This is a genomic window from Rubrivivax gelatinosus (genome assembly GCF_016583785.1).
GTDB lineage: Bacteria > Pseudomonadota > Gammaproteobacteria > Burkholderiales > Burkholderiaceae_C > Rubrivivax > Rubrivivax gelatinosus_B.
In genome coordinates this window covers 1-45,910 of sequence record NZ_NRRU01000038.1, presented here as the reverse complement: position 1 = coordinate 45,910, position 45,910 = coordinate 1, and the positions used below count along the sequence as shown (strand labels likewise).

The following is a 45,910-nucleotide window of genomic DNA, read 5'->3' as shown; positions in this document are numbered from 1 at the left end:
TCTTCGCGGTGCCGCCGACGACGTTGCGCGCGTTCAGCGAGCCCACCAGCGTCAGCACCGCGCCGGCGCAGGTGCGCGCCCAGGTCGAGCGCCACCGCGCGCGCCTGGCCGGCGCCTGAACGCGCGCGGCGCCCGGCGCCGATGAAAACTCCGCGGCGCTGGATCGCGCATCTGGACATGGACGCGTTCTACGCGTCGGTCGAGATGCTGCGCTACCCGGAGCTGCGCGGGCAGCCGGTCGTCGTCGGCGGCGGCCGGCGCCACCAGCCCGAGACGCTGGCCGACGGCAGCCGCAAGTTCGCGACGCTGGCCGGCTATGCCGGCCGCGGCGTCGTCACCACCGCCACCTACGCCGCGCGCGACTACGGCGTGCATTCGGGCATGGGGCTGATGAAGGCGGCAATGCGCTGCCCGCAGGCGGTGCTGCTGCCGACCGACTTCGACGAGTACCGGCGCTACTCGCGCCTGTTCAAGGCCGCGGTCGCCGAGATCGCCCCGGTGATCGAGGACCGCGGCATCGACGAGATCTACATCGACCTCAGCGAGGTGCCCGGCGCCCAGGACAGCGTCGGCCACGACCCGGCCGGCGGCGTGCGCGCCGTCGCCCAGGAGATCCGCAACAACGTGCGCCGCACGACCGGGCTGGTCTGTTCGATCGGCGTCACGCCGAACAAGCTGCTGTCCAAGATCGCCTCCGAACTGGACAAACCCGACGGCCTGACGATCGTCACCGCCGAGGAACTGCCGACCCGCATCTGGCCGCTGCCGGTGCGGCGCATCAACGGCATCGGCCCCAAGGCCGGCGCCAGGCTGGCGACGCTGGGCGTGGACACGATAGGCGAGCTCGCCGCGCGCGAACGCGACTGGCTGCAGCAGCACTTCGGCCGCAGCTACGGCGCCTGGCTGGACGACGCCGCCCACGGCCGCGACGACCGGCTGATCGTCACCCACAGCGAACCGGTGTCGGTGAGCCGCGAAACCACCTTCGAACGCGACCTGCACGCGGTGCAGGACCGGGCGCGGCTGACCGCGGTCTTCACCGACCTCGCCGAACGTGTCGCCGCCGACCTGCAGCGCAAGGGCTACGCCGCACGCACCATCGGCATCAAGCTGCGCTACGACGATTTCCGCACCGTCACGCGCGACCTGACGCTGCCGGCTCCGGTGCTGGACGCCGCCGCCATCCGCCGCGCCGCCGGTCAATGCCTCAAACGCGTGGACCTGTCGCGCCGGCTGCGACTGCTGGGCGTGCGCGCCGGCACGCTGCAGCGCGCCGAAAGCGCGGCCGCGACCGGCGCTGCCCGTGGCGCGCGCACCACCCGGCCGGCACCGGCGATGGCCGAGCCCGAACTGCCGTTCTTCGATGCGCCACCCTCGGCGCCGGCACCGGTCGTGGCCGACAAACAGCAGGACACCCGCGGCGACAGTCGGGACAGCCCTTCGCCGGATTGAGCCAGCGCAAAAATTCGATACAAACGCGCGCCTAGTCTGGGCCCGTCATCAAAGAAAGCGCTGCCGCCATGTCCACCCTCTCCTGGTCCGATTCGCTGGCGCTGAACCAGCCGCAGATGGATGCCACGCACCACGAGTTCGTCGACCTGCTGGCGACGCTGGATGCGGCGTTCGACGGCCCGGAGAAGCTGCTGGAGCTGGCGCTGGACGCGGTGGTCGAACACACCGAAGGCCATTTCGCCCAGGAAGAGCACTGGATGCTGGGCATGGGTTTCGCGCCCCAGAACTGCCACTCCTACCAGCACGCCCAGGTGCTCAAGGCAATGCACGAGGTGCTGGACCGGCTGCGCCTGGACGGCGACGTCGTGCTGGCGCGGCAGCTCTTCGACGAACTCGTCGAGTGGTTCCCGGCGCACGCGCGCACGATGGACGCCAGCCTCGCGCAGTGCATGGCCTCGATGGCCTACGTGCCCGCCGACCCGGCGCGGATGCCGCCGCCGGCCGCGACGGCCTACGCCGCCTGCGCCTCCTGATCGGCACCCCCGGCGCCGCGCCCGCTGCTACGGGCGGCAGCACTCGGTAGCATCGCCTGCCGAGGAGACTGCCGATGCCCGTCATCACCGACATCGAAGACCTGCGTGTGCTCGCGAAGAAGCGGGTGCCGCGCATGTTCTACGACTACGCCGACTCAGGCTCCTGGACCGAGAGCACCTACCGCGCCAACGAGAGCGACTTCCAGGCGATCAAGCTGCGCCAGCGTGTCGCCGTCGACATGGAAGGCCGCAGCACCGCGACGACGATGGTCGGCGTGCCGGTGGCGATGCCGGTGGCGATCGCGCCGACCGGCCTGACCGGCATGCAGCACGCCGACGGTGAGATCCTGGCCGCGCGTGCCGCCGAAGCCTTCGGCATCCCGTTCACGCTGTCGACGATGAGCATCTGCTCGATCGAGGACGTGGCCGCACACACGAAGGCGCCGTTCTGGTTTCAGCTCTACGTGATGCGCGACCGCGACTTCATCGAGCGCCTGATCGCACGCGCCCAGGCCGCCGGCTGCGGCGCGCTGGTGCTGACGCTGGACCTGCAGATCCTCGGCCAGCGCCACAAGGACCTGAAGAACGGGCTGTCGGCGCCGCCCAAGCTGACTTTGACCAACCTGATCAACCTGGCGAGCAAGCCGCGCTGGTGCCGGGGCATGCTGGGCACGAAGCGCCGCGGCTTCGGCAACATCGTAGGCCACGTCAGCGGCGTCGCCGACATGAGCAGCCTGGGCGCCTGGACGGCACAGCAGTTCGACCCGCGGCTGAACTGGAACGACGTCGAGTGGATCAAGAAGCGCTGGGGCGGCAAGCTGATCCTCAAAGGCATCCAGGACGTCGAGGACGCGCGCCTGGCGGTCGCGTCCGGCGCCGACGCGTTGATCGTCAGCAACCACGGCGGGCGCCAGCTCGACGGCGCCGAGTCCAGCATCCGCGCGCTGCCGGCGATCGCGGCCGAAGTCGGCTCGCGCATCGAGGTCCACATGGACGGCGGCATCCGCTCGGGCCAGGACGTGCTGAAGGCGGTGGCGCTCGGCGCCCGCGGCACCTACATCGGCCGCGCCTTCCTCTACGGCCTGGGCGCGATGGGCGAGGCCGGCGTGACGAAAGCGCTGCAGATCATCCACAAGGAACTCGACCTGACGATGGCCTTCTGCGGCAGGAAGCGCGTCGCCGAACTCGGCACCGACATCCTGCTGCCGGGAACGTTCCCGACCTGAGTGGCGTTCCGATTCGTGGTCTGGCGCTTGGGCGTTGCATTTGCCACGCTCTTGACGTCCTGTCCCGGCGATCGGGCCCAGGTCGATGTCGTAGACTGGGGTTTACCCTTGGTCAACCCCAGCGCCGGAGCGCCCCATGAACGTGAGTCAGATGTCGCGCATCAAGCGCTGGCAAGTCGAGCACCGCCGCGAGGCGCCGCTCGAATACCACGCCTGGGACATGATGCTGACGCTGTGGGTGCTGGGCTGGATGGGCGTCGCACCGGCGCTGATGCTGCACTGGAGCTGGATGCTGGCGCTGTGCGTGCCGGCGTTCTTCGCGCCCTCGCTCTACGTGCGGCTGCGCGAGCGCCTGCACGTCAGCGGCCGGCTGCGCTGCGACTGGCTGCCGGCGCTGGGCTGATCAGGTCTTGGGCAGCGTGACGCCGACCTGGCCCTGGTACTTGCCGCCGCGGTCGCGGTAGCTGGTCTCGCAGACTTCGTCGCTCTCGAAGAACAGCACCTGGGCGCAGCCCTCGCCGGCGTAGATCTTGGCCGGCAGCGGCGTCGTGTTGCTGAACTCCAGCGTCACGTAGCCTTCCCACTCGGGCTCGAAGGGCGTCACGTTGACGATGATGCCGCAGCGCGCATAGGTGCTCTTGCCCAGGCAGATCGTCAGCACGTTGCGCGGGATGCGGAAGTACTCGACGGTGCGCGCGAGCGCGAAGCTGTTCGGCGGGATGATGCAGACGTCGGCCTCGATGTCGACGAAGCTCTTCTCGTCGAAGTTCTTCGGGTCGACGACGGTGCTGTGCACGTTGGTGAAGACCTTGAACTCGCGCGCGCAGCGGATGTCGTAGCCGTAGCTGCTGGTGCCGTAGCTGACGATGCGCTGGCCGTCGGCCGACTGCCGCACCTGGCCGGGCTCGAACGGCTCGATCATGCCCTGCTGCTCGGCCATGCGGCGGATCCACTTGTCGCTCTTGATGCTCACTTCTGTCCTCTGGACGGCCCGGCCGCGTCGAAAAGGCGCGATTGTGCGGGAAATGCCGCCTCCGGCACGTGGGTCAACTCAAGCCGGGCGGCACGCGGCCGATCAGATCGTTAACATCTTTCGCGAAGGAGAAGCGCCGATGCCGAGCCCGTTCCGCCCCGCGATCGACCTGCTGGCCCAGTACGCCCGCTACCACCGGGACGAACGCAACATCCTCACCCACTTCGTCGGCGTGCCGCTGATCGTGTTCTCGATCGGCGTGCTGCTGTCGCGGCCGGTGTTCGAGTTCGGCGGCCTGAGCCTGTCGCCGGCGTGGTTGTTGTTCGTGCCGGCAGCGCTCTGGTACCTGACCCGCGGCGAGTTCGCGCTCGGGTTGGCGGTGTCGCTGGCGGTGGCCGCACTGGTGGCGCTGGCGCAGCCGCTGGCCGAGACCGGCCGGCTCGCCTGGCTGGCGCTCGGCGCCGGCTGCTTCGCCGTCGGCTGGACCATCCAGTTCCTGGGCCACTACTACGAAGGCCGCAAGCCGGCATTCGCCGACGACCTGGTCGGCCTGCTCGTCGGCCCGATGTTCGTCGTGATGGAACTGCTGGCGATGGCCGGCTGGTTCAAGACGCTGGTCGAACGCATCGAACACCGCGTCGGCCCGACCATCGTGCGCGATCTGGCGCATCCGGCCACCTGAACGAAGACGGGCCGCCACGGCGGCCCGTCTTCGCGCCCGGCACGCGGCCGGGCCCCTTCTCACTGCGACAGGCCCAGCGTGTAGCTGCCGGTGCTGCTGTAGCGCAGCACGCGCACGTACAGCGTCAGCGCGCTGCTGCCGGTGTTGGCGTAGCTCAGCGCGTCGACCTGGCCGGTACCCAGCGTGCTGCTCGCCAGCGTGCTGCCGCTGCTGCTGTACAGATAGAGGTCGAAGTCGGCCGCCGACGGCGGCGTCAGCGTCGCGCTCAGCGTCTTGCCGACGGCCAGCGTCACCTTGTAGTAGTCGGTGTCGCTGCTCGACGAGATGCTGCCGCTGACCTGCGCCGGGTTCGCCGTCACCGACTGCGCCGTCGAGCGCGTGTTGTTGCTCTCGACCTCGGCCACCGGCGTCGGCGTGCCCCCGGTGCCGCCACCGACGGCCGCCGCCACCGCCGCGGCGGCGTCGACGATGCCCGTGCCGCACTGCGAGCAGGTCGCCGGGAAGGCGCGGGCCGAGCTCTTGAGCAGGCTTTCGACCTGATCCGGCGTCAGCGCCGCATTGCGCGCCAGCATCAGCGCCACCGCGCCCGAGACGTGCGGCGTCGCCATCGAGGTGCCCTGGTAGTAGGCGTAGCTGTCGGCGCCCGGCGTCGTGCTGCCGCTGTTGAGCGTCGACAGGATGCCGTCGGCGCTGGCGCTGCGCATGTCGCCGCCGGGCGCGGCAACGTCGACGACGCTGCCGTAGTTGGAGTAGTAGGCGCGGCCGCCGCTGCGGTTGACCGCAGCCACGGCGATCACGCCCGAGCAGCTCGCCGGCGAGTAGTTCGCGGCGTTGGCGTTGCTGTTGCCGGCGGCGACGACGACAACGGCACCGCGGCTGCGCGCGCCGTTGATCGCCGTCTGCGTCGTCGTGTCGCAGCTGCCGCTGCCGCCCAGCGACAGGCTCACCACCTTGGCCGGATAGGCGTTCGTCGGCAGGCCGCTGACGCTGCCGCCGGTGGCCCAGGTGATGCCGTCGGCGATGTCGCTGGTGTAGCCGCCGCATTTGCCCAGCACGCGCACCGGCAGGATCCTGGCGCCGTAGGCGACTCCGGCGACCCCGCTGGCGTTGTTCGTCAGCGCCGCGATCGTGCCGGCGACGTGGGTGCCGTGCCAGGAACTGCTGGACGCCGAGGTGCCGGTGCCGCATTCGCCGGCCGCGACCCAGTCGCCCGGGTCCTTCGCGTCGGCATCACGCGCGTCGCCGTCGTTGGAGACGGCGGTGTCCTTGATCATGTCGTAGCCGCCGACGATGTTGGCCGCCAGGTCGGCGTGCGGCCGGTAGCCGGTGTCCAGCACCGCGACGACGACGCCGCTGCCGGTGCTGCTGTCCCAGGCGGCGGGCAGGTCCAGCCCGGCGGTGGCTTCGTAGTAGTGCCACTGGTCGGCGTAGCGCGAGTCGTTGGGCGTCGCCATCGGCTGCAGCAGCCGGTCGGGTTCGACGTACTCGATGTCCGCATCGGCCGCAGCCACGGCGGCGGCGACTTCGCGCAACCGCGCCAGCGTCACGCGCTGGTCCAGCTTCATCACCGCCGCCTGGCGCGCGTCACGGCGCAGCAGCCGCATCTGCAACCCGGCGCGGTTGACGACGGCCTGCGCTTTGGCCAGGGTCTGCGCGTCGCCGAGCGAGAAACCGGCCGTGCCCTTGCGGTACTTGACGATCAGCTGGTCGGTCCACTGCGCGCGCTGCTCGAGCGCCTGGGCGTCGAGCACGGCGAGATCGGCACCGCCGGCGACGGCGTGCTGACTGAAGACGGCGGCCACGGCCGCAGCGATGGCGGCGAGCCGACCGGCCCGCGAAACGATTGGAATCATCGATTAGCCTCCCGGGCGCCCGATGACGGGCGGTGACATGTTTCGGACCGGACAACCGGCCCGACGCCGGGCGCACAGCACGGCGCCCCGGCATGTTCGGCCCCGGGAGGCCGGCGTGAAGCCGGCGTTTCCCGCCCACCCCCACTCTTGCGTTTGCTTGCGCTCGTGTCGCGTCCGGTCACCGCGCCAGCAGCTCGCCCAGCACGGTGGCGGCGCGTGCAGTCTGTGCGGCGTCGACGTCGAGATGGGTCACGGCGCGCACGGTGCGCGCGGCGAAGGCGACCAGCAGCACGCCGCGTTCGCGCGCGCGGGCGACCAGGCTCGCGGCGTCCGGGGCTCCGGGCGCCAGGCGGAAGACGACGATGTTGGTCTGCACCGTCGCCAGGTCGAGCTCGACGCCCGGGCAGCCGGCCAGCGCCTCGGCCAGCACGCGGGCGTTGCGGTGGTCCTCGGCCAGGCGCTCGCGGTGCTGGTCGAGCGCATGCAGCGCCGCGGCGGCGAAGATGCCGTTCTGGCGCATCGCGCCGCCGAGCATGCGGCGGTGGCGGTCGCAGGCGGTGATCAGCGCACGCGGCCCGGCCAGCAGCGAGCCGCCGGGCGCGCCCAGCCCCTTCGAGAACGAGACGCCGACCAGATCGAACGGCGCCGCGAGTTCGGCTTCCGGCCGGCCGCTGGCGATGGCGGCGTTCCACAGCCGCGCGCCGTCCAGATAGCTCGCCAGGCCCAGCTCGCGCGCCCGCGTGCAGACGCGCTCGACCATCGCCTGCGGCACGACCACGCCGCCGGCACGGTTGTGCGTGTTCTCGATCTGCACCAGCGTCGTCGGCGGGAACACCGGCAGGCCGCGCGGCTTGATCGCGGCTTCGAGCTCGTCGACGTCGAAGACACCGCCGCGGCCGACTTCGACGATCTGCACGCCGGCGTTCGCCGCCGAACCGCCGGTCTCGTGCCAGGCGGCGTGGCATTCGCGCGCCGCGACGACCTCGTCGCCCGGGCGCGTCAGCACGCGCAGCGCGACCTGGTTGGCCATCGTGCCCGAAGGCAGCCAGATCGCCGCTTCCTTGCCCAGCAGCTCGGCGCAGCGGCGCTGCAGCGCATTTGTCGTGGGGTCCTCGCCGTACTGGTCGTCGCCGACCTCGGCGGCGGCCATCGCGGCGCGCATCGCCGGCGTCGGCCGGGTGACGGTGTCGGAACGCAGGTCGATCGGGTTCATTCGGTCCAGTCCTGCCAGATGTCGCGGGCGGCGGCCTTGGCCGCGCGGGTCGAGGGGGGCCGCGCCGGGGTGCCGAGCACGACCCAGCCGACCAGGGTCTCGCCGGGCCCGCAGAACGCCGCCTGCAGCCCGGCGTCGCGCACCTTGGCGCCCGAGAGCATCTTGCCGGCGAACCCGAGCGCGTGCGCCGCGTTCAGGTAGTTGGCCAGCGCCGCGCCGACGGCGATCCACTGTTCGTGCGCCGGCACCTGCGGATGCCCCAGGTCCAGGCGCGCGAGCAGCGCCACCGTGACCGGCGGTCGTGCAGCCCGCTCGGCGTCGAGTGCGGCACCGGCTTCGTCCTTGCCGGCACGCAGCGCGGCGGCGGTGAAGGCGGCGGCCAGCCGTTCACGCGCCGCGCCACGCACGACGACGAAGCGGTAGGGCACGAGTTCGCCATGGTCGGGCGCGTGCAGCGCGGCCTCGGCCATCTGGTTCAGCGCGGCGTCGTCCGGTGCGGGATCGACCAGGTGTTTGGCGCCCAGCGAATGGCGCGTCAGCAGCAGTTGTAGCGAGGTGTTCATCGGCCGCTAGCGTAAGCGAATCGTGAACTCCGGCCGCACGCCCTGCGCCCGGGGAAGCAGCTTGATCTCAAACAATTTTGAACACACTGTTTTTATCAATTCGGGCAGACCGCTCCCGATAGCTGGCAGGGAGGCCGCATACCGTGGCCAGCAGAGGCTTGTCATGTCCTTGTTTCAGAGACTGTCCATCGGGGCCCGCCTGGCGGCCGGATTCGCGGCCGTCGTGCTGCTTGCCGTCGGCATGGCGCTGTTCTCGCGCGCTCAGCTCAACCATGCCAGCAGCGAACTGACGCTGGTCGTCAATGACCGCATGGTCAAGGTGCAGCAACTGCTGAAACTGAAAGACAACGCGCAGCTGGGCGCCCAGGCGGTGCGCAACGCCGTGCTGCTCGACGACCTGCAGGCTGCCGCGGCCGAAAAGGCCCGCATCGACGGCATGTCCTTGAACAACGCGGAGCTGATGCAGGCCCTGGACGGCACGATCCAGATCGGCCGCGGCCGCGAGCTGCTGGCCGAGCTGGGCGCGGCCCGCGCGCCCTATCTGGAGTCGATGAAGCAGGTGCTCGCGCTTGGCCTGGCAAACCGCGACGACGAAGCGCGCGACCTGCTGATGCGCACGCTGACGCCGCAGCAGCAGCGTTATTTCGACGCCATCGAGGCACTCGTGGCCTTCCAGCGCGGGCTGATGACCGACGGTGCGCAGGAGGTGCGTGCCAGTGCCGACCGCAGCAGCACGCTGATGTTCGCGCTGGCCGCGCTCGCCGCGGCGCTGGGCGGGCTGATCGCCTGGACCGTGGGACGGTCGGTCGTGCGGCCGCTGCAGGCCGCGGTCAAGATCGCCGAGACCGTCGCCGAGGGTGACCTCAGCTCGAACATCGTCGTCGACGGCCGCGACGAGACCGCGCAGCTGATGACGGCCCTCAAGCGCATGAATGCCAACCTGTCCGACCTGGTCGGCCACGTGCGCGCCGGTTGCGAGAGCATCGCCGCCGGTTCCGGCGAGATCGCCGGCGGCACCGCCGACCTGAGCCGGCGCACCGAGTCGCAGGCCAGCAGCCTGGAGCAGACCGCGGCCTCGATGGAGCAGCTCGCCGGCACCGTCGCCCAGAACGCCGCCACCGCACGCCAGGCCAGCGACGCCGCCGCCACCGCCGGCGCCACGGCCAGCCGTGGCGGCGCTGCGGTCGCCCGTGCGGTCAGCACGATGGAAGAGGTGGCGGCCAGTTCGCGCCGCATCGCCGACATCATCGGCACCATCGACGGCATCGCCTTCCAGACCAACATCCTGGCCTTGAACGCCGCGGTCGAAGCGGCCCGCGCCGGCGAACAGGGCCGCGGTTTCGCGGTCGTCGCCGGCGAGGTGCGCAACCTCGCCCAGCGCTGCACCCAGGCGGCGCGCGAGATCAAGGCACTGATCGGCGCCAGCACCGAGACCGTCGACGCCGGCGTGCGTTTCGTCGGCGAGGCCGGCAGCACGATGCGGCAAGTCGTCGAGGAGGTGCAGAACGTCGCCCGCCTGATGACCCAGATCAGCGCCGCCAGCGCCGAGCAGACCCAGGGCATAGGCCAGGTCAACGACGCCGTCACCGACCTCGACCGCGCGACGCAGGAAAACTCCGCACTCGTCGAAGAGAACGCCGCGGCCACCGACAGCCTGCGCCAGCAGGCCGCCAAGCTGGTCGAGATCGCCGGCCGCTTCCAGCTCGCCCACGCCTGAGCCGCGCCGCGGCCGGGAACGCCAGGACCTGAGTCGGGGAGCGTGAACTATGCCCACGACCAAGGGTTTGCCCTTGGTTGTCTGACAAGGCTCAACCTTGCTTTGATTGTTTGGTTCAATTTGGTTGTTTCCCGGTCGAAGCGAGGTGGCGCCGCATGGGGCGGTGGGAGAGAAAAATGCGATCCATCAAGGGGCTGTCGATCGGCAGCCGTCTGGCCGCCGGCTTTGCCGTCGTCGGCCTGCTGGCCGTCGGCATGGCCCTGTTTTCACGCTTCGAGCTCAACGCCGCCAACGAGCAGCTGAGCAGGATCGTCGACGACCGGATGGTCAAGGTGGAACACCTGAACGTGCTCAAGCACAACGCGCTGCGGGGCGCGCAGGCGCTGCGCGACGCGATGCTGCGCAGCGACCCGGCGGCCGCGCGCGCCGAAATGGACCGGATCGCCGGCATGGCGCAGCAGAACAAGGACACGTTGGCGGCGCTGGAAGCCACGATCCAGGGCGACGCCGCCAAGAAGCTGCTGCTCGCGCTGAAGGCCGCGCGTGAACCCTATATGCACACCCTCAACGAAGTCGGCGACCTCGACGCCGACGGCCGCTCCGACGAAGCGCGCAAGCTGATGCAGGGTGAACTGACGACGCGCCAGGAGAACTACTTCCAGGCGATCGAAGCGCTCGTCGACTACCAGCGCGACCAGATGCACCACGCTGCGCAGGAGGTGCGCCAGCAGACGGCGCGTGACGGCTGGCTGATGCTGGGTCTGGGCGGCCTGTCCGCGCTGATCGGCGCCGTCGTCGCCTGGGCCGTCGGCCGCTCGGTCGTGCAGCCGATCCGCGAAGCGGTGCGTTTTGCCGAAACCGTCGCCGCCGGCAACCTGAGCACCCGCATCACGGTGCAGCGCGACGACGAGACCGGGCAGTTGCTGACGGCGCTGCAGCGCATGAACGACAACCTCGCCGACCTGGTCGGCCACGTGCGAGCCGGCTGCGAAAGCATCGCCGCCGGTTCCGGCGAGATCGCCGGCGGCACCGCCGACCTGAGCCGGCGCACCGAGTCGCAGGCCAGCAGCCTGCAGCAGACCGCCGCGTCGATGGAGCAGCTCGCCGGCACCGTTGCCCAGAACGCCGCCACCGCACGCCAGGCCAGCGACGCCGCCGCCAGTGCCGGCGGCACCGCCGGCCGCGGCGGCGAAGCGATCACGCGTGCGGTGCGCACGATGGAGGAAGTGGCGGCCAGCTCGCGCCGCATCGCCGACATCATCGGCACCATCGACGGCATCGCCTTCCAGACCAACATCCTGGCCTTGAACGCCGCGGTCGAGGCGGCACGCGCCGGCGAACAGGGCCGCGGTTTCGCGGTCGTCGCCGGCGAGGTGCGCAACCTCGCGCAGCGCTGCACCCAGGCGGCGCGCGAGATCAAGTCGCTGATCGGCGCCAGCGTCGAGACCGTCGACTCCGGCGTGCGTTTCGTCGGCGAAGCCGGCAGCACGATGCAGGAGGTTCTCGCCGAGTTCCAGAACGTCGCCCGGCTGATGACCCAGATCAGCGCTGCCAGCGCCGAGCAGACCCAGGGCATAGGCCAGGTCAACGACGCCGTCACCGACCTCGACCGCGCGACGCAGGAAAACTCGGCCCTCGTCGAGGAGAACGCCGCGGCCACCGACAGCCTGCGCCAGCAGGCCGCCAAGCTGGTCGAGATCGCCGGCCGCTTCCAGCTCAGCGGGTCCTGAGCGGGGCAGACCCGGCGGCGCGGGGCATCACCGATGGCAAACCCCTAGACTTGGGGGTTTGCCCGTCAGATTCCCGACATGTTCCAACCGACTCCCCGCGGCGGCCGCTGGCTCGCCGTCTGGTGGCCGATCGCGGCCGCGATCGCTGCCACGCTGTTCTGGCTGCTGCTGAGCCCTGAAACCCTGCGCTGGCTGAAGGCCGAGAACGGCCCGATCGAAGGCACGAACGCCGCGCTCTACTTCGTCTGCGCCCTCGTCTTCCTGCTGTCGCCGCGCATCCAGGCGCCGACGCGGCTGGCGCTGGCCGTGCTGTTCGCGGGCTTCGGCGCGCGCGAGATGGACTGGCACAAGGCCTTCACCGGCAAGAGCGTGCTCAAGGTCAGCTACTACCTCGGCGACGCACCGTGGCAGACGCGGCTCTTCGCCTTCCTGGCCGTCGCGGCGGTGGCGCTGGCGGTGCTGACGCTGCTGCTGCGCCAGGCCCGGCCGCTGCTTCAGCTCTGGCAGCGACGCGACCCGGTGGCCACCAGCGTCGTGATCTTCATCGTCACGATGGTGATCACCAAGCTGCTCGACCGCTCGCTGAACCTGCTCGTCGAGGAGGCCGGCATCGTCTTCCCGCCGGCGGTCGGGCTGCTCGTCGGCTCGCTGGAGGAGACGATCGAGCTGTCGCTGCCGCTGATCGCGCTCGTCGCCTGGGCGCAGTTCCGCAACTCGCGGCGCTGACCGCTTCGCGCTAGGCGCGCGCGGCCAGCAGCCCGAAGGCCTCGTGCACCAGCGGGTGCAGGTCGGGCTGGCCGGCGTCGATCAGCGCGCGCAGCTGCTCGCGCATGCGCGGCTCCCAGAACTTGCGCAGATGGGTCGCGACGCCGTCGACCGCTTCGCCGTGATCGGGCATCGCGGCGAAGAAGGCGGCGATGCGGTTGGCCATCTGGACCAGTTGGTCGGCGTTCATCGCGTCGGGTGCTCCGGTTGAAGACACAGGCGGCAGCGGGCGCTCATTTGGCGGCCACCGGGCTCTCGCGTTCGGCCAGCGCACGCAGCTGGGCCTCGTTGAAACGCTGGTAGTCCTGCTGCCAGCGGCTGGGCTGGCTCACCTTGTTCACCTGCACCGCGGTCACCTTGTACTCGGGGCAGTTGGTCGCCCAGTCGGAGCTGTCGGTGGTGATGACGTTGGCGCCCGACTCGGGGAAGTGGAAGGTGGTGTAGACCACGCCCGGCGCGACGCGCTCGCTGACACGCGCGCGCAGCACGGTCTCGCCGGCGCGGCTGGTGATGCCGACCCAGTCGCCGTCGACGACGCCGCGCTCCTCGGCGTCGGCCGGGTGCAGCTCCAGCCGGTCCTCCTCGTGCCAGGCGGTGTTGGCGGTGCGCCGCGTCTGCGCGCCGACGTTGTACTGGCTGAGCACACGGCCGGTGGTCAAGAGCAGCGGGAAGCGCCGGTTGGCGCGTTCGTCGCTCGGCTGATAGGCGGTGATGACGAAGCGCCCCTTGCCGCGCACGAAGCCACCGACGTGCATCACCGAGGTGCCGGCTTCTTCGGTGCCGGCGTGGCAGGGCCACTGCACGCTGCCCAGGCGCTCGATCTTCTCGTAGCTGACGCCGGCGAAGCTGGGCGTCAGCGCCGCGATTTCGGCCATCACCGCCTCGGGGTGGGCGTAGTCCATCGGGTAACCGAGCGCGTTCGACAGCCGCACCGTGACCTCCCAGTCGGCCAGGCCCGCCAGCGGCGGCATCACCCGGCGCACGCGGCTGATGCGGCGTTCGGCGTTGGTGAAGGTGCCGTCCTTCTCGAGGAAGCTCGATCCGGGCAGGAAGACGTGGGCGAACTTGGCGGTTTCGTTCAGGAAGATGTCCTGCACCACCAGGCATTCCAGCGCCTCGAGCGCGGCGTTGACGTGCTGGGTGTTGGGGTCGGACTGCACGATGTCCTCGCCCTGCACGTACAGGCCCTTGAAGCTGCCGCCGAGCGCGGCGTCGAACATGTTCGGGATGCGCAGCCCCGGCTCCGGGTCCAGCGTCACGCCCCAGGCGGCGTCGAACTCGGCGCGCACGGTGCTGTCGCTGATGTGGCGGTAACCCGGCAGCTCGTGCGGGAAGCTGCCCATGTCGCAGGAGCCCTGCACGTTGTTCTGGCCGCGCAGCGGGTTCACGCCGACGCCTTCGCGGCCGACGTTGCCGGTGGCCATCGCCAGGTTGGCGATGGCCATCACCGCGGTCGAGCCCTGGGCGTGTTCGGTGACGCCCAGGCCGTAGTAGATCGCGGCGTTGAGGCCGCGCGTCGCGTACAGCCGCGCGGCGCCGCGCACCGCGGCCGCCGGCACGCCGCTGACGGCCTCCAGCGCCTCGGGCGAGTTATCGGGCCTGGCGACGAAGTCGCGCCACTGGCCGAAGCTGCGCGGGTCGCAGCGTTCGGCGACGAAGGCCTCGTCGACCAGGCCTTCGGTGACGATGACGTGGGCGAGCGCGTCGAGCACGGCGACGTTGGTGCCGGGCCTCAGCTGCAGGTGGTACTCGGCCTTGACGTGCGGCGAAGCGACGAGGTCGATGCGCCGCGGGTCGATGACGATCAACTTGGCGCCCTGGCGCAGCCGGCGCTTCATGCGCGAGGCGAACACCGGGTGCGCGTCGCTCGGGTTGGCGCCGATGACGAGCACGACGTCGGCGTGCGCGACCGACTTGAAGGTCTGGGTGCCGGCCGAGGTGCCGAAGGTCTGGCCCAGGCCGTAGCCGGTGGGCGAGTGGCAGACGCGCGCGCAGGTGTCGACGTTGTTGTTGCCGAAAGCCGCCCGCACCAGCTTCTGCACCAGGTAGGCCTCTTCGTTGGTGCAACGCGACGAGGTGATGCCGCCGACCGCGCCGCGGCCGTGTTCGGCCTGGAGGCGGCGGAACTCGCTGGCGGCGTAGGCAATGGCCTCGTCCCAGCTGACCTCGCGCCAGGGGTCGGTGATCTTGGCGCGGATCATCGGCTTGGTGACGCGGTCCTTGTGCGTCGCGTAGCCCCAGGCGAAGCGGCCCTTGACGCAGGCGTGGCCTTCGTTGGCGCGGCCGTCCTTCCACGGCGTCATGCGCACGACGCGGTTGCCCTGCATCTCGGCCTTGAAGCCGCAGCCGACGCCGCAGTAGGCGCAGGTCGTGACCACCGAGTGCTCGGGCAGGCCCATCTCGATGACGGTCTTTTCCTGCAGCGTCGCGGTCGGGCAGGCGGCGACGCAGGCGCCGCAGCTGACGCATTCGCTCTCGAGGAAAGGCTCGTCCATGCCGGCCGAGACCCGCGAGCCGAAGCCGCGGCCCGAGATCGTCAGCGCGAAGGTGCCCTGGGTCTCTTCGCAGGCGCGCACGCAGCGGTTGCAGACGATGCACTTGCTGGCGTCGTAGGTGAAGTACGGGTTGGACTCGTCCTTGGCCGCCGCCAGGTGGTTGGCGCCGTCCCAGCCGTAGCGCACGTGGCGCAGGCCGACGACGCCGGCCTGGGTCTGCAGCTCGCAGTCGCCGTTGGCGGCGCAGGTCAGGCAGTCCAGCGGGTGGTCGCTGATGTAGAGCTCCATCACGCCGCGGCGGATCTGCGCCAGCTTGGGGCTCTGCGTGCGCACGTTCATGCCGGCTTCGGCCGGCGTCGTGCACGACGAGGGGTAGCCGCGGCGGCCGTCGATCTCGCACAGGCACAGCCGGCACGAGCCGAAGGGCTCGAGGCTGTCGGTGGCGCAGAGCTTGGGGATCGTGATGCCGGCTTCAGACGCCGCGCGCATCAGCGAGGTGCCGGCCGGCACCGTGACGCTCTGGCCGTCTATCGTCAGCGTGACACGGGTGGCGCTGTCGCGCGCCGGCGTGCCGTGGTCGATTTCGGTCGTGTTCATCGGCGGAAGTCCCCGGGATAGTGGTTGAGCGCCGACAGCACCGGCAGCGGCGTCATGCTGCCCATCGCGCACAGGCTGCCGTGCACCATGGTGTCGCAGAGGTCGCGCAGCAGTTCCTCCTGGCGCGCATCGCCGGCAAGGAACTTGTCGATGACCTCGACGCCGCGTGTCGAGCCGATGCGGCAGGGCGTGCACTTGCCGCAGCTTTCCTGGGCGCAGAAAGCCATCGCGTAGCGCGCCAGCCGCGCCATGTCGGCGCGGTCGTCGTGCACGACCAGGCCGCCGTGGCCGAGCACGGCGCCGATCGCGGCATAGGACTCGTAGGCCAGCGGCACGTCCCACTGCGCTTCGGGCACGTAGCTGCCCAGCGGGCCGCCGACCTGCACCGCCTTGATCGGCCGGCCGCTGGCGCTGCCGCCGCCGTAGTCGAACAGCAGCTCGCGCAGCGTGACGCCGAAAGCGCGTTCGACGAGGCCGGCAAAACGCAGGTTGCCGGCGAGCTGGAACGGCATCGTGCCGGTGGAGCGGCCGACGCCGAAGTCGCGGTAGAAAGCCGGGCCTTCGGCGAGGATGGTCGGCACCGCGGCCAGCGTCAGCAGGTTGTTGATGACGGTGGGCCGGCCGAACAGGCCCGCGATCGCCGGCAGCGGCGGCTTGGCGCGCACCACGCCGCGCCGGCCTTCCAGGCTTTCCAGCATCGCCGTCTCTTCGCCGCAGACGTAGCTGCCGGCGCCCATGCGCACCTCGAGATCGAAGCCGTCGAGCCAGCCGGCGGCGCGTGCGACCTCGATCGCGCGGCCGAAGACTTCGACCGAGCGCGGGTACTCGGAGCGCGCGTAGACGTAGCCGCGCGCGGCGCCGACGGCACGTGCCGCGATCGCCATGCCTTCGATCAGCAGGAAGGGGTCGCCTTCGAGCAGCATGCGGTCGGCGTAGGTGCCGGAGTCGCCCTCGTCGCCGTTGCAGACCACGTACTTCAGCTCGCCCGGCGTCTGGGCGACGGTGCGCCACTTGATGCCGGCGGGGAAAGCCGCGCCGCCGCGGCCGCGCAGGCCGCTGTCGGTGACGGCCTGGACGATGGCCTCGGGCGTCATCGCCCGCGCCGCACGCAGCCCGGCGCCACCGCCGTGGGCTTCGTAGTCGGCCAGCGACAGCGGCCGCGTCAGCCCGGCACGCGCGAAGGTCAGGCGCTGCTGGTTCTTCAGATAGGGCAGCTCGGCCAGCAGGCCGACGGCCTTGGGGTGGCTGCGGTCTCCGGCCAGCACCGCCGGCAGGTCGGCCGCGGTGCAGGGCCCCCAGCCGAAACGGCCTTCGGGCGTGTCGACCTCGATCAGCGGCTCGAGCCAGAACAGCCCGCGCGAGCTGGTGCGCCAGACCTCGGCACCGTGCGCCGCGGCGACTTCGGCGACGTCGTCGGCACCGACCGCGAGCGCGCCGCTGTCTTCGGGGATGTAGAGCCGCGGCCTCATCGCAGCGCCTCGTCGAGCTTCTCCGGCGTCAGCCGCGCCAGCGGCCGGTCGCCCAGCATCGCTGCCGGCGACGAGGCGCACAGGCCCAGGCAGTAGGTGGCTTCGAGCTGGCAGCCATCGTGGTGTTTGGCGTGCTCCCAGAGCGCGTCGGCGCCCATCGCCTGGCAGGACTCGGCGCGGCACATCTGCAGCACCGGCGCCACCGGCGGCTCGGTGCGGAAGTGGTGGTAGTAGCTGACGACGCCGTGGACCTCGGCGCGCGACAGGTTGAGCGCGCGTGCGATCTCCGGCACCGCCTCACGCGGGATGTAGCCGATCGCATGCTGCACGTCGTGCAGGATCGGCAGCAGCGGGCCTTCGCGGCCCTGGTGGCGGGCGATGGCGGCGACAACGGTGTCCTGAATCATCGCGGCATGATCTGGCGCAAATTCATCCTCCGTCCAATGGAAAACACGAACCGTGCGATTCGCCGGGCGAATCGAAGCGCGGCCGCAGGCCCGCGCTGCGAGGGAAACCGGCGGCGGCCGGCCGGCTTGGCGCCGCGCATGGCCGCGGGTATATCCCGAGGGCCGCGGCTCCGGTTGTCGCCCCCGAAGTCGTGCTCGTGCCTGAATCAGGCCAGCAAGGACTGCACGTCCAGATTCAGTCCGGACGCAGCGCGCGCTGCCGCGCAGCCGCTTCGAGCGTGCCGGTGTGGGCGCGCAGATGGGCCAGCCAGTCCTCGCCCTGCGCCAGCGCCAGCGCTGCTTCGAGTGCGCGCGAGCGGCGGGCGCCGGCGGCGGTCATCAGCCCGATCGGCGTCAGCAGTTCGGGGCCGACCAGCGGCCGGGCCTCGAGTTCGCCATGGGTCGCCAGCGTGCTGACCAGCGCCCCCGGCAGCACCGCGGCGACGCCGCCGGCCTGCACCGCGACCAGCAGCGCCAGCACCGAGTTGGTTTCGATCGCCGGCCGCGGCGCCAGGCCCAGCTCGCGGAAGACGCCGTCGAGGATGGCGCGGTTGTGCATCTCGGGCGACAGCAGCGCCAGCGGCAGCGCCGCCGCTTCGGCCCAGGGCATCGGCGAGCCGAAACCGAGCACGACGCCGGAACGGCGCGCGCGCTGCAGCAGATAGTGGCGCTCGACGTACTGCGGCAGCGTCGCCAGCCGCGCCGGCGCACGTTCGACATAACCGATGCCGAGGTCGAGCGCCAGGTTCTCCAGCCCGAGCTCGATCTCCTGCGAAGCCAGCGAACGCACCTGCGGCTGCACGCCGGGGTGCTGTTCGACCAGGCGCGCGGCCAGGCGCGCGGCCACCGGCAGCGCCGTCGGCACCGCGCCGATCACCAGCCGCCCCTGCGGCCGGCCGGCGCGCAGGTCCTGCTCCAGCAGCTCCTGCTCGTGCAGCAGCCGGTGGGCGCTGGCGAGCACCCGTTCGCCTTCGGGCGTCAGGCCTTCGTAGTGGCGGCCGCGGCGCACGATCGCGACCTCGAAACGCTCCTCCAGCGCGCGCAGCGCGTTCGACAGCGCCGGCTGCGTGATGTGGCAGGCGGCGGCGGCGCGGCCGAAATGGCGGTGCTGCTCGAGTGCGACCAGGTAGCGGTAGGCGTCCAGCAGGTTCATCGCCAGTCCCTGCCCCGCTTCAGTGGAAAAAACGCGCCACGCTCAAGCCCGTGCGGTAGACGCCCCAGGCGAGCGGAATCCCGACCGCGGCCCAGGCGAGCACCACCAGCAGCCGGCTGCTGTCGTGGAAGCTCATCGTGCCGGGGCCGCTCTCGGCGGCAATCGCACGGTCACGCGCCAGGCGCTTCTCGGCAGCGAGTTCGGCTTCGTCCATGAAGTGTTTCGGGTTCACCGGCCGCACCAGCAGGTTGCAGACCAGGCCGACGACGAGCATGCCCGCGAGGATGTACATGGTCTGGTTGTAGACCTGCTCGCGCGGAATGCCCAGGCCCAGCTGCCAGTCGCGCATGTAGTTGACGACCACCGGGCCGAGGATGCCGGCCGTCGCCCAGGCGGTCAGCAGCCGGCCGTGGATCGCGCCCACCATCTGGGTGCCGAACAGGTCGGCCAGGTAGGCCGGCACGGTGGCAAAACCGCCGCCGTACATGCTGAGGATGACGCAGAACGCGGCGACGAAGAGAAGCAGGCTGCCGGCGCCGGCGCTGCCCGGCACGCTGACGTAGAGCGCACCGCCGAGCACGAAGAAGACGATGTAGGTTGCCTTGCGGCCGATGCGGTCGGACAGGCTCGCCCAGAAGAAACGCCCGCCGATGTTGAACAGCGACAAGAGCGCGGTGAAGCCGGCGGCGACGCCGGCGATCGCCGCCAGCTGCACCTTGTCGAGCTCGCCGAAACGCGCGTCGACGCCGATCAGCCGGCCGCCGAAGACCTCCTGCAGCATCGGGCTGGCCATGCCGATGACGCCGATGCCGGCCGAGACGTTCATGCACAGCACCATCCACACCAGCCAGAACTGCGGGATGCCCCAGACCTTGCGCACGTGCACGTGGCCGTGCGTGATCATCGAGCTGGCGACACCGGCCGCCGGCCGCGGCGGTGGCGCCCAGCCCGGCGGCGCCCAGTTCGACGCCGGCACGCGGTAGGCGAGCGCGCCGCCCATCATGAAGACGAAGTAGACCGCGGCCATGACGACGAAGGTCGGCATCACGCCGACGTCGCTGGGCGTGGCGAAACGCTGCATCAGCTCGGCCGCCAGCGGCGAGCCGATCATCGCGCCGCCACCGAAGCCCATGATCGCCATGCCGGTGGCCATGCCGCGGCGGTCGGGGAACCACTTGATCAGCGTGCTCACCGGCGAGATGTAGCCCAGCCCCAGACCGATGCCGCCGATGACACCCGAGCCCAGCAGCATCAGCCAGAACTGGTGCAGGTGCACGCCGAGTGCCGACAGCAGCATGCCGCCGCACCAGCAGACGGCGCTGACGACGCCGGCCTTGCGCGGGCCGACGCGCTCCAGCCAGCCGCCCCACAGCGCCGCCGAGCTGCCCAGCAGCACGAAGAACAGCGTGTACATCCAGCCCAGCGTGCTGATCTTCCAGTCGCAGTGGCTGACGAACAGCTCCTGCCAGAAGCCGATCTCGGGGCCGCAGGCCAGCGGCGCCTGGATGCCGACCGCCTTGGACAGCGGCAGCCAGAACACCGAGAAGCCGTAGGCCATGCCGATGCACAGGTGGATGGCCAGCGCCGCCGGCGGCACCAGCCAGCGGTTGAAGCCCGGCGGCGCGATGATGCGCTCCTTGGCGAGCCAGCCGCGGGCAGCGCCCGCGTCCGGGTGCGGGATCGATGACATCGGTTCTCCTGCAAGGGGGAAGCGCCGGCTCGGAGGCCGGCGCGGCTGCGCATCAGGCAACAGGCCGCTGCCGGCGCACATCGGGGCCAGCCCGGTGGTCGCGACGGGCGCGCCCACCGGACGGGGGACGGCTCAGGTCTCCTTGGAGACCGTGATCGTCGGGAACTTGGACGAGAAGTCCTTGGCCTTCTGCGCCACGCGCACCGCGATGCGGCGTGCCATCGTCTTGTAGAGCGCGGCGAGTTCGCCTTCGGGCTCGGCGACGACGGTGGGCCGGCCGCCGTCGGCCTGTTCGCGGATGGACAGCGCCAGCGGCAGCGCGCCCAGGTACTCGACGCCGAACTGCGCCGCCATGCGCTTGCCGCCGTCGGCGCCGAAGATGTGTTCGGTGTGGCCGCAGTTCGGGCAGCAGTAGACGGCCATGTTCTCGACGATGCCCAGGATGGGCACGCCGACCTTCTCGAACATCGTCAGGCCCTTCTTGGCGTCGAGCAGCGCGATGTCCTGCGGGGTCGTGACGATGACGGCGCCGGTCAGCGGCACACGCTGCGCCAGCGTCAGCGCAATGTCGCCGGTGCCCGGGGGCATGTCGACGATCAGGTAGTCCAGGTCCTTCCAGTTGGTCTGGCGCAGCAGCTGCTCCAGCGCCTGGGTGGCCATCGGGCCGCGCCAGATCATGGCCTGGTCGGGGTCGACGAGGAAACCGATCGACATCACCTGCACGCCGTGGCCGACCAGCGGGTCCATGGTCTTGCCGTCGGCGCTCTCAGGCCGCTCGTCGGCCACGCCCAGCATCGTCGGCTGGCTCGGGCCGTAGATGTCGGCGTCGAGGATGCCGACGCTCGCACCTTCGGCGGCCAGCGCCAGCGCCAGGTTGACGCTGGTCGTGCTCTTGCCGACGCCGCCCTTGCCCGAGGCGACGGCGACGATGTTCTTCACGCCCGGCAGCAGCGGCACGCCGCGCTGCACCGCGTGGGCGACGATCTTGGTCGTCATCGCCGCGCGGGCGCTGTCCACGCCCGGCACGCTGCGTGCGGCCGCTTCCAGCGCCGCGGCCAGCGGCGCAAGCTGGCTCTTCGCCGGGTAGCCGAGTTCGACGTCGAACGACACGTCGCCGCCGGCGATGCGGATGTTGCGGATCTGCCGGGTCGAGACCAGGTCGGCGCCGGTGTTCGGGTCGACGACGGTCTTCAGCGCTTCGAGCAGCGCGCTCTCGGTGACGGTGGCCATGGGGAGGAGGATTCGTGGCGGAGGCTGCGGAGCGCGGCAGTCTAGCGCCGGCGCCGCGCCCGCGTGGCCAGCGTTGGCATGCGGCCGGCACACAGGCCGCCCGGCTCCTAGAATTCCCGATTTGCCCAGCACGTCGCGCGCCTCGCCGGCCGCGTCGCATCCCGATGACCCGCAAGCTCTTCGTCACCACCGCGCTGCCTTACGCCAACGGCCCGTTCCACATCGGCCATGTGATGGAGTACATCCAGGCCGACATCTGGGTGCGTTCCCAGCGCATGCAGCACGCGGAGGTGCGGTTCGTCTGCGCCGACGACGCCCACGGCGCGCCGATCATGATCGCCGCCGAGAAGGCCGGGAAGACGCCGCAGCAGTTCGTCGCCGACATCGCCGCCGGCCGCAAACAGTATCTGGACGGCTTTCACATCGCCTTCGACAACTGGCACTCGACCGACGGGCCGGAGAACCACGAACTGGCGCAGTCCATCTACCTGGCGCTGCGCAAGAACGAGCTGATCGAGGTGCGCACGATCGAGCAGTTCTTCGACCCCGACAAAGGCATGTTCCTGCCCGACCGCTTCATCAAGGGCGAATGCCCGAAGTGCGGCGCCCAGGACCAGTACGGCGACAACTGCGAGGTCTGCGGCGCCGTCTACGCGCCCACCGACCTGAAGAAGCCGTATTCGGCGCTGTCGGGCGCGACGCCTGTGCTGCGCACGAGCGAACACTTCTTCTTCAAGCTGTCGGATGCGCGCTGCGTCGAATACCTGGAAAGCTGGACCCAGGACGGCCGGCTGCAGCCCGAGGTCGCGAACAAGGTGCGCGAATGGTTCGGCCGCGACGAGGCCGGCCAGGTCAGCCTGGGCGACTGGGACATCAGCCGCGACGCGCCCTACTTCGGCATCGAGATCCCCGACGCGCCGGGCAAGTACTTCTATGTCTGGCTCGACGCGCCGGTGGGCTACCTCGCCTCGCTGAAGAACTGGTTCGTGAAGAACGTGCCGGGCGACGCTGGCGCGGCCTTCGACGCCTACCTCGCCCAGCCCGATCTGGAGCAGGTGCACTTCATCGGCAAGGACATCGTCACCTTCCACACGCTGTTCTGGCCGGCGATGCTGAAGTTCAGCGGCCGCAAGACGCCCGACCGCGTCTACGTGCACGGCCACCTGACCGTCAGCGGCGAGAAGATGAGCAAGAGCCGCGGCACCGGCATCAGCCCGCTGCGCTACCTCGAGCTCGGCATGGACGCCGAGTGGCTGCGCTACTACATCGCCGCCAAGCTCAACGCGCGTGTCGAGGACCTGGACTTCAACCCCGATGACTTCGTCGCCCGCGTCAACAGCGACCTGGTCGGCAAGTACGTCAACATCGCCAGCCGCGCCGCCGGTTTCCTGGCCAAACGTTTCGGCGGCCGGCTCTCGGCCGATGTCGGCGTCGAGGGCCGCGTGCTGCTCGACGGCCTGCGTGCCCACGCCGCCGTCGTGCGCGAACACTACGAGACGCGTGAGTACGGCAAGGCGCTGCGCGAGGTGATGCTGCTGGCCGACCGCGTCAACGAGTACGTCGACCAGAACAAGCCCTGGGAGCTGGCCAAGCAGGACGGCGCCGAGGCTCGCTTGCACGACGTCTGCACCGTCTGCATCGAGGCCTTCCGCCTGCTGACGCTGTATCTGAAGCCGGTGCTGCCGGCCACCGCCGCACGCGTCGAGGCCTTCCTCGGCATCGCGCCGCTGGCCTGGGAAGACGCGGCGCGTGCGCTGGGCGCACACACGATCGGCGCCTTCAGCCACCTGCTGCAGCGTGTCGACCCGAAGAAGCTGGAAGCGCTGTTCGAGCCGCCGCCGGCACCGCCCGCGCCGCTGCCCGGCGGCGAGGCGCTGGCGCCCGAGATCGGCATCGACGACTTCGCCAAGGTCGACCTGCGCATCGCGCGCATCGTCAGCGCCGAGGCGGTCGAAGGCAGCAGCAAGCTGCTGCGCCTGATGCTGGACCTGGGCGAAGGCCGCACACGCCAGGTCTTCAGCGGCATCGCCGCCGCCTACGCGCCCGAGCAGCTCGCCGGCAAGCTGACGGTGGTCGTCGCCAACCTGGCCCCGCGCAAGATGAAGTTCGGCGTCAGCGAAGGCATGGTGCTGGCCGCCAGCCACGCCGACGAGAAGGCCCAGCCGGGCGTCTTCGTGCTCGAACCCTGGCCCGGCGCGCAGCCGGGCATGCGCATCCGCTGATCAGGCCAGCGGCAGGCGCACGCTGAAACACGAACCGCGGTCGGGCACCGATTCGAGCTCGATCTCACCGCCGTGCGCCAGCACGATCTGGCGCGCCAGCGCCAGACCCAGCCCGGTGCCCTCGAAGTGGCGGCGCAGGTTCAGGCGGCGAAAGGGCTGGAACAGCTTGCCGCGGTCGTCGGCAGCGATGCCGATGCCGTTGTCGCTGACGCGGATCCAGGCCGCGCCGGCGGCGGCGTCGGCCTCGACGCGCACCACCGGCGCCCGTTCGGCCGGCACGAACTTCAGCGCGTTGGACAGCAGGTTCTGGAACAGCAGCGCGAGCAGCACCGGGTTGCCGCGCACCACCGGCAGCGGCGCGACATGCACGTCGGCACCGCGTTCGCGGATGCTGGCGGCCAGCGCCAGCAGCGTGTCCTGCAGCAGCGGCCCCAGCGCCACCGGCTGCATCGCCGGCATGTCGCCGCGCTGCATGCGCACGTACCGCAGCACGTCGTCGAGCAGCGTGCGCATGCGCCGCGTGGCCTGCAGCATCAGGCCGAGGTAGCGCCGGCCGGGTTCGCTCAGGCGGTCGGACTCGTCCTGCTCGATCAGGCTGCCGAACTGCAGCACCGTGTTCAGCGGCTCGCGCAGGTCGTGCGAGGCGATGCGAACGAACTGCTCCAGGCCGTCGTTGACCCGGTGCAGCTGGTGCGAGCGCGCCTGCAGCCGCTCGTTCAGGTCGAGCAGCCCGGCCTGCGCCGCGGCCAGCAGCTGCGGCGGCACCAGCGCCGCGGCATAGGCCAGGTAGACGAAGACCGACTCCCACGGCGCCAGCCGCGGCGGCGGCACGAAGACGCCGGTGCCGATCGCCAGCGCCGTGGTCAGCGACACCGCCAGCGTCAGCAGCAGGTGCGCCGGATACGACAGCAGAAAGGCGCCCAGCATCAGCGGCACCGTCAGGTAGATGAACGGGAACGGCAGCCGCGCCAGCGCCAGCAGCGTGACGCCGACGGCCAGCGGCAGCAGCACGACGATGCGGGTGTCCAGCAGCTGCGGCGCGAGCGCCTTCCAGCCCTGGCCGCAGACCAGGAAGGCCAGCGGCAGCACCGAGACCGCGCCGATCACCGAGCCCTCGTACCAGGGCATCCAGACGCCTTCGAAGGCGGCGATGCCGTGCGGCGCCAGCGTCAGGGTGCCCAGCGTCGCGCTGACGAACTGCGGCAGCACGCCGCCGATCAGCAGCAGCGCCGTCAGCGCGGCCGGCGAGCGCAGGCCGCGTTCGGGCAGGCGCGCGAGCTGCAGCCCCCAGGCGCCGAGCACGATCTCCAGCAGGTTGGGCGGCACGAAGCTCGCCGCCAGCAGCAGGGCATCGCCACGCAGCAGGTTGGCCGCCAGGTTGCCCGCGGCGAGCGCCGCCAGCAGCAGCGGCCAGTCGCGGCGCGGCCGGTGCGCCAGCACCGCGACACCGATCGCGTTGCCGAACCAGATCGTCGCGATGCTGCCCGGCTGGCGCGCCAGCGCCATCGACAGCAGCGCGACGACCGCATAGACCAGCGCCAGCCAGGCGGCCCGGCGCCACGGCTGCCGAGGCGCGGCCGCCGGCACGTCCGGTGGACCCGAGCCGCCGGCGGCCGCGCCGTTCACGGTGGCGGGCGGCGCCCGCGTGGACGCGGCTCGGCGCGCTCGACGCGCACCCGCTGCGCGTACAGCAGCGCGCCGGCCAGCACCGCGAACAGCAGCAGCAGGGTGCCCACACGCGTGGCCACCGGCGCGCGTTCGACCAGCGTGTCGGCGTCCAGCGGGCCGAGCCAGCGCTGCAGCAGCGCGTCGCGCTCGCTCTCCGGCACCGCGGCGATGCCGGCGTCGAGGATGGCGCGCAGTTCGGGCCAGTCGCTGCGCACGGCGAAACTCAGCTCGTACTCGAAGCCGACCTCGCCGGCACCGGCCAGCCCGGCGAGCTGGTGGTGGCGGATGACGAAGCCGGCGCTGGCGGCGTCGACGACGGCGGCGTCGAAGCGGCCCTCGAGCACGCCGCGCAAGGCCTGCAGGTCGTCGCTGACGCCGACCCAGGCGACCTCGGGGTGGGCAGCGCGCACGACCGGCTCGACCGCGTAGCCGGTGCCGACGGCCACCGTGCGCCCGCGCATCGAGGCCAGCGAGGTCGGCGGCAAGCCCTGGCGCTGGACCAGGATCGCCGGCACCTTGACGTAGGGCCGGGTGAACAGCAGGTAGCCGGAGCGCTGCGGGGTCGGCCGCAGCGAGGTCAGCAGGTCGACCTCGCGGCGGCGCGCCGCCTCCAGCTGCTGCGCCAGCGGCCGCGCCGGCATCCAGCGCAGCGCGACGCCGGTGCGGCGTTGCACAAGGTCGAGCATCTCGACCGACAGGCCGCTGACACGGCCCTCGTCGTCGAGGTAGATGAAAGGGCCGTAGTCGCGTTCGGGCGCGACCCGCAGCACGCCGCTGCGCGCCAGCCAGTCCTGCTGGGCCGGACTCAGCGGCGTCTGCTGCGCCAGCGCGGGCAGCGACATCAGCGCCACCGCGGCTGCTGCCAGCAGGGTGCGCCAGAGGGAGGGCGACGGCATGTTCAGGCCGGCGCCAGGCGTTCGAGCGCCGCCAGCGCGGCCAGGTCGATCGGCTTGGTCAGGTAGCCGACGACCCCGGGACAGGCGAGCGCCCGTTCGCGGTCGGCCGGGTCGGACGAGGAACTGAGCATCACAACGTTGGTGGCATCGCGGCAGGCGGCCGGCAGCTCGGCGTAAGCGTCGAGGAACTCGAACCCGTTCATGCCCGGCATGTTGATGTCCAGCAGGATCAGCCCGATCCCGTGCGCCGGTGCCGTGCGCAGATGCGCCAGCGCCGGGCCGGCTTCCTCGAAGGGCAGCACCTCGACCTCGCGGCTGGCGCGTTCGAGCACGATCCGCGTGAACAGCAGATCGGCCTCGCTGTCATCGACCAGCATCACCCGACGAACCACACCGCCCCCTCTCGAATGAAATCGGGTCTGCGCCCGTGCAGCATCATCGCCGCGAACTGCGGAAATTGCACTGCATGGCGCTGCAACCGGCAAGTCTGATGCCTATCCGGTGCAGAGGGTGATGGCATGATGCGTCATGCATCCAGCCGACGTCACGCCCGCCGACTCGCCGGTCGCGTCGCCGTCGCGACGCCGGCGCTTCATCGCCCGCATGCATCACAGCGGACCTCCGAAGACGGGATCGACCCTTGTCCACCGTCTCCCGGAGTCCGCATGCAGTTCACCCGTCTACACCGTTTCCGTCCGCGCATCCTCGATGCGCTGAGTTCCTACGACCGGCGCCGTTTCGGCGCCGACGTCGGCGCCGGCATCACCGTCGGCATCGTCGCCCTGCCGCTGGCGATGGCCTTCGCGATCGCCTCCGGCGTCAAGCCCGAACAAGGCCTGGTCACGGCGGTCATCGCCGGCTTCCTGATCGCCGCGCTCGGCGGCTCGCACGTGCAGATCGGCGGCCCGGCCGGTGCCTTCATCGTCATCGTCTACGGCATCGTCGAGCGCTACGGCCTGGCCAACCTGCTGATCGCGACCTCGCTCGCCGGCGTGCTGATGTTCCTGATGGGGCTGTTCAAGCTCGGCGCGCTGGTGCGCTACGTGCCGGTGCCCATCGTCATCGGCTTCACCAACGGCATCGCGGTGCTGATCGGGCTGTCGCAGGTGAAGGACTTCCTCGGCCTGGAGACACCCAAGCTGCCGGCCGACTTCTTCTCGCAGATCGGCGTGCTCGCGCGCCACGCCGGCACGCTGAACCCGTCGGCGCTGGCGGTGGCCGCGGCCAGCCTGGCGATCGTCGTGCTCTGGCCCAAGTCCTACAAGATGCCGACCGCGCCGACGGGGCTGCTGGCGCGGCTGCGGCGGCTGTCGGCGCACCTGCCCGGCACCATCGTCGCGCTCGTCGCCGCGACCGTGGCGACGGTCGTGCTCGACCTGCAGGTCGAGACCATCGGCAGCCGCTTCGGCGGCATCCCGCAGGCGCTGCCCAGCTTCGGCCTGCCCGAGTTCAGCTGGACCACCGTCAAGCAGCTGCTGATCCCGACGGTGACGATCGCGCTGCTCGGCTCGATCGAGTCGCTGCTGTGCGCGCGCGTGGCCGACAACATGGCGCCGCTGCCGCGCCACGACCCGAACCAGGAGCTGATGGCGCAGGGCGTGGCCAACTTCGTCACGCCGCTGTTCGGTGGCATCCCGGCCACCGGCACGATCGCGCGCACCGTGACCAACGTGCGCGCCGGCGCGCAGACCCCGGTGGCCGGCATCGTGCACTCGGCGACGGTGCTGGCGGTGGTGCTGCTGGCCGCGCCGCTGGCGCTGCACGTGCCGCTGGCGGCGCTGGCCGGCATCCTGGCCTTCGTCGCCTGGAACATGGGCGAGTGGCGCGAGTTCGCACGCCTGCGCCACTTCAGCCTGGCCTACCGCACCATCCTCGTCGGCACCTTCGGGCTGACGGTGGTCTTCGACCTGACGGTGGCGGTCGAGGTCGGGCTGATCCTGGCCTGCGTCTTCTTCATCTACCGCATGAGCACGCTGTTCCGCGCCGAGCCGCGCAGCGAGGCCGGCGCCCCCGAGGGCGTGCAGGTGGTCGAGGTCTTCGGCTCGCTGTTCTTCGGTGCCGTCGCCAAGATCGAATCGCTCGCCCAGCAGCCCGCGGGCACACGCGCGCTGGTGCTGGAGATGCACCGGCTGATCTCGATGGACACCTCGGGGCTGGACGCGCTCGCGCAGCTGCACCGCGAGCTGCAGCGCCAGGGTGTGGTGCTGGTGCTGGCCGAGGTCAACGAGCAGCCGCTGTCGCTGATGCGCCGCGCCGGCTTCGAGGCCGAGATCGGCGCCGGCAACATCGTGCCGACGCTGGCCGATGCCTTCGCCGCGGCGCTGGCGCCGCAGCCGGTGGTGTCCGAGGCCGGCTGATCAGTCGTCGGCCGGGTCGCCGCGTTCGTCGTCGCGGCGGTCCATCACCAGCGCGTAGACCCAGACCAGCACCAGGTAGACGATGGGTGCGCCCTGGGCCGCGACCCAGAAGCTGAACGGCGAGCCGAAGAGCCGGAAGTCGAGCTCGCGCGCGAAGAAGGCGACGACGAAGGTGACGCCGAACCAGATGCCCAGCAGCCACAGCGTCAGCCGCCGCGTGCGCTGCCAGTGGCGACGCCGGCGGGCGCCGCCGGCGTCGGGCCCGGGCCGCGGGTTCATCGCCAGAAACGCTTGAGCTCGCCCAGCGGCGCCAGCGCGGCGGCGGCCCGGGCCTGTTCGTCGGGCTCGCGTGCTGCGAGCCAGCCGAGCGCGAAGGCGACGCCGGCGTCGGCCGGCTCGGCCGCGGCCCGCGCGCGCAGCGTCGCCTGGGCGACGACGTGGTCGTTGTAGTTGCCGAGCGCGTCCAGCGCCACGCGCAAGGCCTTGGCCGCGGCCCGGCTGCGTTTGCGCGGCAGCACCGGCTGCAGGAACTCGAGCGCATAACGCAGCCGCTTCAGGCGCTTGCGCAGGCGGTGGCGGCGCTCGATGTCCAGGGCCTCGAAGCGGCGGGCATCGGCACGTGCGCGGCGCCAGGCCGGCGCCAGCAGCGCGGCGACGGCCTCGTCCAGCGGCGCGCCGGGCATCGGCAGCGAGCCGAGCGCCAGCGCCATCGCCTGCAGCATCAGCAGCGTGAACCCGGGCGCCGCGGCGACCGCGGCCGGCAGTGGCGCGTCGGCCGGCCGTGGCCAGGCCAGCGGCGGCGCGCCGGCCTCGGCCAGTGCCGCCAGCAGCGTGCCGGCGACGTCGGCGTCACGCGCCGCGCCAAGGGCGGTGAAGGGTTCGGCCAGCGCCTGTTCGAGCGCACGCGCCGCGGCTTCGTCGGTGGCCCAGGGTGCGAACACACGCAGCGCGGTGCGCAGCCGGCGCAGGCCGACACGCAGCTGGTGCAGGGTCTCGGCGTCAGCGCCGCTGTCGGCGACCTCGGCGGCGTTGGGCAGCACCTGCTGCAGCGCCGACTGCAGCATGCTGCCGAAGACGCGCGTCGTGCCGGCGCCCTCGGGCAGCTCGGCGGCCACGGCGCGCACCGCCGGCACCTGATCCAGGCCGCGATACAGGCGGTGGCCACGCTCGGCCTTGGTGCGCACGTCCAGCCACAGGCCGTGGCGCTGCACCCAGCGCGCGGCCAGCGCGAGCAGCGCCGCGGGCGGGCCCGAGATCAGCTCGAACTCGATCTCGCAGACCGCGACCGACCTTTCCCCGGCGACGATGCGGCCTTCGTCGAACGCGATCTCGATGACGGCGCCGCCGCTGCGCACGCGCCGCGCCAGGCGCTGGATCTCGGTGCGGTAGAGCTCGACCAGCGGCGCGCCGTCGGCCAGCAGCCGCGCCAGCGCCGTGCCCGCCGGCGTGCCGGCGTGGCGCGCCGGGTCCAGCACCGGCGCGGTCTCGGCCGCGGGCAGCACGATCTCGTGCTCCAGCCGATCCATCATGCCGTCGCCGCGGCCCTTCAAGGTCTGCACCCAGCGATCGCCCTCGTGCCGCAGGCGCAGCGCGAAGCCGGCGCGGGCCAGCCGGTCGTCGGCGGTGTCGGCGTAGGCGGCGGCCAGCGGCAGGATCACGGCGCTACGGGTGGCGACGGCCCGGCGCAGGCGCTCGCGCGCGGCGGCCGGAACCTGGAACTTCAGCTCGATCTCCCTCATGGGGCTCCTCGTGCGGCACCGGCGCGCTGGCCGGCTCACCGCTAAACTCGGCGGTCGACCGTCGATTGTCGCTGCCGCACCGCACCATGCCTCCGTTCTTCCGCAAGCCCTACAAATCCGAAGTCACCCACTTCATCGAGAAGCTGAAGACCGACAAGCCGACGCTGGAAGACGAACAGCGCGCCGGCCGCGCCCTGCTCTGGGACAAGGCGATCGACCGCGACGCGCAGCAGTCCTGGCGCCAGGCGCGGGTGCCGCAGCAGCCTTACGTCTACCAGCCCAAGAGCCGCTGAAGCGCGCTTGGACGCCAGCACCCTGCCCGACGCGCTGCCCGCAGCGCCAGCGGCCGCCGACCCACCCGCGCAGGATGTCGTGGACCAGGTCGCCGTCGCCCGCCTGTACGGCGAGCCGCTGTTCCGGATGCCGCAGGACTTGTACATCCCGCCGGATGCGCTCGAGGTCTTCCTCGAAGCCTTCGAAGGGCCGCTGGACCTGCTGCTCTACCTGATCCGCAAGCAGAACTTCAACATCCTCGACATCCCGCTGGCCGACGTCACGCGCCAGTACCTGGACTACGTCGAGCAGCTGCGCCGGCGCAACCTCGAGCTCGCGAGCGAGTACCTGCTGATGGCGGCGATGCTCATCGAGATCAAGTCGCGCATGCTGCTGCCGCCCAAGCACAACCCGGACGGCGGCGAGCCCGAGGATCCGCGCGCCGAACTCGTGCGCCGGCTGATCGAATACGAGCAGATCAAGCTCGCCGCGGCGCGCCTGGACGCGCTGCCCCAGGCCGGGCGCGACTTCCTGCGCGCCCAGGTGCACGTCGAGCAGGCGCTGGAGCCGCGCTGGCCCGACGTCGAACCCGCCGACCTGCGCGCCGCCTGGGCCGACATCTTGAAGCGCGCCCGGCTGAACCAGCACCACACGATCTCGCGCGAGCAGCTCTCGGTGCGCGAGTTCATGACCGTCGTGCTGCGCCGGCTGCAGGGCCAGCGTTTCGTCGAGTTCCAGGACCTGTTCGACCTGACACGCGGCACGCCGGTGCTGGTCGTGACCTTCATCGCGATGCTGGAACTGGCGCGCGAGCGCCTGGTCGAGATCACCCAGGCCGAGGCCTTCGCCCCGATCTACGTGCGCCTGAGCTACACGCCGGCCTGAGCGGCCGCTGCCGGCCGGCTCAGCGCATGCCGAGCTTGAAGGCGATCATCGCGCGCAGCCGGTTCGGCAGCACCGGCTTGATCAGCAGGTGATAGCCGTGTTCGGCCGCGCCGCGTTCGTGGCCGTCGAAAGTGCCGGCGGTGACGACGATGGCCGGCAGCGCCGCGTCCGGCCAGCGCGCACGCGCCGCCTGCAGCGCCTGCAGCCCGCGGCGGCCCTGCGGCAGGCGGTCGTCGGTGATCAGCAGGTCCGGGCGTTCGGCCCGCGGCGAGGCCAGCCAGCCCTGCAGCGCGTCGAGGCTGTCGAAGTCGAGCACGCGTGCGCCCCAGGCCTGCAGCAGCACGACCAGGCCCTCGCGTACCGCGGCCTCGTCGTCGACGACCGCGACCAGCCGGCCGGCGAGCGCCAGTGCGGGCAGCGACAGCGCGGCGTCCGGGCCGGGCGCGGGTGGCGGCAGGCGCCCACGCGGCAGCAGCAGCGAGAACACGGTGCCGTGGCCGACACGCGAGCGCACCGTCAGCTCGGCGTGCATCAGCGCCGCCAGGCGCTGCACGATCGCCAGCCCCAGCCCCAGGCCCTTGCGGTGGTGCGGCTGCAGCGCCCGCGTGCTCCGGACCTGGAAGAACTCCTCGAAGATGTGCGGCAGGCTGACGTCGGCGATGCCGATGCCGCTGTCCCAGACCTGCAGCAGGAGCCGCCCGCCGTGCGGCCGGCAGCTGACGAGCACGCCGCCGTCGTCGGTGTAGCGGATCGCGTTGCTGACCAGGTTGCGCAGGATGCGCTCGACCAGCACCGGGTCGGCGTGGGCGACGTGGCGTTCGCCGCGGAAGGCCAGCGCCAGCCCCTTCTCGAAGGCCAGCGGCTCGAAGTGCAGGCGCAGGCGCGCGAACAGCTCGCGCATCGCCATCGCTTCGGGGCGCGGCTCGACGTCGCCGGAATCGATGCGGGTGATGTCCAGCAGTTCGCCGAACAGGCCTTCGAGCGCGTCGACCGACTCGTTGATGCTGTTGACCAGCGCCGCCACCTCGGGCTCGTGCACGCGCTGGCGCAGCGCCTCGGCGAACAGGCCCATCGCGTGCAAGGGCTGGCGCAGGTCGTGGCTGGCGGCGGCGAAGAACTGGGTCTTGGCCTGGCAGGCGGCCTCGGCGGCGCGGCGCGCGGCATCGGCCTCGGCCTTGCCGGCTCGCAGCTGGGCGGCAATCTCGTCGGTGTGGCGCTTGAGCAGCATCGCCTGGCCGAGCGCGTTGCCGTAGGTGCGCGACATCAGCACGCTGACGACGAACAGGCTGGCGACGACGGCCGCCAGCTGCAGCCGGCCGTCCAGACCGGCGTCGCTGGCGATGCGCAGCACCGTCGGTGCCAGCACCAGGCCGTTGTAGGCGAGGAAGAGCCGGGTCTGCGTCGCCAGCATCTGCACCGACGCGACGCACAAGCCGTAGAGCACCAGCACCAGCGAGGTCGTCTGGTAGCTGCCGCCCAGCCCCCAGAACAGCCAGGCGGCGGCGCCCCAGAGCGCGCCGTGCGCGAGCACGAGCGCCGTCCAGCTGCGCCGCCAGGCGCGCTGCAGCGCCTCGTCGGCGTCGCGCTGTCGGCGCCAGCGCAGGTAGTGCAGCAGCTGCAGCACCCACAGCAGCGAGACCACGGCCGCCCAGCCGAAGAGCCGGCGCTGCCCGGCCAGCCCGTGGAAGGACATCAGCACGACACCCAGACCGAAGGCGTAGCCGCCCAGCGTCGCCGGGGTCTGCAGGTACAGCGTGCGCATCCGGTCGGAGGCCGGGCGCGGCGGGCGCGGCGCGGCGGCTTCGGCCGCCTCGGCGGCGGCTACGCGCGCCAGTGGCGGCGCCGCGCTCACGGCTGCGGCGGCGTCTTCGGCGCGTAGCCGGCCTGGCGCTGCATCATCTGGCTGACGGCGAGCACGGCCTGCGTGCGCGTGCTGACGCCAAGCGCACGCAGCACCGCGGCGACGTGGTCCTTCACCGTCTCGACCGAGAGTTCGAGCTCGCGCGCGATCAGCTTGTTCGGCAGGCCCTTGAGCAGCAGCCCCAGCACCTCGCCCTGGCGCGGCGTCAGGCCCAGCCGCGCCATCGACGGCGGCTCCTGGTGCGGCTCGGGCCGGGCGCGTTCGCCCAGCGGCGCATCGGCCAGCAGGCGCAGCGCGCCGGGCACGGTATCGGGGGCGTCGGCCGCCGGGCGCGCTTCCAGCCCGAGCATGTTCGGCGGCACGTACAGGCCACCCGACATCACCATGCGCAGCGCCTCGCACAGCGCCTTGTTCGACGAACGTTTGGGCACGAAGCCCATCGCGCCGAGGTCGATCGCGCGGATGACGTCGCTGGCGCGCTCGGAGGCCGAGACCACGACCACCGGCAGTTCGGGATAGGTGGCGCGGAACTCGGCCAGCACCTCGAAGCCGTCGGCGTCGCCGAGCGCGAGGTCGAGCAGCACGAGGTCGTGTTCGGCGTCCAGGCGCAACGCCTCGCGCGCGGCCTCGGCGCTGGCGACACCGAGCACGGTGACGTCGTCACCCAGGCCGCGGATCACCGCCTGCAGGGCAGAGAGGATCAGCGGATGGTCGTCGACCAGCAGGACTTTCATGGTCCCTCCCCACGCCGTGGACACGACGAGGGCATTCTGGGCTCGCACCAGCGAACGCGGCGCACCCTCTGTTTGGGGGCATCGTCACGGCGGACGATTCGCCGCCGCCCGGCAACTCAGCGCGTGACCCACTCCAGCAGCGGCGCCCATTGGGCCAGGTCGCGCTCGACGCGGCCCGGGGTCACGTCCCACAGCGACAGCCCGCGCGCGGCGAGCTGGACGTAGTTCTGGGTGTCGCGCAGCGACGCCACCACCGGCACCGGCAGCGTCTGCAGGTAGTGCTGCAGCTGCTCCTGCGCCAGCGTGTGTTCGCGCACGCGCATCGCGACCAGGCCGAGCGTGAGCTCGGCGCCGCGGCGGTGCGCGCGCAGCGCCTGCACGAAGGCATGCGTGGCCTGGATGTCGAACAGGCTGGGCTGCAGCGGGATCAGCATGCGGTCGGCGATCTTCAGCACCGCGTCCAGGCGCTTGCCGTGCAGGCCGGCGGGGGTGTCGAGCACGACGTGCGTCGTGCCCTTGGGCGGGCGCACGATGTCGCCGGGCTCGACATCCCAGCCGCGGATCGTCGGCAGCGCCGCCGGCCGCTGCGCCAGCCACTGGCGCGAAGACTGCTGCCGGTCGACGTCGCCCAGCATCACGGCGGCGCCGTGCGCCGCCAGGCAGCCGGCGATGTTGGTCGCCAGCGTGCTCTTGCCGACGCCACCCTTGGGGTTGGCGATGACGATGACCGGCATCCGGTGCCCTCCTGCTGAAAACGGGGCCGATGGTAGCGGCCCCGTGCCGGCGCTCAGCGCAGTCCGTCCCAGAGCAGCTTGATGCCGGTGAGCAGCATGCCCAGCTCGAACAGCCGGTAGAAGGCCGCCGGCGACACGCGCTCGGCCAGCTTGAGCCCCAGCCAGACGCCCAGCGGCGCGAACGGCACCAGCACCGCCGAGGTCACGAGGTTGCGCACGTCGATCAGCCCGAGCCAGGCGTACGGGATCCACTTGGCCATGTTGACGACCGCGAACACCACCGCCAGCGTCGCCGTGAAGACGATGGGCCTCAGCTTGAGCGGCAGCACGTAGAAGCCCATCGGCGGCCCGCCGGCGTGGGCGACGAAGCTGGTGAAACCCGACAGCACGCCGTAGATGAAACCCAGCCAGCCCGGCGGCGGCGGCGCGTCGGCCTTGGCCGGGAAGAACTTGCGCAGCGCCAGGAAACCCAGCGTCAGCGCACCGACGACGCCCGAGACCGCGGCCGCCGACAGCCAGCCGAAAAGCAGCGCGCCGACGACGATGCCGACCAGGCTGGCCGGCACCAGCAGCCGCACCAGGCTGCGGTCGCACTGGCGCACCAGCGCCGCCAGGCCGAGCACGTCCATCACGACGAGCAGCGGCAGCATGATCGCCGCGGCCTGCGGCACCGGCACGGCCAGCGCCATCAGCGGCACGCCCAGGGCACCGAAGCCGGCGCCGAAACCACTCTTGGAGATGCCGACGAGCAGCACCGCCGGGATCGCCACGGCGTAGAACCAGGGGTCGGCGATCACCGAGCCCCCGGCCAGCGAGGCGAACATCAGACCAGGCGGCAGGCTTCGGCGAAGGCGAGCCGCGGCAGCCGCGGGTGGACCTTCGTCGGGTCACCGTGGCCCAGCGTGCAGATGAAGTTGGTTCGCACCGCGGTGCCGGCCCAGTATTCGGCGTCGGCGCGGGCGACGTCGAAGCCGCTCATCGGCCCGCAGTCCAGGCCGAGCGCACGCGCGGCGAGGATCAGGTAGGCGCCCTGCAGCGAGGAATTGCGCAGCGCGGTCTCGGCGATCAGCCAGTCCTTGCCGGCGAACCAGGCGCGCGCGTCGGCGTGCGGAAACAGCTGCGGCAGCTTGTCGTGGAACGCCAGGTCCATGCCGATGACGGCCGTCACCGGCGCTTGCAGCACCTTCTGCCGGTTGCCGGCGCTGACGATGTCGGCCAGGCGCGCCCGCGCCTCGGGCGTGCGCACGAAGACGAAACGCGCCGGGCAGCCGTTGGCGGCGGTCGGGCCCCACTTCAGCAGTTCGTAGAGCTGCTCGAGCGTGGTGTCGGGTACGGGTTCGTCGCGGTAGCCGTTCTGGGTGCGCGCGGCGCTGAAAAGCTGTTCTGTGGTGACGTTCATCGGAGTGTCTGAAGCCGGGTCATGGGTGCCCGGCGACAATGCGACGATGTTCCAACCGAACCAGGCCGACGTCAGGCGCTTCTTCTGCGGCGCTTATGCGAAATACCGAGAAGGCGCTCCGGTCGATCCGATGGAAGCGATCGCGACACGCTGGATCGCCGAGCACCCCGAGTATCACGCCGAACTGGCCGACCTGGAGGCGGCACTGGCGGCCGACTACCGCATCGACGCCGGCCGCACCAACCCCTTCCTGCACCTGTCCATGCACCTGTCGATCGAGGAGCAGTGCGGCATCGACCAGCCCACCGGCATCCGCCAGGCGGTGTCGCTGCTGGCCGCACGCCGCAACTCGCTGCACGACGCGCACCACGAGGTGATGGAGTGCCTGGGCGAGATGCTCTGGACCTCGCAGAGGAGCGGCCTGCCGCCCGACGGCCAGGCCTACATCGAGGCCGTGCGCCGCCGCGCGACGGCCTGAGGCAGCCGGCGTCGGCGCCGAGTCACTTCACCGTTATCCAGGCGTACTCGAGCCAGTTGTCGGCGCGGTGCACGATCTCGACGTTGCTGCGTGCCGCCCACGGGATCACCTGGCGGTGCAGCGGGATCAGGTGCACCTGCTGCGTGTATTCGCGCAGCGCGGCCTTGACGATCTGCTCGCGTTTGGCCGCGTCGGGCTCGGCGCTCGAAGCCTTGGCCAGTTCCTCGAACTTGTCGTCCTTCACCCGGCCGTAGTTGAAGGCGCCGACGCCCTTGTCGCCGGCGGCGCGCAGCACCGGGGTGATCGTGACCTCGGCGTCGGTGATCGCGCCGCCCCAGCCGAACAGGTACAGGCTGGTGTCGTACTTCTCCAGCTTCGGGAAGAAGACGACGCGCGGCATCGCGTTGACGCGCAGCTTGACGCCGATCTTGGCCCACATCTGCGCCAGCGCCAGGCAGATCTCCTCGTCGTTGACGTAGCGGTTGTTCGGGCAGTCGAGCGTGACTTCGAAACCGTTCGCGTAACCGGCCTCGGCCAGCAGCGCACGCGCCTTGGCCAGGTCGAAAGGCAGCCGGACCTCGAGCGCCGGGTCGTTGTAGGCGCCCAGCGGCGACGGCGTGATGCCGCCGGTGGGCAGGCTCTGGCCGTTCATCAGCTTGGTCTTGAGCGTCTCGATGTCGACCGCGTGGTAGAGCGCGCGGCGCACACGGACGTCCTTGAACGGGTTCTTGCCCTTGACGCTGCCGTAGACCAGCTCGTCGCGGAACTGGTCCATGCCGATGAACAGCACCCGGTTCTCGGGGCCGTCGAAGATCTTCACGCCGGCGGTGCCACGCAGCCGCGGCACGTCGCGCGGCGCCGGGTCGAGCACGAAGTCGATCTCGCCCGAGACCAGCGCGGCCAGCCGCGTGGCGTCGTTGGCGATCGGCGTGTAGACCACCTGCTGCACGTTGCCTTCGAACCTGCCCCACCAGTTCGGGTTGCGCTTGTAGACGGTCTTGATGCCCGGCGCCCGGCTCACCAGCATGTAGGGGCCGGTGCCGTTGGCGTTGAAGGAGGCGTAGCTCTCTTCCTTGTTCTTGTAGTCCAGCGGCCGCGTGACCTTGTTCTTCTCGGACCACGACTTGCTCATGATCCACAGCGGCGCGGCGATGTGCTGCAGGAAGATCGGGTTCACCTGCTGCAGCCGGAACTCCACCGTCAGCGGGTCGATCGCCACCGCGCTGCCCACCGCGTTGGCGTAGACGCTGATCTGCGAGGTCGGCTCCTTGGCACGGTTCATCGAGAACACGACGTCGTCGGCGCTGAACGGCGAGCCGTCGTGGAACTTCACGTTCGGCCGCAGCTTGAAGCGCCAGGTCAGCGGCCCGGTCTGCTTCCATTCGGTGGCCAGTGCCGGCACCAGGCCGAGCTTGCGGTCGCGGCCGACCAGGCCTTCGTAGACCTGGCCGTTCATCGCGTTGGTCAGCAGCTCGTTCTGCGAATGCGGGTCCAGCGTCTGCGGGTCGCCCTGGCTGGCCCAGCGCAGCGTCTGCGCGTCGGCGCTGCCGGCGCTGCCGGCGGCGAACGCGGCGGCCAGCAGGGCGCACGTGATCCACGATCTCATCGTCTCTCCCGGAGTTTGGGTGGCGGCAAAACGGGGGCCGCGCCGGCACGGCGCGGCGAGCGGCGCTTCAGGCCGGCGCGAAGCCTTCTTCGGCGAGCGCCGCGGCGAAACGCGCGGCCGGCTCGCTGGACTCGATGTGCAGCGCGTGCGTCGGCAGGTCGATGGTGACGGCGGCGGCGGGGTCGACCGCGTGCACCGTCTCGGTGACGGTCTTCACGCAGTGGCCGCAGGTCATCGTCGGCAGGGTCAGTTCGATCATGGCGTCAGCCTCCTGGTCGCTAGAGCGCCAAGGGTAACGCGTGTGCCGCCGGCAGCGGCCGAGCGGGCGGATCAGCGCCGCTGGCCGCGCAGTTCCGCCGGCAGCCAGAGGTCGTCCAGCGGCCGGCCGGCCCAGTGCTCGCGCGCCTCGCGCGCGACGATGCGGTCGGTGATGCCGGGCAGCGCCAGGTCCAGCCGCTGCGGCACGATGGGCATCGAGGCCCGGCTCGAATAGAACAGGCTGACCGCCGGCGCCGCCGGTTTGCCCGGCGTCTGCTCGACGACGATGCCGATGCGCCCCGACTCCATGCGCACCAGCGAGCCGGTCGGGTAGATGCCGACGCTGCGCACGAAGGCGGCGAGGATGGTCTCGTCGAACTGCCCTTTCCACGAGGCCATGCGCGCGATCGACTCGGCCGGGTCCCAGCCCGCCTTGTACGGCCGGTTCGAGGTGATCGCGTCGTAGACGTCGCAGACCGCGCCCATGCGTGCCGGCCGCGTCAGCGCACCGCCGCAGAGCCGGTGCGGGTAGCCCTTGCCGTCGAAGCGCTCGTGATGGTGCAGGCAGACCTCGAGCGCGTCGTCGCAGGCGCCGCGGGCTTCCTGCAGCAGCGCGTGGCCCCGTTCGGGGTGCGAGCGCATCACGTCGAACTCGTCGTCGGTCAGCTTGCCGGGTTTGTTCAGCACCTCGGGTGGCATCAGCGCCTTGCCGATGTCGTGCAGCAGGCCGGCCAGACCCAGGCGCCGGCATTCGGCGTCGTCGGCGCCGAGCTGGCGCCCGAGTGCGACCATCAGCGCGCACACCGCCACCGAATGCATGTAGGTGTAGTCGTCGTGCGTCTTGAGCCGCGCCAGGCTGACCAGCGCGCCCGGGTTGCGGAACACCGACTCGGTGACCTGCTCGACCAGCGGCATGCAGGCCTCGCCGTCGATCGCGCGCCCCAGGCGGGCGTCGCTGAACATCGAAACCACCGCTTCGCGGCCGCGTTTGCACACTTCGGCGGCGGCCTGCAGTTCCTCGGCCATCGAGGTCGTCGCCGGACGCGGCGCCGGCGCCTTGGCAGCGGCCGGCGCTGCCGGTGCGGCGGGAGCCGCCGGCAGCAGCGGCCGCGGCGCGGGCGCGGGCGCGGGGCCGGCGACGTCCAGGCCGAGCGAGGTGTCGATCCAGCACTCGCGCACGCCGCTGGCCAGCACCTCGGCGAGGGTTTTGCCGTCCTCGATGACGAAACGGGTGCGCCAGAACGGATGGTCGATCCAGGAGCCTTCGAAGGCATGCAGGTGCATGCCCAGGCGCAGGTCGTCTACGGATATCTTTTTCAGCATGGACGTAGCCGCAGCGTTCGCTCCGGTGCCTGACGGGTGGCACGCCGTCGCCGCGAACACGGCACGCCATGATGCGTCACGTCTGCGCCTTCGATCTCAGGAGAAGGCCGGCAAAAATGCGCAGATCAGCGGAATCGCGACTCGGGCACCGTGCGCACGTCGCCCGGCAGCGACGCCAGGTAGTCGGCGAGCAGCTTCAGCTCGGCGCTGCTGAAGGGCTTGACCTGGGCGCCCATGATCGGATTCGCACGCCCGATCTGCGGGTGGTTCTCGGTGCCGTAGGCGCGCAGCGCGGCGTGCAGATAGTCGGCGTACTGGCCGGCGAGCTTGGGATAGGCCGGCACGAGCGGATGGTTGAAGTCGGCCCCGTGGCAGGAAGAGCAGGCGCCGCGCTGCAGCAGCGGCGCGACCGCGGCCGGCGGCGCCGCCGGCGCGGCGGTCGCGGCCACGGGCTTCAGCGCGCCGCGCCCGAGCTGGGCGTAGAACGCCGCCAGGTCGGCGATGTCGCGCTCGCCCAGAGAGGCCGCGATCGCACGCATCGTCGGGTGTTTGCGTTCGCCCTTGCGATAGGCCGTCAGCGCCGCGGCCAGGTAGTCGGGGTTCTGGCCGGCGATCTTCGGCACCTTGTGCACGAGCGGGAAACTCGCCTGGTAGCCGGGGATGTTGTGGCAGCCGAGGCACATCGCGGCCTTGCCCTGGCCGGCGGCGGCGTCCTGCGCGCGCAGGGCCGGGCTGGTGCCGGCCAGCGCCAGCAGCACGATCGCTGTCTTGAGCATAGTCAAGCCGCCTGATGTGATGGCGCAGTATAGGGGCCGCTTATACTGGCTCGGCCCCCTCTATTCCCTCGGTGTCACGATGAAATTCCAGGGTTCGGACCAGTACGTCGCGACGCAGGATCTGATGCTGGCCGTCAACGCCGCCGTGACGCTGCAGCGCCCGCTGCTGATCAAGGGCGAGCCCGGCACCGGCAAGACGATGCTGGCCGAGGAAGTGGCACGCGCGCTCGGCCTGCCGCTGCTGCAGTGGCACATCAAGAGCACGACCAAGGCGCAGCAGGGGCTGTACGAGTACGACGCGGTGAGCCGGCTGCGCGACAGCCAGCTCGCCGGCGCCGCCGAGTCCGAGCGTGTGCGCGACATCCGCAACTACATCGTGCGCGGCGTGCTCTGGCAGGCCTTCACCGCCGAGACCCCGGTGGCGCTGCTGATCGACGAGATCGACAAGGCCGACATCGAATTCCCGAACGACCTGCTGCGCGAACTCGACCGCATGGAGTTCCACGTCTACGAGACGCGCGAGCTGGTCCAGGCGCGGCACCGGCCGCTGGTCTTCATCACCTCGAACAACGAGAAGGAGCTGCCCGACGCCTTCCTGCGCCGCTGCTTCTTCCACTACATCAAGTTCCCCGACGCCGAGACCATGGCGCGCATCGTCGCGGTGCACTTCCCCCATCTCAAGCGCGAGCTGCTGGCCGCGGCGCTGAAGACCTTCTACGACGTGCGCAACCTGCCCGGGCTGAAGAAGAAGCCGTCGACGAGCGAGCTGCTGGACTGGTTGAAGCTGATCGTCGCCGAGGACATCCCGACCGAGGCGCTGCACAGCCGCGACGACAAGGTGGCGGTGCCGCCGCTGGTCGGCGCGCTGCTGAAGAACGAACAGGACCTGTCCCTGTTCGAGAAGCTGGTCTTCATGCAGCGCCACAACCGCTGAACCGCCGCCCCGCAAGGATGAGCTGGCCCGAACCCGTCACGCTGCGCGGCACCCACGCCGCCCTGCTCCCGCTGGCCGCCGACCACGCCCCCGCACTCGCCGAGGCGGTGCGCGACGGCGAGCTGTGGAAGCTCTGGTACACCGCCGTGCCGGCGCCCGAGCGCATGGCCGCCGAGATCGAGCGCCGGCTGGCGCTGCAGCAGCGCGGCAGCATGCTGCCCTTCACCGTCTTCGACGCCGAGGGCCGTGCGGTCGGCATGACGAGCTACATGAACATCGACGCCGGCAACCGCCGCGTCGAAATCGGCAGCACCTGGACCGCACGTTCAGCCCAGCGCACCGGCCTGAACACCGAGTGCAAGCAGCTGCTGCTGGCGCACGCCTTCGAACAGCTGGCCTGCATCGCGGTCGAGTTCCGCACGCACCGCCTGAACAGCCAGAGCCGGCGTGCGATCGAGCGCCTGGGCGCCCAGCTTGACGGCATCCTGCGCGCCCACCAGCGCCTGGCCGACGGGTCGCTGCGCGACACCGCCGTCTACAGCATCACGGCGGCCGAATGGCCGACGATCCGCTCCCACCTCGAATGGCAACTGCAACGACCGCGATGAAGAACAAGCCGCTCACCGTCGACGAACTCTGGCAGCTCGAACGCATCGGCAACCCCAGCCTGGCGCCCGACGGCGCCCAGGCGGTGGCGGCCGTCAGCCGCTACTCGATGGCGGACAACAAGTCCCAGAGTGCGCTCTGGCTGTTCTCGACGCTGGGCGGCGACGCCCGGGCGCTGACCGCCTGCGGCGACAAGGACGGCCAGCCGCGCTGGAGCCCACGCGGCGACCGCATCGCCTTCATCGCCAAGCGCGAGCAGCAGGGCGCCAAGGACGAGGTGCCGCAGCTCTACCTGATCGCGCCCGACGGCGGCGAGGCGCAGCGCGCCGCCACCGTCGCCACCGGCGTCGAGGCCTTCCGCTGGTGCCCCGACGGCAAGCGCCTGCTCTTCGTCTCCTGGGTCTGGCCGGGCCTGAAGGGCGACAAGGCGCAGGCCAAACGCGCCCAGGAGTTCAAGGAGCGCAAGGAGACCGGCTACGCCACCAGCGAAGCCCAGTACCGCTTCTGGGACCACCAGCTGCCGCTGGAACGTGTGCCGCACCTGCACCTGCTCGAGCTCGGCCGCGACGGCAGCGCCGGCCGCGTGCGCGACCTGTTCGAGGGCACGCCCTACGAGATCCGCCGCGCCGACCCCGACGCCGACTGTTTCGACGTCTCGCCCGACGGCAAGCGCGTCGTCTTCACCTTCGACCCGGCACCCGAGAAGCGCATCGACAACCGCTTCGCGCTCGCCGAGATGGACATCAAGTCCGGCCGCGTCAGCGTCATCGCCCGCGACGCCGACTGGGACTTCTCGGCGCCGCGCTACAGCCCCGACGGCGAACGCGTCGCCTTCATCGCCAGCCACCAGGGCCGCAAGCACACGATGCCCGGCCACGTCGCCGTCTGGTACCGCGACGAGGAACGCTGGGAAGTGCTGTCCGACGCCTGGGACCACGACGTGCAGGCGCCGCTGGCCTGGGAGGACGACGGCCTGGCGCTGCTGCTGCGCGCCGAACAGCGCGGCCGCCAGCACCTGTGGCGCTTCGACCTGCCCGACCGGCGTGCCGAGGTCGTCGTCGCCGGCGGCACGGTGCAGGCCTTCGACAAGGCCGCCGGCACGCTGGTGACGCTGGCCGACGCCGCCGACCACCCGGGGCGGCTGCACGCCCACCTGCCGGGCGACGCGCCGCAGCGCATCGAAGGCCTCAACGACACGCTGCTGGCGCGCCACGCCTTCGGCCGGGTCGAGGAGGTCTGGCTCAAGGGCGCGGCCACGGCTGAAGGCGTGGAGCCCGACGACGTGCAGATGTGGCTGGTCTACCCGCCGGACTTCGACCCGAAGAAGAAGTACCCGCTGCTGCACCTGATCCACGGCGGCCCGCACACCGCTTTCGGCGACGGCTGGCACTACCGCTGGAACACCCAGGTCTTCGCCGCCCAGGGTTACGTCGTCGCCTGCGTCAACTACCACGGCTCTTCGGGCTTCGGCTACGCCTTCCTGGACAGCATCACGCACCGCTGGGGCCAGCTCGAGACCGTCGACGTCGAGGCCGCGACCGACTGGCTGCTGAAGAAACCCTGGGCCGACAAGCGCCGCGTCTTCGCCTCGGGCGGCAGCTACGGCGGCTTCATGGTCGCGTGGATGAACGGCCACGTGCCGGCCGGGCGCTACGCGGCCTACATCTGCCACGCCGGCTGCTTCGACTGGACCGGCATGTTCGCCGACGACGCCTACACCTGGCACGCCAAGGAGCTGGGCGCCTGGTACTGGGACGACATGGCGCGGATTCACTCGCAGAGCCCGCACGCCGCCGCCGACGCGATGACGACACCGACGCTGGTGGTGCACGGCGCGCTCGACTACCGCGTGCCCGACGCCCAGGGCCTGGCCTACTACAACACGCTGAAGGCGCGTGGCATCGACTCGCGGCTGCTGTGGTTCCCGGACGAGAACCACTGGGTGCTCAAGCCGCGCAACTCCAAGCAGTGGTACGGCGAGTTCTTCGGCTGGCTCTCGCGCCACGACCCGGGCCCGGCCAAGGCGCGCAAGCGCTGACGCGCGCGACAATCGGCGCGGCGCCGCAAGCCCGGCGCGGCGCCGGCGAAAGGCCCAGGCGATGCTGATCGACTTCTTCTACACGCTGCGTGCGGCCAAGCTGCCGGTTTCGGTCAAGGAGTTCCTGACGCTGCTGGAGGCGCTCGAAGCCGGCGTCATCGACAGCTCGGTCGACGACTTCTACTACCTGGCCCGCACCACGCTGGTGAAGGACGAGGCGCATTACGACAAGTTCGACCGCGCCTTCGGCGCCTACTTCAAGGGCGTGGAGCTGCTCACCGACTTCACGCGCGAGGTGCCGCTGGACTGGCTGCGCAAGGCTTTCGAGCTCGAACTCTCGCCCGAGGACAAGGCGGCGATCGAGAAGATGGGCTGGGACGAGCTGATGGAAACGCTGAAGAAGCGTTTCGAGGAGCAGAACGAGCGCCACGAAGGCGGCAGCAAGTGGATCGGCACCGGCGGCACGAGCCCGTTCGGCGCCTGGGGCGTTAACCCGCAGGGCGTGCGCATCGGCCAGGACAAGGGGCGCAACCGCAGCGCGGTGAAGGTCTGGGACCAGCGCGCGTTCAAGGACTACGACGACACGCGCGAGCTCGGCACGCGCAACATCAAGGTCGCGCTGCGCCGGCTGCGGCGCTTCGCGCGCGAAGGCGCCGCCGAGGAGCTGGACCTGGACGACACCATCCACAGCACCGCCGCCAATGCCGGGCTGCTGGACATCCGCATGGTCCCCGAGCGCCACAACCGCGTGAAGGTGCTGCTGCTGATGGATGTCGGCGGAACCATGGACGAACACGTTCATCGGGTGGAGGAGCTGTTCAGCGCCGCCAAGAGCGAGTTCAAGCACCTCGAGTTCCACTACTTCCACAACTGCGTCTACGACTTCGTCTGGAAGGACAACCGCCGCCGCTACGCCGAGAAGACCGCCACCTGGGACCTGATCCGCAAGTACAACAAGGACTGGAAGCTGGTCTTCGTCGGCGACGCGACGATGAGCCCGTACGAGATCCTGCAGCCCGGCGGCAGCGTCGAATACAACAACGAGGAGCCCGGCGCCGAATGGCTGAAGCGGCTCACCGACGCGTTCCCCCGGTTCGCGTGGATCAACCCCGAACCCCAAGGCGTCTGGCCCTACCGTCAGAGCATTTCCATCGTGCAGCAGTTGATGAACCAGCGGATGTTCCCGCTCACCCTCTCCGGTCTCGAAGGCGCGATGCGGCTGCTGAGCAAATGAAGCGTGTGCTGACGGGCCTGGCCGTGGCGCTGGCCGCGGGGGCCGCCCTGGCCGCCGGCACGCCGGACGCGGCCCCTGCCGCCGAAGCCGCGGCCGGCGTGC

At 71.1% G+C, this 45,910-nt stretch carries 42 protein-coding genes; 17 read left to right on the top strand and 25 right to left on the bottom strand.

The annotated features are described in order from the left end of the window. Positions 1–141: 141 nt before the first annotated feature. From dinB to CKO43_RS11885, 4 genes are all read left to right on the top strand, one after another. Positions 142–1,452: a DNA polymerase IV gene (gene dinB / locus CKO43_RS11900; RefSeq protein ID WP_242481133.1), complete on the top strand. Its 1,311-nt coding sequence runs from the start codon at positions 142–144 to the stop codon at positions 1,450–1,452. 68 nt (positions 1,453–1,520) lie between these two features. Next, positions 1,521–1,985: a hemerythrin domain-containing protein gene (locus CKO43_RS11895; RefSeq protein WP_200229121.1), complete on the top strand. Its 465-nt coding sequence runs from the start codon at positions 1,521–1,523 to the stop codon at positions 1,983–1,985. 74 nt (positions 1,986–2,059) lie between these two features. Continuing rightward, complete coding sequence (locus CKO43_RS11890) at positions 2,060–3,211, top strand: alpha-hydroxy acid oxidase (protein ID WP_200378758.1); 1,152 nt, start codon at positions 2,060–2,062, stop codon at positions 3,209–3,211. 136 nt (positions 3,212–3,347) lie between these two features. Then, complete coding sequence (locus CKO43_RS11885; RefSeq protein WP_200229123.1) at positions 3,348–3,614, top strand: hypothetical protein; 267 nt, start codon at positions 3,348–3,350, stop codon at positions 3,612–3,614. On the opposite strand, the gene dcd is transcribed toward CKO43_RS11885, so the two are convergent. Next, on the bottom strand, positions 3,615–4,184 hold the full coding sequence (gene dcd / locus CKO43_RS11880; protein ID WP_200229124.1) for a dCTP deaminase: 570 nt from the start codon (positions 4,182–4,184) through the stop codon (positions 3,615–3,617). Positions 4,185–4,323: 139 nt separating this feature from the next. Here dcd and CKO43_RS11875 point away from each other — a divergent pair, with 139 nt between their 5' ends. Continuing rightward, on the top strand, positions 4,324–4,866 hold the full coding sequence (locus CKO43_RS11875) for an Mpo1 family 2-hydroxy fatty acid dioxygenase (protein ID WP_200229125.1): 543 nt from the start codon (positions 4,324–4,326) through the stop codon (positions 4,864–4,866). A gap of 59 nt (positions 4,867–4,925) precedes the next feature. On the opposite strand, the gene CKO43_RS11870 is transcribed toward CKO43_RS11875, so the two are convergent. From CKO43_RS11870 to CKO43_RS11860, 3 genes are all read right to left on the bottom strand, one after another. Next, positions 4,926–6,668: a S8 family peptidase gene (locus CKO43_RS11870; RefSeq protein WP_346728246.1), complete on the bottom strand. Its 1,743-nt coding sequence runs from the start codon at positions 6,666–6,668 to the stop codon at positions 4,926–4,928. A 229-nt stretch (positions 6,669–6,897) separates the two neighbouring features. Then, positions 6,898–7,932 (bottom strand): threonine aldolase family protein, encoded by a 1,035-nt coding sequence (locus CKO43_RS11865; protein ID WP_200378756.1) that lies wholly within the window; start codon positions 7,930–7,932, stop codon positions 6,898–6,900. Further along, on the bottom strand, positions 7,929–8,495 hold the full coding sequence (locus CKO43_RS11860) for a nitroreductase family protein (RefSeq protein WP_200229129.1): 567 nt from the start codon (positions 8,493–8,495) through the stop codon (positions 7,929–7,931). Before CKO43_RS11860 ends, CKO43_RS11865 begins: the two co-directional genes overlap by 4 nt. A gap of 163 nt (positions 8,496–8,658) precedes the next feature. Here CKO43_RS11860 and CKO43_RS11855 point away from each other — a divergent pair, with 163 nt between their 5' ends. From CKO43_RS11855 to CKO43_RS11845, 3 genes are all read left to right on the top strand, one after another. After that, a complete protein-coding gene (locus CKO43_RS11855; RefSeq protein WP_200378755.1) occupies positions 8,659–10,212 on the top strand; it encodes a methyl-accepting chemotaxis protein in 1,554 nt (517 codons plus the stop codon). Positions 10,213–10,388: 176 nt separating this feature from the next. Then, positions 10,389–11,942, top strand: a complete 1,554-nt coding sequence (locus tag CKO43_RS11850) for a methyl-accepting chemotaxis protein (protein WP_200378754.1) — start codon at positions 10,389–10,391, stop codon at positions 11,940–11,942. A 78-nt stretch (positions 11,943–12,020) separates the two neighbouring features. Continuing rightward, positions 12,021–12,668, top strand: a complete 648-nt coding sequence (locus tag CKO43_RS11845) for a hypothetical protein (RefSeq protein ID WP_200229135.1) — start codon at positions 12,021–12,023, stop codon at positions 12,666–12,668. Between the two features lie 10 nt (positions 12,669–12,678). Here the strand turns inward: CKO43_RS11845 and CKO43_RS11840 are convergent, their stop codons facing one another. The 7 genes from CKO43_RS11840 to apbC form a co-directional block, all read right to left on the bottom strand. Beyond that, complete coding sequence (locus tag CKO43_RS11840) at positions 12,679–12,897, bottom strand: formate dehydrogenase subunit delta (RefSeq protein ID WP_200229137.1); 219 nt, start codon at positions 12,895–12,897, stop codon at positions 12,679–12,681. Between the two features lie 43 nt (positions 12,898–12,940). Further along, a complete protein-coding gene (fdhF, locus tag CKO43_RS11835) occupies positions 12,941–15,799 on the bottom strand; it encodes a formate dehydrogenase subunit alpha (protein ID WP_200229139.1) in 2,859 nt (952 codons plus the stop codon). Next, positions 15,796–17,268, bottom strand: coding sequence for an NADH-ubiquinone oxidoreductase-F iron-sulfur binding region domain-containing protein (locus CKO43_RS11830; protein ID WP_200378753.1), 1,473 nt, complete (start codon positions 17,266–17,268; stop codon positions 15,796–15,798). Before CKO43_RS11830 ends, fdhF begins: the two co-directional genes overlap by 4 nt. Continuing rightward, complete coding sequence (locus CKO43_RS11825) at positions 17,265–17,675, bottom strand: NAD(P)H-dependent oxidoreductase subunit E (protein ID WP_200378752.1); 411 nt, start codon at positions 17,673–17,675, stop codon at positions 17,265–17,267. The genes CKO43_RS11830 and CKO43_RS11825 overlap by 4 nt, the downstream gene beginning before the upstream one ends. Positions 17,676–17,910: 235 nt before the next feature. Beyond that, positions 17,911–18,867: a LysR family transcriptional regulator gene (locus CKO43_RS11820; protein ID WP_200229145.1), complete on the bottom strand. Its 957-nt coding sequence runs from the start codon at positions 18,865–18,867 to the stop codon at positions 17,911–17,913. A 19-nt stretch (positions 18,868–18,886) separates the two neighbouring features. Beyond that, a complete protein-coding gene (locus CKO43_RS11815) occupies positions 18,887–20,557 on the bottom strand; it encodes an OFA family MFS transporter (protein WP_200229147.1) in 1,671 nt (556 codons plus the stop codon). Positions 20,558–20,689: 132 nt separating this feature from the next. After that, positions 20,690–21,787: an iron-sulfur cluster carrier protein ApbC gene (apbC, locus tag CKO43_RS11810; protein WP_200229149.1), complete on the bottom strand. Its 1,098-nt coding sequence runs from the start codon at positions 21,785–21,787 to the stop codon at positions 20,690–20,692. A gap of 164 nt (positions 21,788–21,951) precedes the next feature. On the opposite strand from apbC, the gene metG reads away from it, so the two are divergent. Next, positions 21,952–24,009: a methionine--tRNA ligase gene (gene metG, locus CKO43_RS11805; protein WP_200378751.1), complete on the top strand. Its 2,058-nt coding sequence runs from the start codon at positions 21,952–21,954 to the stop codon at positions 24,007–24,009. Here the strand turns inward: metG and CKO43_RS11800 are convergent, their stop codons facing one another. Genes CKO43_RS11800 through CKO43_RS11790 form a run of 3 tightly spaced genes read right to left on the bottom strand, consistent with a single transcriptional unit; the run spans position 24,010 to position 26,950 of the window. Beyond that, complete coding sequence (locus tag CKO43_RS11800; RefSeq protein ID WP_346728245.1) at positions 24,010–25,635, bottom strand: ATP-binding protein; 1,626 nt, start codon at positions 25,633–25,635, stop codon at positions 24,010–24,012. It abuts the gene before it with no gap. Further along, on the bottom strand, positions 25,632–26,573 hold the full coding sequence (locus tag CKO43_RS11795) for a transporter substrate-binding domain-containing protein (protein ID WP_207185006.1): 942 nt from the start codon (positions 26,571–26,573) through the stop codon (positions 25,632–25,634). Before CKO43_RS11795 ends, CKO43_RS11800 begins: the two co-directional genes overlap by 4 nt. A 2-nt stretch (positions 26,574–26,575) precedes the next feature. Beyond that, a complete protein-coding gene (locus CKO43_RS11790) occupies positions 26,576–26,950 on the bottom strand; it encodes a response regulator (protein WP_200229151.1) in 375 nt (124 codons plus the stop codon). A 288-nt stretch (positions 26,951–27,238) separates the two neighbouring features. Between CKO43_RS11790 and CKO43_RS11785 the strand changes: the two genes are divergently transcribed. Next, positions 27,239–28,930 (top strand): SulP family inorganic anion transporter, encoded by a 1,692-nt coding sequence (locus tag CKO43_RS11785; protein WP_200229152.1) that lies wholly within the window; start codon positions 27,239–27,241, stop codon positions 28,928–28,930. On the opposite strand, the gene CKO43_RS11780 is transcribed toward CKO43_RS11785, so the two are convergent. Both CKO43_RS11780 and CKO43_RS11775 read right to left on the bottom strand, forming a co-directional pair. Further along, entirely contained in the window at positions 28,931–29,209 is a 279-nt protein-coding gene (locus CKO43_RS11780) for a DUF4212 domain-containing protein (RefSeq protein WP_200378750.1), read from the bottom strand. Then, positions 29,206–30,669, bottom strand: a complete 1,464-nt coding sequence (locus CKO43_RS11775; RefSeq protein ID WP_200378749.1) for a CYTH and CHAD domain-containing protein — start codon at positions 30,667–30,669, stop codon at positions 29,206–29,208. Before CKO43_RS11775 ends, CKO43_RS11780 begins: the two co-directional genes overlap by 4 nt. 86 nt (positions 30,670–30,755) lie before the next feature. Between CKO43_RS11775 and CKO43_RS11770 the strand changes: the two genes are divergently transcribed. Both CKO43_RS11770 and CKO43_RS11765 read left to right on the top strand, forming a co-directional pair. Then, positions 30,756–30,962, top strand: a complete 207-nt coding sequence (locus tag CKO43_RS11770; RefSeq protein ID WP_200229155.1) for a DUF3460 family protein — start codon at positions 30,756–30,758, stop codon at positions 30,960–30,962. 7 nt (positions 30,963–30,969) lie between these two features. Continuing rightward, a complete protein-coding gene (locus CKO43_RS11765; protein WP_200378748.1) occupies positions 30,970–31,827 on the top strand; it encodes a segregation and condensation protein A in 858 nt (285 codons plus the stop codon). Between the two features lie 19 nt (positions 31,828–31,846). On the opposite strand, the gene CKO43_RS11760 is transcribed toward CKO43_RS11765, so the two are convergent. The 5 genes from CKO43_RS11760 to CKO43_RS11740 form a co-directional block, all read right to left on the bottom strand. Then, positions 31,847–33,679, bottom strand: coding sequence for an ATP-binding protein (locus CKO43_RS11760; RefSeq protein WP_346014443.1), 1,833 nt, complete (start codon positions 33,677–33,679; stop codon positions 31,847–31,849). Further along, a complete protein-coding gene (locus CKO43_RS11755) occupies positions 33,676–34,422 on the bottom strand; it encodes a response regulator (RefSeq protein ID WP_200229159.1) in 747 nt (248 codons plus the stop codon). Before CKO43_RS11755 ends, CKO43_RS11760 begins: the two co-directional genes overlap by 4 nt. Before the next feature lie 116 nt (positions 34,423–34,538). Then, the gene (locus tag CKO43_RS11750; protein ID WP_200229161.1) at positions 34,539–35,156 is read right to left on the bottom strand and encodes a ParA family protein; all 618 of its coding nucleotides are present in this window, start codon (positions 35,154–35,156) and stop codon (positions 34,539–34,541) included. 53 nt (positions 35,157–35,209) lie between these two features. Continuing rightward, positions 35,210–35,980 (bottom strand): sulfite exporter TauE/SafE family protein, encoded by a 771-nt coding sequence (locus CKO43_RS11745; RefSeq protein WP_200378747.1) that lies wholly within the window; start codon positions 35,978–35,980, stop codon positions 35,210–35,212. After that, the gene (locus CKO43_RS11740) at positions 35,980–36,555 is read right to left on the bottom strand and encodes a malonic semialdehyde reductase (RefSeq protein WP_200378746.1); all 576 of its coding nucleotides are present in this window, start codon (positions 36,553–36,555) and stop codon (positions 35,980–35,982) included. The genes CKO43_RS11745 and CKO43_RS11740 overlap by 1 nt, the downstream gene beginning before the upstream one ends. 46 nt (positions 36,556–36,601) lie before the next feature. Between CKO43_RS11740 and CKO43_RS11735 the strand changes: the two genes are divergently transcribed. Continuing rightward, a complete protein-coding gene (locus CKO43_RS11735) occupies positions 36,602–37,033 on the top strand; it encodes a DUF1841 family protein (RefSeq protein ID WP_200229167.1) in 432 nt (143 codons plus the stop codon). A 22-nt stretch (positions 37,034–37,055) separates the two neighbouring features. Here the strand turns inward: CKO43_RS11735 and CKO43_RS11730 are convergent, their stop codons facing one another. The 4 genes from CKO43_RS11730 to CKO43_RS11715 form a co-directional block, all read right to left on the bottom strand. Further along, positions 37,056–38,639, bottom strand: a complete 1,584-nt coding sequence (locus CKO43_RS11730) for an ABC transporter substrate-binding protein (protein ID WP_200378745.1) — start codon at positions 38,637–38,639, stop codon at positions 37,056–37,058. A gap of 67 nt (positions 38,640–38,706) precedes the next feature. Next, positions 38,707–38,898 carry a heavy-metal-associated domain-containing protein gene (locus CKO43_RS11725; protein ID WP_200229170.1) on the bottom strand — a complete coding sequence of 64 codons (192 nt, stop codon included), beginning with the start codon at positions 38,896–38,898 and terminating at the stop codon, positions 38,707–38,709. Between the two features lie 71 nt (positions 38,899–38,969). Then, on the bottom strand, positions 38,970–40,220 hold the full coding sequence (locus CKO43_RS11720) for an HD-GYP domain-containing protein (RefSeq protein ID WP_200378744.1): 1,251 nt from the start codon (positions 40,218–40,220) through the stop codon (positions 38,970–38,972). A 125-nt stretch (positions 40,221–40,345) separates the two neighbouring features. Further along, positions 40,346–40,996, bottom strand: a complete 651-nt coding sequence (locus tag CKO43_RS11715) for a c-type cytochrome (protein WP_200232263.1) — start codon at positions 40,994–40,996, stop codon at positions 40,346–40,348. A gap of 79 nt (positions 40,997–41,075) precedes the next feature. On the opposite strand from CKO43_RS11715, the gene CKO43_RS11710 reads away from it, so the two are divergent. The 4 genes from CKO43_RS11710 (at position 41,076) to CKO43_RS11695 (ending at position 45,808) form a co-directional block, all read left to right on the top strand. Beyond that, positions 41,076–41,930, top strand: a complete 855-nt coding sequence (locus CKO43_RS11710) for an AAA family ATPase (RefSeq protein ID WP_200232262.1) — start codon at positions 41,076–41,078, stop codon at positions 41,928–41,930. Between the two features lie 17 nt (positions 41,931–41,947). Beyond that, entirely contained in the window at positions 41,948–42,538 is a 591-nt protein-coding gene (locus tag CKO43_RS11705; protein WP_200378743.1) for a GNAT family N-acetyltransferase, read from the top strand. Beyond that, positions 42,535–44,574, top strand: coding sequence for a S9 family peptidase (locus CKO43_RS11700; RefSeq protein ID WP_200378742.1), 2,040 nt, complete (start codon positions 42,535–42,537; stop codon positions 44,572–44,574). Before CKO43_RS11705 ends, CKO43_RS11700 begins: the two co-directional genes overlap by 4 nt. A gap of 61 nt (positions 44,575–44,635) precedes the next feature. After that, positions 44,636–45,808, top strand: a complete 1,173-nt coding sequence (locus CKO43_RS11695; RefSeq protein WP_200378741.1) for a vWA domain-containing protein — start codon at positions 44,636–44,638, stop codon at positions 45,806–45,808. Positions 45,809–45,910 lie beyond the last annotated feature (102 nt).

Bases quoted from the DNA above. Each gene is read 5' to 3' on its own strand.
- CKO43_RS11780 (WP_200378750.1), bottom strand. From the start codon at position 29,209: ATGAACCCGCGGCCCGGGCCCGACGCCGGCGGCGCCCGCCGGCGTCGC.
- CKO43_RS11865 (WP_200378756.1), bottom strand. From the start codon at position 7,932: ATGAACCCGATCGACCTGCGTTCCGACACCGTCACCCGGCCGACGCCG.
- fdhF (WP_200229139.1), bottom strand. From the start codon at position 15,799: ATGAACACGACCGAAATCGACCACGGCACGCCGGCGCGCGACAGCGCC.
- CKO43_RS11710 (WP_200232262.1), top strand. From the start codon at position 41,076: ATGAAATTCCAGGGTTCGGACCAGTACGTCGCGACGCAGGATCTGATG.
- CKO43_RS11730 (WP_200378745.1), bottom strand. From the start codon at position 38,639: ATGAGATCGTGGATCACGTGCGCCCTGCTGGCCGCCGCGTTCGCCGCC.
- CKO43_RS11855 (WP_200378755.1), top strand. From the start codon at position 8,659: ATGTCCTTGTTTCAGAGACTGTCCATCGGGGCCCGCCTGGCGGCCGGA.
- CKO43_RS11705 (WP_200378743.1), top strand. From the start codon at position 41,948: ATGAGCTGGCCCGAACCCGTCACGCTGCGCGGCACCCACGCCGCCCTG.
- CKO43_RS11725 (WP_200229170.1), bottom strand. From the start codon at position 38,898: ATGATCGAACTGACCCTGCCGACGATGACCTGCGGCCACTGCGTGAAG.
- CKO43_RS11755 (WP_200229159.1), bottom strand. From the start codon at position 34,422: ATGAAAGTCCTGCTGGTCGACGACCATCCGCTGATCCTCTCTGCCCTG.
- CKO43_RS11735 (WP_200229167.1), top strand. From the start codon at position 36,602: ATGTTCCAACCGAACCAGGCCGACGTCAGGCGCTTCTTCTGCGGCGCT.
- CKO43_RS11770 (WP_200229155.1), top strand. From the start codon at position 30,756: ATGCCTCCGTTCTTCCGCAAGCCCTACAAATCCGAAGTCACCCACTTC.
- CKO43_RS11695 (WP_200378741.1), top strand. From the start codon at position 44,636: ATGCTGATCGACTTCTTCTACACGCTGCGTGCGGCCAAGCTGCCGGTT.
- CKO43_RS11795 (WP_207185006.1), bottom strand. From the start codon at position 26,573: ATGCCGTCGCCCTCCCTCTGGCGCACCCTGCTGGCAGCAGCCGCGGTG.
- CKO43_RS11845 (WP_200229135.1), top strand. From the start codon at position 12,021: ATGTTCCAACCGACTCCCCGCGGCGGCCGCTGGCTCGCCGTCTGGTGG.
- CKO43_RS11890 (WP_200378758.1), top strand. From the start codon at position 2,060: ATGCCCGTCATCACCGACATCGAAGACCTGCGTGTGCTCGCGAAGAAG.
- CKO43_RS11825 (WP_200378752.1), bottom strand. From the start codon at position 17,675: ATGATTCAGGACACCGTTGTCGCCGCCATCGCCCGCCACCAGGGCCGC.
- CKO43_RS11750 (WP_200229161.1), bottom strand. From the start codon at position 35,156: ATGCCGGTCATCGTCATCGCCAACCCCAAGGGTGGCGTCGGCAAGAGC.
- CKO43_RS11820 (WP_200229145.1), bottom strand. From the start codon at position 18,867: ATGAACCTGCTGGACGCCTACCGCTACCTGGTCGCACTCGAGCAGCAC.
- CKO43_RS11840 (WP_200229137.1), bottom strand. From the start codon at position 12,897: ATGAACGCCGACCAACTGGTCCAGATGGCCAACCGCATCGCCGCCTTC.
- CKO43_RS11700 (WP_200378742.1), top strand. From the start codon at position 42,535: ATGAAGAACAAGCCGCTCACCGTCGACGAACTCTGGCAGCTCGAACGC.
- CKO43_RS11850 (WP_200378754.1), top strand. From the start codon at position 10,389: ATGCGATCCATCAAGGGGCTGTCGATCGGCAGCCGTCTGGCCGCCGGC.
- CKO43_RS11895 (WP_200229121.1), top strand. From the start codon at position 1,521: ATGTCCACCCTCTCCTGGTCCGATTCGCTGGCGCTGAACCAGCCGCAG.
- CKO43_RS11860 (WP_200229129.1), bottom strand. From the start codon at position 8,495: ATGAACACCTCGCTACAACTGCTGCTGACGCGCCATTCGCTGGGCGCC.
- CKO43_RS11790 (WP_200229151.1), bottom strand. From the start codon at position 26,950: ATGCTGGTCGATGACAGCGAGGCCGATCTGCTGTTCACGCGGATCGTG.
- CKO43_RS11720 (WP_200378744.1), bottom strand. From the start codon at position 40,220: ATGCTGAAAAAGATATCCGTAGACGACCTGCGCCTGGGCATGCACCTG.
- CKO43_RS11775 (WP_200378749.1), bottom strand. From the start codon at position 30,669: ATGAGGGAGATCGAGCTGAAGTTCCAGGTTCCGGCCGCCGCGCGCGAG.
- CKO43_RS11785 (WP_200229152.1), top strand. From the start codon at position 27,239: ATGCAGTTCACCCGTCTACACCGTTTCCGTCCGCGCATCCTCGATGCG.
- CKO43_RS11740 (WP_200378746.1), bottom strand. From the start codon at position 36,555: ATGAACGTCACCACAGAACAGCTTTTCAGCGCCGCGCGCACCCAGAAC.
- apbC (WP_200229149.1), bottom strand. From the start codon at position 21,787: ATGGCCACCGTCACCGAGAGCGCGCTGCTCGAAGCGCTGAAGACCGTC.
- CKO43_RS11715 (WP_200232263.1), bottom strand. From the start codon at position 40,996: ATGCTCAAGACAGCGATCGTGCTGCTGGCGCTGGCCGGCACCAGCCCG.
- metG (WP_200378751.1), top strand. From the start codon at position 21,952: ATGACCCGCAAGCTCTTCGTCACCACCGCGCTGCCTTACGCCAACGGC.
- CKO43_RS11885 (WP_200229123.1), top strand. From the start codon at position 3,348: ATGAACGTGAGTCAGATGTCGCGCATCAAGCGCTGGCAAGTCGAGCAC.
- dinB (WP_242481133.1), top strand. From the start codon at position 142: ATGAAAACTCCGCGGCGCTGGATCGCGCATCTGGACATGGACGCGTTC.
- CKO43_RS11745 (WP_200378747.1), bottom strand. From the start codon at position 35,980: ATGTTCGCCTCGCTGGCCGGGGGCTCGGTGATCGCCGACCCCTGGTTC.
- CKO43_RS11830 (WP_200378753.1), bottom strand. From the start codon at position 17,268: ATGAGGCCGCGGCTCTACATCCCCGAAGACAGCGGCGCGCTCGCGGTC.
- CKO43_RS11875 (WP_200229125.1), top strand. From the start codon at position 4,324: ATGCCGAGCCCGTTCCGCCCCGCGATCGACCTGCTGGCCCAGTACGCC.
- CKO43_RS11815 (WP_200229147.1), bottom strand. From the start codon at position 20,557: ATGTCATCGATCCCGCACCCGGACGCGGGCGCTGCCCGCGGCTGGCTC.